The sequence below is a fragment of the Arthrobacter jiangjiafuii genome, assembly GCF_018622995.1.
GTDB lineage: Bacteria > Actinomycetota > Actinomycetes > Actinomycetales > Micrococcaceae > Arthrobacter_B > Arthrobacter_B jiangjiafuii.
This window is the reverse complement of sequence record NZ_CP076022.1, coordinates 2,157,624-2,215,024: the sequence shown is the minus strand read 5'-3', so window position 1 is coordinate 2,215,024 and position 57,401 is coordinate 2,157,624. Positions and strand designations below refer to the sequence as shown.

Sequence of the window (57,401 nt, the reverse complement as noted above, 5' to 3'; positions counted from 1 at the left end):
TGTAGGCGTAGTACGCGGCCGCGTAGCCGCCGGCGAAGATGTGCTTGAAGTAGCCGGTGCGGTAGCGCGGCGGCACCAGGTCCAGGGCGACGCCGGCGCGTTCCAGGGCTTCGGCCTCGAATTTCCGCGGATCGGTGACCGTTTCGCCGGGGGCCAGTTCGTGCCAGGCGAGGTCCAGCAACGTGGCGCCCAGATACTCGGTGGTGCCGAATCCCTCACCCCACGTGGCAGCTGCCTCGATCTTGTCGATGGCGTCCTGCGGAAGGGGCTCGCCGGTGACATGGTGTTTGGCGAAGTTCGCCACAACCTCGGGCCAGAGCATCCACATCTCGTTGACCTGGGAGGGGTACTCCACGAAGTCCCGGGGGACGGCGGTTCCGGAGAACCGGGGATAGGTGACCTCCGAAAACAACCCGTGCAGGGCGTGGCCGAATTCGTGGAAAGCCGTGACCACCTCGTCGAAGGACAGCAGGGTCGGCTCGCCGGCGGCCGGCTGGGGGATGTTCAGGTTGTTGACCACCACGGGCTGGGTGCCGAGCAGGGAAGACTGGTGGACCAGGGAGTTCATCCAGGCGCCGCCGGCCTTGGTGGGACGGGTGTAGTAGTCGCCCAGGAACAGGCCCAGGGGAGTGCCGTCGTCGTTCTTCACTTCCCACACGCGGACCTGGGGATGGTAGCCCGCCAGATCCGTGCGTTCCGTGAAAGTCAGGCCATAGAGCCGGTTCGCGGCGTAGAAAATGCCGTCGGCAAGCACCCGCTCCAACTCGAAGTACGGGCGCAGGGCAGAGCGGTCCACGCTGAACTGCTCGCGCCGGACCTGCTCCGAATAGAAGGACCAGTCCCAGGGCTCGAGCTCATCGATGCCATCGCGTGCGGCGGCCTCGCGCAGCAGCTGTGCCTCGGCGTTGGCGTTGCGCACGGCCGGGGGCACCAGCGCATCCAGCATCGCGTGGATGGCCGCAAGTGACGGAGCCGTCTGGTCATCGGTAGCGAACTCGGCGTGGTTCCCAAAACCCAGCAGGGCTGCCCGTTCGGCCCGCAGCGCAGCCATTTCGGCGGCAAGGGCCAGCGTGTTGTCATCATTGGCACGGAATCCGCGGTTGATCGAGGCCTCGAACAGCCGGCGGCGGGTATCGCGGTTGGTCAGCGACGCCAGTGCAGGCTGTGAGGTGGGCAGGACCAGGGGGAGCAGATATCCCTCGACGCCGGCCTCTGCTGCTGCCGCGGCTGCGGAGGCAATGTCATCGGCCGACATGCCGTCCAGGTCGCCCGCGTCGGAAACGAGCAGGGCCGAGTCGTTGGTGTCCCTCAGCAGTTTCTGCGCATAATCGGTGCCCAGCACGGACAGCCGTGAATTCGCCTCCCGCATGCGGGCCTGGCCGGCGTCGTCAAGCTGCGCTCCGGCCCGGACGAAGCTGCGGCGGTACTCCGAGACCAGGCGCACCGCCTCGTCGTCCAGCCCCTCCGTGGAGACTGCCTCAACCCGCGCGAAGAGGTCCTTGTTGAGCTGGATGCTGTCATCGTGGGCTGCCAGCTGCGGACCGACTTCCTGCTGGATCGCCTGGATCTCTGCCGTGGCGTCGGCTGCCGCGAAGGTGAAGAACACATAGGCAGTGCGGGCCAGCGTCTGGCCGGCACGCTCCATTGCGGCGATGGTGTTGTCGAAGTCCGGCGCCTGCGCGTTGCGGACGATGGCGTCGATTTCCGCCAGGTGTTCCTCGAAACCGGCCTTGAAGGCGGGGAGGAAATCGTCGGGGGTGATCTGCTCGAACGGCGGAAGCTGGTACGGCAGCGTACTGGTACTCAGGAAAGGATTACTCATAAGCGTCAAGACTCGCACACGCTTCGTGAGGCGAACAACAGCAACGCCGTCGTACGCTTGCCCGGGCTGCGCGGGGTGGTCCACCGCAGAGTGGGGGGCGCCATGGGTGCACAGACGGTTCAGACTTCAGCGGCACGGCCAGGAACACGGCTGGGAACACGGCTGGGAACAGCGCCGGGAGCACGGGCAGCGGCAGCAACAGCGGCAGTCCTGCTGTCGGCGGCTGCGGCCGGCTGCGCGCCCGCCGCACCAGCCCCGGACACCGCGCCGTCCTCCACCGCCGGCCTGGAAACGCCCGCGCCGGTTCCCACTGTGGACCCGACACCGGGACTGGGTCCGGATTGCCCGGCCGTGCGGTGTTTTTCCGTCATGGTTGCCGGGGACCTGCTGGTCCATCCCCAGCTCTGGGATCAGGCCGCAGCCGACGGCGCGGCCTCGGGCCGGCTGCCCATGGATTTCGAGCCGCTGCTCGAAGGGCAGCGGGCCTATCTGGGCGCCGCGGACCTGGGCATCTGCCACATGGAAACACCGGTGGCCGAGGCGGCGGGCCCCTATGCCGGCTATCCGCTGTTCAATGTTCCGCCGCAGATCCTCTCCGCCGCCCAGGCCGTGGGATATGACGCCTGCACCACCGCCAGCAACCACACGGTGGACGCCGGCACGCCGGGCCTGAACCGGACCCTGGCCACTCTGGACGGCCTGGGGCTGGCACGCACCGGCTCCTATGCCACTGAAGCCGAGGCGGCCGAGCTGATGATCCTGCAGGCAGCGGCGGGCAAAGTCGCGGTGATTGAAGCCACCTATGGGCTGAACGGCATGAGCACGGAATTCGACTGGCAGGTGGACCTGCTGGATCCGGCCGCCATGATCACCAAGGCCCGCGCCGCGCGGGCAGCCGGTGCCGACGTCGTCATCGGGGCCATCCACGCCGGCGACGAATACGCATCGGTGCCCAATGCCCAGCAGACCGAAACGGCGCACGCGCTGGCCGACAGCGGCGAGTTCGACTTCATCTACGGCCACCACAGCCACTCGGTGCTGCCGATTGAAAACTACAACGGCACCTGGATCGCGTACGGGCTGGGCAACGCCGTCACCGAACTCTCGCCCTGGTACGACGTCAACAACGAGGGGCTGATTCTGCGCGCCCAGTTCGGCGGGGGCGGCGACGGCGGCTGGGCACTCACGGACCTGGCCTGGGCCCCGTCGGTAATCGTCCGGGATCCGTACCGCTGGTGCTCAGTCGCCGCTGACCTTCCGCAGGGACAGTGCGCCCCCGAGGGCCGGCAGGCGGCGGTACGGGAGCGCACCGTTTCGGTGGTGGAATCGATGGGGGCCGCCGAGGCAGGCGCCCACGAATGGCTCGTGAGCCGCGAGCCTGGAGCGGGGTAGGTGCCTGGGCGCCGCCCGAACCTAGAAGACCCGGATGGGGATCTCCGCCGGATCCATCAGCAGCGACTCGATCTCGTCGTCGAGCTTCACCAGCGTGATGGACGCACCAGCCATATCCAGGGAGGTGCAGTACTCTCCCACATAGCTGCGGCCCACGCTGATGCCCTGATCCGCGAGACGCTTGTGCGCCAACCCGTACAGCAGGTACAGCTCGCTGATCGGAGTACCGCCGAGTCCGTTGACCATAAGCGCCACACGGTCTCCATCACCAAAGGGCAAGTCACGCACCACCGGGTCGAGGAGCTCCTCGACAATCTCGCTGGCACCCATCATCTTCGCCCTGCGCCGGCCCGGCTCGCCGTGGATGCCCACGCCGATCTCCATCTCGTCCTCGCCGAGCTCAAACAGCGGACTCCCCTTCGCCGGCGGAGTGCAGGCGGTCAGGGCAACACCCATCGTCCGGGTCACGGAATTAACCTTCTCGCCGATGCGGATCACTTCATCAAGGCCCGCACCCCGCTCGGCGGCGGCGGCCACGGCCTTGATGACGAAAAAGTTACCGGCCACACCGCGCCGGCCGATCGTGTAGGTGGAGTCCTCAACGGAAACGTCGTCGTTGATGAAGAGCGTCTTGACCTCCATGCCTTCGGCTGAGGACATCTCCTGCGCCATTTCGAACACCATCTTGTCGCCCGTGTAGTTGTTCACCAACAGCAGCACGCCCTTGGGCGAGGCCATGAGCTTGGTGGTCTCGTACACGTAATCGAGCGGTGGCGCGGCGAACACGTCGCCCGGGCAGGCGGCGTCGAGCATGCCCTTACCGACGATCATCACGTGCGCCGGCTCGTGCCCTGAGCCCGATCCCTGGATGATGGAGACCTTGCTCTGGTCCGGGCCGTCGGCACGCATGATCAGGTTGTACTCCGGCACGTACTTCAGGGTGTCCGGGTTAGCGAGGGCGAGGCCCTCGAGTACATCCGGGACGAACTGCTGCGGATCGTTGACGAACTTTTTCATTTGGGGCTCCACGTCGTTGTGAGTTGGCAGGGACTGAAAATGGTGCGGGTAAAAATGGTGCGGGTAAAAAGGATTAGGGCCAGTCGGCGACCATGCGTTCGACGATGATGGCGACCGCCGCCGCCCCTGCGTCCGGGGAACCGATGCTGCGCTCTCCGCTGTAGCTTGCCCGGCCCCGCCTGGCTTCCAGCTGCGAGGTTGCGTCGGCGCACTCACGGGTCTTGGCAGCAAAAGCAGCACGGCATGCCACCGGCGAGGCGCCCGCCGCGAGTTGGCGCTCGAGTTCATCAGTCGCGGGTATCAGGGCGTCCAGCAGGGTCTTGTCGCCGAGGTCGGCGTTGCCCCGTGCCTTGATACCGTCGGTGGCCCCGCGCAGCATGGCGACAACGGCAGGGCCGTCGATCGTCTCCGTCGTCTTTGCGGCAGCTGACGCCCGCAGGAACGCCGTGCCCCACAGCGGACCGGAGGTTCCGCCGATCCTGCTGGAGATGGCGAGCGCTATCTGCTGCAGGAAGGTAGCGACGTCGTCGCGCTTGAACGAGTCCCAATCTGCCAGGACCTTCTCGAAGCCGCGGGCGAGGGAGTACCCGAGGTCGCCGTCGCCCACCACAGCGTCAAGATCGCCGAACGTTTTTTCCTGGTCGACGGCAGTCCGGGCCAGGGAGCGGACAACGAACTCGACGTCGGCCAGATCAGTGCTGCTCATGGTGTCTCCGTTTCATGGCTCATGGCGGGGAGGACAAGCAGCTCCCGCAGGGTGGCGAGGGTGACGGTGCCGGATGGATGGACGCCATACGGGTCGGCGAGCACCTCGGCCTGTTCTCGCCCGGGATCGCCCAACGAGGAGACCACGAGTGCCGCGCCCGTGAAGTCCTCCTCGCGGGTGAAGCCGCTCACGGTCACGACGGTACGAAGTCCGGCTTTGACGGCGGCACGAAGCCCGTTCGCGCTGTCCTCCACGACGATCACGTCCGGCTGTGCGGCGCCGAGCTCTTTGAGGGCGAAGAGGTAAATATCCGGTGCAGGCTTTTTCGCCGGCACCACGTCCCCGGCGAAGACGGAGAAGTGCGCAGCGAGATCATCCCCGACGGTGTGTGCCAGGACGGCACGAACAGCGGGTTCTGCCGAGGTGGAGGCGACGGCCAGTGTCCACCCGGCGTCGTGCGCTGCCCGCGCGATCCGCGCGACGCCCGGCCGCGCGGGCATAATACCGCTCTCCACCAGTGCCTTGTAGACCTCGGTCTTGCGCCGATGCCAGGAGAGAACCGCGCTGTTGACGGCGTCGTCGTCCTGCAGGCCCAGCGTTTGCGCGAGCGACGGCGTGAGGATGCTGCGCATCCGCTCCTTGCCTCCGCCGATCTTCACCTTCTCGGCGTACTCCTCCACCGACCACTGCACGGGAACTCCGAAGTCGGCGAAGGTCTGGTTGAAGGCGGGCAGATGCCCGTACTGTTCGGTGTCGGCGAGCACGCCGTCGCAGTCGAAGATGAGGGCGGGCATAGTCAGCGGCCGCCCTTGCCCGCGCTGCCGAACTGCGCACAGAGACCGGTGACCATGGAGACGACATCGGCTTGGGTGTGTTTGAACAGCGACGGCGGATCCCATTTGCTGTTCTGCTCGGCCTCCTTGAGGAATGCCAGGCTGGACTTCATGTACGTCTCCTTGAGCGCAGTGGAGATGTTGACCTTCGCGCAGCCGCGGGCGATGAGGTCCGTGAACTGCTCGGCGCTGAGACCGCTGCCGCCGTGCAGGGCGATGGGCACGTTGCGTGCTTCGACGATCTGCGTGACGCGTTCTGCGTCGAGCACGGGTGCCGCCTTGTAGCTGCCATGGGCGTTGCCGATCGAGGGGGCGAAGACATCGATCCCGGTGGCATCAATGAAGGCGAGTGCAACGTCGAGGCTCTGCTGCTTGGAGACGTCGTCGGACCCGTGGTCATCCTCGACGCCGGTGATGGCCTCAATCTCGCCCTCCACCTGGGCGCCGTAGCTGCGGGCTTCGGCGACGACCTCGACGGTCTGGCGCTGGTTCTCCTCGACGGGGAGGTTGGAAGCGTCGAAGAGCACCGAGTTCCAGCCGGCCTTGAGGCACTCGGTGATCACCGCGCGGTCGGGGCAATGGTCCAAATGCAGCGTGACGGGCACCTCGATGCCGCGCGTCATCGACTGCCACATGTCAAAGAGGACCCGCGACCCGATGCTGCGCACGGTCTTGACCGAGGTTTGCAGGATCACAGGCGAGTTCGCCTCCACGGCACCTGCGAGCACGCCCTCCATAGTCAGGTCGTTGAAGATGTTGATGGCAGGCACGCCGTAGCGCTCCCGGAACGCCGGATCAACAGTTTCCTTCAGCGGTACAACGCCCACAACGCTTCCTCCTGGCTTGGATTCAGCCCATGCTAGGGGCGCCGCCTCCGCACCGGAATGGGTGTTATCCCTCCCTCCTTCTGGGGGTATTCACCACCTCGCCGGTGCGCGGTATGGGTGGTTGAATGGGGCACGGCCGACCGGCCGTCACGTCTTCCACTTCAATGGCGAAGGACACCCATGCCGCAGGGATCAGTGCTCGAGACCATCACTTCCAAGGAAGCCCGCAGCGTTATCGACGCCGCCGCAGCGAAGGCCACGGAAATCGGCCAGCCCATGGACATCGCCGTCGTCGACGCCGGCGGAAACCTTAAGGCGCACGTCCGGATGGACGGCGCCAACATCGGCAGTATCACCATCGCGATCAACAAGGCCTACACGGCCATCGCGTTCCAGTGCGAGACCGGCGACCTGCAGGGCGTCACCCGGCCGGACGGTCCTATCTACGGGTTGAATGACGCGCACGGCGGCCGGCTCGCGGTGTTCCCGGGCGGCATCCCGCTGGTGCGCGATGGCAGCATCATGGGCGCCATCGGCGTCTCCACCGGCACCGTTGAGCAGGACCAGGAGGTCGCCTCAGCGGGCGCGGCCGCCTTCTGAGGCTGGTCCTGCTGCTCCGGTCACCAGCATGGTGCGGTTGCGGGCACCGGTCTTCCGAAGCATTGCGCCCACATGCTTCTGAACCGTTTTCACGGAGATGCCAAGGCGCGTGGCGATCTGCTTGTCTGCCAGGCCCTCGGCCAGGAGGTTCAACACCTGCTGTTCCCGGGCGGTCAGGCGGGGGATGTTCATGCCCGGCTCAGCGGCGTCGCGGCCCTCCGCGAGGCGGCTGAAGATCGTCCCGTTCAGCAGGGCGTCCCCGCGGGCGGCCGCAACGACGACGCGCGCCACCTCGGCGGGAGTCGAGGACAAAGTGATGAAGCCCCGCACGCCCGACGACGCCGAAAGTGCCAGCTGCTCATCGGTCGGGGAATCGATAACAACGACGACGGGCCGCTCGACCGTCTCACCGCCGGTTGACCGCACCTGCGCATATTGGCGCAGCAGGAGGTCATCGAGGACAACCAGGTCCGGTTGGAGCAGCGACACCGATTCGGTGAGGTCCTCCAACGTGCTGAGCTCGCCGAGGACCTGCACGGACGGCTCGGAGGTTTCGAGCAGCCGGACGAGCCCTGCCCGGATGAGAGGTTGGGTGCACGCCACCAGCACTTTCCAGCGTTCCCGGGACGCATCGCCGTTGGAGGAATACGGCACCTGTACGCGGATGCCGGTACCCCAGCCCGGCGTTGAGTCCACCTGGAGCTCGCCCCGCAGATAGTGTGCGCGGGCGGCTATGCCGTGCAGGCCGAGCTGGCTGCCCTGTGTGCTTCCCAGGCCGGTCGCGGGGTTCGGGGGCCGGAATCCGCACCCGTTGTCCTCCACGACGATCGTCAAGCCTGCTTGCTCGTAGAAGATCCCGATCCGGCAAGTGGTGGCACGGGAGTGGGCGACGACGTTGGCCACGGCTTCCTTGATCACCATGAAGAGCTGGTGCGCCACCACGGGCGCCAGATCGTGCTGCTCGCCGGTGACGAGGAACGTAATGGCGATGGGATGACCGGCACTCACCGAGTCGATTTCCTGCCGAACCGCTTCCTCGATCGTGGTGCCGGCAAGGCTGGAAGGAGCGAGGCCAAGCACAGTGCGCCGGGCCTCGAAGAGAGCCTCGTGGGCGAGCACACGTGCGGAGTCGATGTGCGCAATCGAGGGAGAGCCGCCCGGCGTCGCCTTGTCTGCGCGGTCGAGGTGGAGCAGGAGCGAGCCCAGCGACCGGCCGATGGTTTCGTGGACCTCCTGCACAGCCCGTTCCCGTTCACCGGCGACCGCGGCTTCACGCTCCTTTGCCGCGGCGGCCTGATGGAGCCTGCTGTTCATGATGGCGATGGCGGCGTGGTCGGCAAAGAGTTCCACAAGGGAGGCCTCTTCGGCGGTGAAGACGCGGCCGGGGCCGTTGCTGAAGATGGCAAAGGTACCGATAATGGCGCCGTCCCACGCAATCGGCACTCCGATGACGGCGCTCCGCCACCTCGGATCGTCGGGAGCGATATGCCCTGCAGACACAGACGCATAGCAGTCGAGGATGACCGTTCCCCGCGTCGTGACGATCTGGCCCGTAAGGCCTTCGGTCAGCGAAAACGTCTGGCCCTGGTGGCAGCCGACGCCTTGGTCCACTTCCTTGCGGTAGTACCCCTCGGCTTCGTGCACGATTGAGATGGATCCGCTCTCACAGCCGAGGAGGGCGACGGCATGCCCAAGCACGCGTTCGAGGAGGGGCACCAGTTCGAATTGCCCGGCGAGGTCGCCGGCGAGTTCGGTGATGCGGACCAGTTCCGGGAACGGGGCGCGGCTTAGGCGGCTGTGGGTGATGCGGGGCAAGGGAAGCAACGGACGGCACCTGTCTCCTGCGGCGCAACGCTGCGCTCGGGAACTCAGAATAGCTTGCCCGTAAAGCCTTGACACCCGTAGGGAGCATGGACCTCAGGTGGCTGAAACTGCGGCCGCCGGCGCAGCCCCCACGCAGGTTGGTTACCGCGGCCGCTGCCCGGCGTGCTGCCGTGCCAGCTCCGAGAGCTTCGCCAGCTCCTCCAGGTCCTTCGCCGACGGCGGGGCCGGCTCGAAGCTGCCGTACTTGCGGATCGCTGCCGCCTTGATCAGGAAGTCCGCAATGGCAGGGTTCTTGGGCAGCAGCGAGCCGTGCAGGTAGCTGGCTACGATATTGCGGTAGCGGGCGCCCTCGAAGTTGTCCTTGGCGTTGTTGCCTTCGCCCTTGCGGACCTCGGCCAGCGGTTTGACGCCCGGGCCCAGGAAGGTCTGGCCGCTGTGGTTTTCGTAGCCGTGGATCTCGCCGAACTCCTCGCTGACCGAGAGCACGTTGCCGATCAGCCGCTCGGTGCCGCCGTGCGTTTCCAGGTCCAGCAGGCCGATGCCCGGGATCACGGTGCCGGTGTGCGTCTTGAAGAACCGGCCGAAAAGCTGGTACAGCCCGCAGATCGCGAGCATGGGAACGTCGTCCTCTGCCATGGCCCGCAGGGTGGGGGCCAGCGCCTGCAGGTCATCCTGGATGACCACCTGCCCGCTGTCCTGCCCGCCGCCGCCCACCAGGAGGTCGACCCCGGCGGGGAACTCGTCGCCCACGTTGTATTCCAGGACGTTGGCCCGGTAGCCGTACCATTTCAGGCGCTGCTTCAGGACCAGGACGTTGCCCCAGTCGCCGTAGATGTTCATCTCTCGCGGATACAGCTGCAGGATGGTGATGCTTTTCTCTTCGGCTGCGCTCTGGTCCTCGGTCATGAGACCACCTCTACTGTCGTGATCTTGGAAAGTTCCCGGCGCACCGCGAGCATGGCCGTGTAGGTGCAGAAGATCCGCATCGGGCTCTGGCCGGCAACGCTGATGAACTTCTTCAGTGCCTCGGTGATGTCCGGATCAATGTCCGCCACCGGCACATCGTCGTACTTCAGGCGCAGGGCCATGTCATAGGCGCGGGATCCGCTGATCATGTCCACGCCGCCCTGGGCGAGGGTTTCGAAATCCACGTCCCACAGCCAGGACATGTCCCGGCCGTCGGCATAGTTGTCGTTGATCGCGATCATGGTCGAATAGCCGTGCGCCGCGAAGGACTTCAGCCCGAGCCGGAAGCCGCTGGGGTTCTTCACCAGCACCAGCTCGAGCGGCTGCCCGTTGACCACCAGGGATTCGCCGCGCCCGAAGGCCGGCTCCACCTGCGCCAGGGCAGTGAACAGGGTCTCGGAGTTGACCTGCGGACCGGTGATGACGCGGGCCAGCGCCAGTGCGGCGGCGGCGTTGAAGATGTTGTAGACCCCGCGCAGCTTCAGGCCGGTGGTGACCACCGCGTCATCCACGCGGAAGTCGGCATCGGTTTCGGACACGCGTTCAAGGACGACGTCGGCGGGAAGCACCGCCGCCAGCGCCTCGGCCTTGGAGCCGCGCATCTCGTCGTCGTTCGGGAAGGTGCTGCGCAGTGAGGAATCGAGGCCAAAGTAGCGGACGTCCTGGCCGTCCAGGGACTCCGCGATGGACGCAACGCGCGGATCCTCGCGGTTGAGCACCACGGTGCCGGTGGTCGCCCGGGCAATGGCTTCGAGCAACCGTGTGGTCTTGTCGATCTCGCCAAAACGGTCCAACTGGTCGCGGAGCACGTTCAGCAGCAGCGAATAGCGCGGCGCGATCAGCTTCACGAAGTGCACGGCGTGCGCCTCGTCCAGTTCCAGGACGGCGACGTCGGCATCCAGGCGTCCGCGCCAGTCCACCTCGCCCAACAGGGCCGCAGCGACACCGCGGGTGAAGTTGCTGCCGGTGCGGTTGGTGAAGACTTTCATGCCCTGGGATTCGAGCAGCTCAACCACCATCTTGGTGGTGGTGGTCTTGCCGTTGGTGCCGGAGACCACCGCCACGCCCAGCGGCAGGTCTGCCAGGGTGCGGCGGATGAAATCCGGGTCGATTTTCTCCACCACCAGACCGGGCAGCGCAGAGCCGCCGCCGCGCAGTTTTGAGGCACTGCGGACCAGCTTGCCAATCAGGATGGAGAAAGAACTCATGGTGTATGAATATATCGCAACGAGCCCACACGGCCCTCCCCGGCAGGCCGCATCGCGCAGCGGTCCGGCGGCGTCCAATCCGTGCAGGGCGGCGGTTCGATACGCCGAGTGCGCAGGTACGGCGGGTTTGGGGCAGGTCCCCGGCGCCGAGAGGGCAGGTACGGCGGGTATCGGTGCGATCCAGTCACCAGATCTGCACACTGAAGAAGCCGAACCCGGCAGATCTGCACACTCGTGGAAAATTCCTGCCGAGGGTGCAGGCACAGCGGGTTTGCGCCAGCTCCGGACACCGAGTGTGCAGGTATGGCGGGCACGCTCCGGCCCCTGGCGTCGAGAGGGCAGGTGCGGCGCGTTTGCCGCCCAACTGTCCGGCGTCGGGCCGTTCTCGGACTCTTCCTGAACCCTTGCTGAGCCACCCGCAGGCCACGGGACCAGGCCCCGGCACCGGCCGCGGTATCGAACTTAGGCCGCGGTCATGCGCCTGCTGACGGTTGAAGTCGCTAGAATTGGGGCAGTGCGTTCGGGAAACCTGCTGTCTACCTCGTTCCCTTCGGAGATTTCCATGCGGAAGCAGCCGGGGGAAGCTCAGGTCCACGAACCTTTATCCAGATGATCAGAGGAGAAGCGTAGAGCATGTCGGGCCACTCTAAATGGGCAACCACCAAGCACAAGAAGGCCGTCGTTGACGCCAAGCGTGCCAAGTCGTTCGCCAAGCTGATCAAGAACATCGAAGTTGCCGCCCGCGCCGGCGGCGCCGACATGGCAGGGAACCCCGGCCTGGAACTCGCCGTCTCGAAGGCCAAGAAAACCTCTGTTCCCATCGACAACATCAACCGCGCGGTCAAGCGCGGCGCCGGCCTGCTGGGTGAAGCGGTCGACTACCAGACCATCATGTACGAGGGCTACGGCCCGCAGGGCACCGCACTGCTGATCGAGTGCCTCACCGACAACAAGAACCGCGCCGCCTCCGAGGTGCGCCTGGCGGTGACCCGCAACGGCGGCAACATGGGGGACCCCGGATCGGTGGCCTACATGTTCACCCGCAAGGGCGTGGTGACCCTGCCCAAGAAGGACCTCACCGAGGATGACCTCCTGATGGCAGTGCTCGACGCCGGCGCCGACGAGGTCAAGGAATCCGGAGAGAACTTCGAGATCGTCTCCGAGGCAGCAGACCTGCGGGCCGTCGTTGCCGCGCTCGACGAGGCAGGCATCGAGTACGACACCGATGAAGCCGAGTTCCTTCCCTCCATGCATGTGGAGCTGGACGCCGACAACGCCCGGAAGTTCCTGAAGCTCGTAGACGCAGTGGAGGACCTGGACGACGTCCAGAACGTGTACTCCAACGCCGACATTCCGGCCGAGGTCTTCGCCCAGCTCGAAGACGACTGAGCCGCGGGTGAGCCTGCGCGTCCTGGGTGTTGACCCGGGCCTGACCCGGTGCGGCCTGGGCGTGGTCGACGTCGAGCGCAACCGCCGCGCCACCTTGGTGGCCGTTGGCGTGGTCGGCACCGAGGCGGGAACCGCCCTGGACGCGCGGCTGCTGGTCATTGCCGAGGCAATCGATCTTTGGCTGGACACCCACAAACCCGATGTCCTGGCCGTGGAGCGGGTTTTCAGCCAGCTCAATGTCAGCACCGTCATGGGTACCGCGCAGGCCTCCGGAGTGGTGATCGCGGCTGCTGCCCGCCGCGGCATCCCGGTCGCCCTGCACACTCCCACCGAGGTCAAGGCGGCGGTCACGGGATCCGGCGGCGCCAACAAGGACGCCGTGGGCAAAATGGTCACCAAAATCCTGCGGCTGGACGCGCCGCCCAAACCCGCAGATGCCGCCGACGCCCTGGCGCTGGCCCTCACGCACGCCTGGCGGCGCGGCGTGGCAGGACCGGGACAGACGACGGCGGGATCCGCCTCGGGCGCACGGGCCATCGCCAGGCCGCCCACCGCCGGCCTCACCCCGGCCCAGCGTCTCTGGGCCGAAGCCGAAGCCCGGGCCCGGCGCTGAGCCTGCGCACACCCCGGACCGCCTGCTCCGCAGCGCGCCGGAACCGGGGAATCCGCCCCGCGCACAGTAGGGTATTCGTAGATATGTTCTATACAGCCCCTGGAGTTTTGTCATGATCGCATCCCTGCGCGGGACAGTAACGCACGTTGGCCTGCACTCGGCAGTGATCGACGTTAATGGTTTGGGGATGCTGGTCCAGGCCACGCCGCAAACCCTCGGCTCCCTGCATGTGGGCCGGGAAGCACTGGTCCAGACGGCCATGATTGTCCGCGAGGACTCGATGACCCTCTACGGCTTCACCGACCCCGACCAGCGCGAAGTCTTTGAAACCCTGCTCAGCGTCTCCGGCGTTGGCCCGCGGATCGCCCTGGGGGTCCTGGCCGTCCACACGCCGGAAGCCATCCGTGTGGCTGCTTCCACCGGCGACGACAAGGCCTTCAGCAAGGTTTCCGGCATCGGGCCCAAAGGCGCCCGCCGCATCGTGCTGGAACTGGCGGACAAGCTGGTGCCGCTCGGCACTGCCGAAAATCCCGCTGCCGCGCATTGGCAGGACCAGGTGCTGGCTGCCATGACCGGCCTGGGCTGGACGGAGAAGGACGCCACTGCGGCCATCGACGCCGCCGTCGCCGAGGCTCCGGAAATCGCCGCCGCCGGCAACGTGGGCGAAATCCTGAAACTGACGCTGCGCCGCCTGGGCACCGACGGCGCCCGCGCCCGCGCACCCCGCCGGCAGGTGAACTAGCGTGAGCGCCCAGCCCGGCGACGGCCTGGTTGCCGCCACCCCTGACCCGGACGACAAGGCGATCGAAGCCGCCCTGCGGCCCAAGAACCTGGACGACTTCGTGGGGCAGAAGCGGGTCCGCGAGCAGCTTTCCCTGGTCCTTGAGGCCTCCCGGCTGCGCGGCCGCAGCGCCGACCATGTGCTGCTTTCCGGCCCGCCGGGCCTGGGCAAGACCACACTGTCCATGATCATTGCCGCCGAGATGAACGCGCCGCTGCGTATCTCCTCGGGCCCGGCGATCCAGCACGCCGGCGACCTGGCAGCCATCCTGTCCTCACTCACCGAAGGCGAGGTGCTGTTCCTCGACGAAATCCACCGGATGTCCCGGCCGGCAGAGGAAATGCTCTACATGGCGATGGAGGACTTCCGGGTCGACATCATCGTGGGCAAGGGCGCCGGCGCCACCGCTATTCCGCTGGACCTGCCGCCCTTCACCCTGGTGGGGGCCACCACCAGGGCCGGGCTGCTGCCCGGACCGCTGCGGGACCGTTTCGGCTTCACCGGTCACCTGGAGTTCTACTCCACCGCCGAGCTGGAGCTGGTGCTGCGCCGCTCGGCCATGCTGATGGACATGAAGGTCAACTCGGCCGGTTTCGCCGAAGTTGCCGGCCGATCCCGGGGAACGCCCCGCATCGCCAACCGGCTGCTGCGGCGGGTCCGGGACTGGGCCCTGGTACACGGCGTGGACCAGATCGACGCACGCACGGCCGGTGCAGCCCTGGACATGTACGAAGTGGATGCCCGCGGCCTGGACCGGCTGGACCGGTCCGTGCTCCGCGCGCTCATCACCAAGTTCAACGGGGGACCGGTGGGCCTGTCCACGCTCGCCATCGCCGTCGGCGAGGAACCGGAGACCGTGGAAACCGTCGCCGAACCCTATCTGGTGCGCGAAGGGCTGCTGGGCCGGACCCCGCGCGGCCGCGTCGCCACCCGTGCAGCGTGGGAGCACCTGGGACTGCAGATGCCCGACCACGTTGCGGCCGGGCTGCCGGAGAACATGTTCTCCGGACCGGGCAGCAACACCTCGGCAGATTCCGACGCCGACAGCCTGTAACCCGGCCAAAACGCGTAACGCCGGCACCGGAAACCCCGCCGGCCCCAGGCCGCGCCCCGGCTTGAGGCCGGAGGGCTCCGGGAGGACAATGCTGAGCGGGAAGAAACTTATCCGCCGCCGTGAGCGTTTTACCTTAGACTGGCATTCGTTGGCCCTGGCACTTGCGCCCGGGTGCTTTCCGAGGCGGCAGGCGCCGGCACGGCCGAAGCTGCCGCTCCAGTACAACCCGCACATCATTTCCACAACAGAAACGGAACCACTCTGTGTTCTTAAACGTCATGGCCCAAAACACCGCCGAACAGACCACCGGCGGATTTACGTTCTCCAGTCTGCTGCTGCCGATCCTGCTGGCACTGTTCATCTTCATGATGTTCCGCAAGCAGAAGAAGACGCAGAAGACTGTTCAGGAGCAGCGGACCCAGATGGTTCCCGGAACCGAGGTCATGACCCAGTTCGGTCTGTTCGGAACCATCCTCTCCATCAACTCCGAGGAAAACAAAGCGGTCCTGGAACTGTCCCCGGGCAACACCGCCACCGTTCACCTGCAGGCACTGACGAAGGTCGTCACCCAGGAGCCGGCTGCCGCCGAAGACGCTCCGGTTGTTCCCGACGACGCCTCGTCCATCACTGCCGCTGACCGGAACGACGACGCCCCGGCCGCTTCAGGGACCCTCACCGGCAACGAGTCGGTGTCCCGCGCCGACGAGACTCCCGAGGAAACACTCGAGCGCCTGAACCTCGAAAAGAACAAAGAGAACTAGACTCTCCACGAGCCTGCGGAGGGACGGCCTTCCGCAGGCTGGCCGGGGTCAACTACGCCTCCGGTGTCTCACCCCTATAAGGACTATCCCCTATGCCTCGTACCGGCCCCGGCTCGGCCGCAAAAAAGACGCTCCTCTGGTTGGGCGTCATTTTTGCTGCTCTGGCCCTTTTGCTCGGCGGCGGTTCCATGTGGAGCAACGCCAGCTGGACCCCCAAACTTGCCCTTGACCTCGAGGGCGGCACGGAAATGATCCTCGCCCCGCAGGTGCAGGGCGGCTCCGAAATCACCCAGGAACAGCTGGACCAGGCGGTGGAGATCATCCGCCAGCGTGTGGACGGCAGCGGTGTTTCCGAAGCGGAGATCACCACCCAGTCCGGGCGCAACGTTGTGGTGTCACTGCCTGGAGTTCCGTCCGCCGAAACGCGTGACCTGATCCAGGCCTCGGCCCAGATGGAATTCCGGCCGGTCCTCGCGATCGCCGCCGGCGGCCCCGTCGAGACGCCGCTTCCGGAAGAACAGCTTCCGGCGCCTGCCGCGGAACCGGCCAACGCCTCGGACGACAACTGGATCACCCCCGAGCTGTACCGCGAATTTGAGAGCACCAACTGCATGGATCCGGCCACGCTGGAAGCATCGACGGAAGCGGCTCCGGCCGACCAGCCGCTGATCACCTGCGAACCGGGCACCGGGGCGAAGTACATTCTTGGTCCGGTGGAAGTTCCCGGCTCCAACATTGCCGACGCCACCTTCGGCATGTCCCAGAGCGGCCAGGGCGCCTCGATCAACGAGTGGGGCGTGAACATCGAGTTCAACGGCGAAGGCACCTCCACCTTCCGCACCGTGACCGAACGGCTCTTTGCCTTCCAGCAGGGTGACCCGCACAACCAGTTCGCCATTGTGCTGGACGGCCAGGTCATCTCCGCTCCCACCGTGCAGGGCGTCATCACCGACGGAAAGCCCCGCATCACCGGCAACTTCACGCAGGAATCCGCGAAGGCGCTCTCCGAGCAGCTGAAGTACGGTGCACTGCCGATCAGCTTCGAGATCCAGAGCGAGCAGCAGGTCTCGGCAACCCTGGGCGCCGACCAGCTCAAGATGGGCCTCGTCGCCGGCCTCATCGGCCTGGCCCTGGTGGCGGTCTACTCGCTGTTCCAGTACCGCGCCCTGGGCTTCGTCACGATCATCTCGCTGGTGGTGGCCGGCGTCCTGACCTACCTGGCCATCTGCCTGCTGGGCTGGTCGCAGAACTACCGCCTCTCACTTGCCGGCGTGGCAGGTTTGATCGTTGCCATCGGCCAGACCGCAGACTCCTTCATCGTGTACTTCGAACGCATCCGCGATGAACTGCGCGACGGGCGCGGGCTGGTTTCCGCCGTCGACAACGGCTGGAAGCGCGCCAAGCGCACGGTCCTGGCCTCCAAGGCAGTGAACATCCTCGCCGCCGTCGTGCTCTACTTCGTGGCCGTGGGCAACGTCCGCGGCTTCGCCTTCACCCTGGGCCTGACGGCAGTAGCCGACCTGATTGTGGTGTTCATGTTCACGCATCCGACCATGGTGCTGCTCGCGAAGACCAAGTTCTTCGGCGAGGGCCATAAGTGGTCCGGGCTGGACACCACCCGCCTGGGTGCGGTGCCGCTGTACCGCGGCGCCGGACGGATCCGGGAACCGGGTGCAGCCCCGGTGCGCACCAAGAACAAGGCAGCAGCGAAGGAGGCCGAGCGGCGCATGACCATTGCCGAGCGACGCCTGGCCGAAAAGCAGGATTCACTGGCCGGATCCGGTCCCAGCACAGAAAAGGAGGGCTAGGAATGAGCAAGCTGCCCAGATTTGCCACTTTCGGCAACGAGCTTTACACCGGCAAGCGTTCCTACCCGTTTGTGCCCAAGGCCAGGCTTTGGTTCCTGATTGCCGCCGTCGCCGTCATCCTCTCCATCCTCGTTCCGGTGGTCAAGGGCGGGTTCAACCTCGGCATCGACTTCCGGGGCGGCTCTGAATTCACCGTCTCCGGTGCAGCCAACACCGACATCACCACCGGCGAAGAAGCGGTTGGCGACGTGGCCAGCGAGGCACGCATCACCAACATCGCGCCCGGCACCATCCGGGTGCAGACCGAGCAGCTCAGCGACGACCAGACCCTGGAAATCAAGGGCAACCTGGCCGACGCCTACGACGTGAACGAAGACCAGGTCACCTCCACGTTCATCGGCCCCACCTGGGGCCAGGATGTGAGCCGGCAGGCCCTGATCGGGTTGATTGTCTTCGTGGCACTGGCCGCCGTGCTGATGGCCCTGTACTTCCGTACCTGGAAAATGTCGCTCGCCGCTGTCACCGCCCTGCTGGTGGTCATGGTGACCACGGCCGGCCTGTATTCCCTCAGTGGATTCGAAGTGACGCCGTCGGCCATTATCGGTTTCCTGACGGTGCTGAGCTACTCCCTGTATGACACGGTGGTGGTCTTCGACAAGGTCCGGGAAAACACCAGGAACCTGGACAAGAGCACCAAGCGCACCTTCATGGAACAGGTGAACCTGGCGGTGAACCAAACCCTGGTGCGGTCCATCAACACCTCGGTGGTGGCCGTCCTGCCGGTCGCATCCGTGCTGTTCATCGGCGCATTCCTGCTCGGTGCGGGCACCCTGAAGGATCTGTCGCTGGCGCTGTTCATCGGCATCATCCTGGGCACCGTGGCCACCATCTTCGTGGCTGCACCGATGTACGCCTGGCTGCGGCGCAACGAGCCCGAAATCGTCCGGCAGGCCAAGCGTGTGGCGGACCGGCGGGCGCAGGAGGCCAAGGAAGCGGCGGCAATTGCCGACGAAGCCTCCTCCGGAACGCCTGCGGTTTCCGCCGGCAGCTAGCCGCACGGGCACCAAATCCGCCGCACCGGTTCCGCACCCCGCCCGGGGTGCGGAACCGGCCGGTTAAGGCCCATCTGGGGGCAGGCATAGACTTGAGCAAGACCAGTCCGCTGCGCGGCGTGACTCGCGGGAATCAGAGCGCTTAAGGTGGAAAAGGTCGGACACATGACAGAGAGGGCAGCGGTGGGCGAGAACGTGGCACCTGCCGAGAAGGCAGGCCAGGAACGGGCAGCGGGAAAACCCGGTACGACGGGCCCCGGAGCTGCGGTTACTCCTGCGCCCAAACCGGGGCCCGCGGTCACACCCGCCCCCGGCGCCGGTTCAGCGGCCGGCAAGGACGCGGCACCGGCACCGGCCCCTGCAGCCCCGGCTTCTTCCGCGCCGGCTCCGGCCGCAGCGCCCGGTAAGCAGCCTCCCGCGCGCCGTGGCTCCACCCGTGCCCGCCTGGCCCGCCTCGCCGGCCGCGGCAACGCCGGCTATTCGCCCATGCTGGAGCCCTTGCTCCGCACCGTGAGGGTCAACAATCCCAAAGAGGACCTCGACCTGATCCAGCGCGCCTACCTTGTGGCAGAGCGCAGCCACGAGGGGCAGAAGCGCAAGAGCGGCGATCCCTACATCACGCACCCGGTGGCGGTTGCCACCATCCTCGCCGAGCTCGGCATGACGGGCACCACCCTGGCGGCCGCCCTGCTGCATGACACGGTCGAAGACACCAGCTACACCCTGGATGAGCTGCGCCGCGAGTTCGGTCCGGAAGTGGCGATGCTCGTTGACGGTGTCACCAAGCTGGACAAGGTGACCTTCGGCGACGCCGCGCAGTCCGAGACCGTGCGCAAGATGGTGGTCGCCATGGCCAAGGACATCCGGGTCCTGGTCATCAAGCTCGCGGACCGGCTGCACAACGCCCGCACCTGGCGGTTCGTTTCGCAGGAGTCCTCCGCCCGCAAGGCCCGCGAAACCCTGGAAATCTTCGCCCCGCTGGCCCACCGGCTGGGTATGAACACCATCAAGTGGGAGCTTGAGGACCTGTCCTTCGCCGCCCTGCATCCGAAGGTGTACGACGAGATCGTCCGCATGGTCGGAGACCGCACGCCGGAGCGTGAGAAGTATCTGGGCACCGTCCGGTCGCAGATCGCCGATGACCTGCACGCGGTGAAGATCAAGGCCACCATCACCGGGCGCCCCAAGCACTATTACTCGATCTACCAAAAGATGATTGTCCGCGGCAAGGACTTCGACGACATCCACGACCTGATGGGCGTGCGCGTCCTGGTGGACTCGGTCCGTGACTGCTATGCCACCCTCGGTGCGCTGCACGCGCGCTGGAACCCCCTTCCCGGGCGGTTCAAGGACTACATCGCGATGCCCAAGTTCAACATGTACCAGTCGCTGCACACCACGGTGATCGGCCCCGGCGGCAAGCCGGTGGAAATCCAGATCCGCACGCATGACATGCACCGCCGCGCGGAATACGGTGTTGCGGCGCACTGGAAGTACAAGGACGGTTCCAAGAGTCCCGCCGGCTCCGAAAACAATGACATGGGCTGGCTGCGCTCCCTGGTGGACTGGCAGCAGGAGACCTCGGATCCGGATGAGTTCCTGGACTCGCTGCGCTTCGAGATCAACGCCCGCGAGGTGTTTGTCTTCACGCCGAAGGGCGAGGTCATGGCCCTTCCCGCCGGCTCGACGCCGGTGGACTTCGCCTACGCCGTGCACACCGAAGTGGGCCACCGCACCATCGGCGCCCGGGTCAACGGAAAGCTGGTGCCGCTGAACAGCGAGCTCCAGCACGGGGACTGGGTGGAGATCTTCACCTCCAAGGCCGAGGGGGCCGGGCCCAGCCAGGACTGGCAGGGCTTCGTCAAGAGCCCCCGGGCGCGGAACAAGATCCGCCAGTGGTTCACGAAGGAACGCCGCGAAGAGGCCATCGACAAGGGCAAGGACCTGCTCACGCGCGGCATGCGCAAGCAGAACCTTCCGCTGCAGCGCCTGATGACGCATGACGCGCTGCTCGCCGTGGCCCAGGAACTGCACCATCAGGACATTTCCGCCCTGTATGCCGCGGTCGGCGACGGGCACACCTCGGCGCAGAACGTCATCGAGCACCTGGTCTCGCTCATGGGCGGCCACCAGGGCGCCGAGGAGGACCTGGCGGAAACACCGGTCTCGACGGCGGCCAGGCGGCCCAAGTTCTCGGACTCCGGCGTTGTGGTCCGCGGTGTGGGCGACGTCTGGGTGAAGCTGGCGCGGTGCTGTACTCCAGTGCCGCCGGATCCGATCATCGGGTTTGTCACCCGTGGCTCGGGCGTGTCAGTGCACCGCAGCGACTGCCGCAATGTGCAGGAACTGCGGGACCAGCCGGACCGCATTGTTGCGGTGGACTGGGCACCCACGCAGTCCTCGGTCTTCCTCGTGGAAATCCAGGTGGAGGCACTGGACCGCAAGAGCCTGCTCTCCGATGTCACCCGGGTGCTGTCGGAGAACCACGTGAACATCCTCTCCGCGAGCGTGAACACGTCCAGCGACCGCGTAGCCATGTCGAAGTTCGTGTTTGAAATGGGCGATCCGAAGTATCTTGACCACATCCTCAGCGCTGTGCGGCGGATTGACGGCGTGTTCGACGTCTACCGGACCACAGGCTCGCGCCGCCGGGTCTGACCCGGATCCCCAGCCGCCAGGGCGATGGCACGGTCCAGCCGGTCCAGGGCCGCGGCCTTGCCCGGCAGCCGCGGCGCGGCGGCCGTTATGGCCCGTACATGCCCCAGTGGGCAGCTCAGTGCGGGGTCGGCGGCCAGGGCCAGCAGCGCCTGCATGGATTCCTCTTCCGGTCCGTGGCGTGCGAGGTCTGAGGCCGTCCGTAACGGGGTGCTGACGCGGACTCCTGCGATGTCCATGCCGTCGGCCGGTCCCAGCCGGACCTCATGCAGCACCGCAGGGCTGAAGGGGGCCAAGGCAGTGATACGCCGCCCATGGTCCACCAGCAGCGCCAGCCTGGCCGGCGGGGGAGCGCAGCCGTATACCCAGGCCGCCGTGAGCCGCCCCAGCATGATCCGTGGCCGTTGCTTCGGTGGCAGGCAGGCGGCCGCCGCTAACGCCCGGCAGACCGGATCCGGGGAGATGTCCCACCGCACATAGGTCTCGCCATAGACCCGGCGCAGCAGCCCGTCCATTTCCATGGCCCGCAGTTCCACTGCCGAGAAAATCCCGCCCGCCGTGAAGAGCGCGCCTCCAGTGGATGTGGTCTCCGGCAGCACGCCGGGGTAGGGGAACAGGGTTGCCGGCATGCCCCCACCCTTGCCGGTGCCCGGCCAAAACAAAAGGCCCGGCACCCCGTGTGTGGAAAACGGGGTACCGGGCCTTCGGCCGGGGTGCGGAAAAGCCAGCTGTTAGGAGAAGTCCTCTGCGGACTTCTGCAGCATGGCCAGCCACTGCTGGCGGGCCTCAAGGGCTTCGCGGGCATCCGCGATCTTCTTGGTGTTGCCGTTCTTCTCGGCTGCGGCCAGATCCTCCTCCAGGGAGGCGATCGTGGCTTCAAGCTGGCTCAGGGCGCTGTTGGTGCGGGCCTTGGTTTCCGGATTGCTCTTCTGCCAGTGCTCGTCTTCGGCTGCCTTGACGGCTTCCTCGATCTTGCGGATCCCGGCTTCCATCCGGCCCATGTCGGCGCGCGGAACCTTGCCGGCCTCTTCCCAGCGGTCGCGGATGGAGTTCAGCGCCTTGCGGGCTGCCGTGAGGTCGCGGACCGGAAGGATGCCCTGGGCTTCCTTCAGCAGTTCTTCCTTGACGATCAGGTTGGCTGCGAACTCCTCGTCGATGACCTCGTTGGCCGCCTGGCGGGCAGCGAAGAAGGTGTCCTGGGCAGCGCGGAAGCGGGCCCAGAGAGCGTCGTCATCCTTGCGGCTGGCCCGCTTGGAGGCCTTCCACTCATCCATCAGCTGGCGGTACTCGGCAGCCGTGTTGCCCCAGTCAGTGGACGTTGCCAGTTCCTCGGCGCGGGCAATCAGCGCTTCCTTGGCCCGCTTGGCAGCGGTGTTCTCGCTGTCCAGCTGGGAGAAGTAGGCGCGGCGGTGACGGTCAAAGACGGTGCGGGCGGAACGGAACCGCTTCCACAGGCTGTCTTCATTGCCGCGGCCCAGGCGCGGGCCGTTCTTCTGGGCCGCCTTCCAGGCCTCGAACAGCTCGTTCATCCGGTTGCTGCTGGTCTTCCACTGGGTTGTGGCAGGGTCCTTCGCAGCGATTTCCTCGGCCTCGGCGACAATCGCCTCGCGGGCCGCGAGTTCGCGTTCCTTCACGGCCTCGGCCTCGGCACGCTCGGCGGCCTCGGCCTCCTTGATGCTCGCACCCAGGGCTTCGATCTGCGCGTCCAAGGCCCGCACATCGCCAACCATCTTGCGCTCGGCCACCTGCTCGGCGATGTGCTTCAGCGTCTTGTGCATGTCGGTGGTGGGGGCTTTGGCCTGCACCCGGGCCTGAAGCAGCGCAAGCTGGGCGGCGACGTCGTCGTACTTGCGCACGAAGTACGCCAGCGCTTCGTCGCGGCTGGCATCGGGGTACTGGCCCACGGGGAATTCTTCGCCGTCCACGATCAGGAAGACGTGGCCGTCCTCCTCGACCCGTGCGAAACGGGCAGCTTCTTCAAGCGAGGTGGAACGCACCGGGGGAGCCACAACTGCGGGCTTGGGTGCTGCGGCCGGAGCCGGGCTGCCCGGCGCGGGTGCAGCAGGTGCGGGATGCCGGGCAGCCAAGGCTGCCGGGCTGGGCACTGCGGGCCGTAGAGTTTCGGGAGTTTCCGGGACGGGCCCGGAAGCTGTTTCGTCGGATTTCTGACTGTCTGTCACCGCTAAAAGTCTTTCACTCGAGGTTTGGCAGTGTACGAAGCCCGCACTGCCATTTACTTCAGGGTAAACGAGTCTATCGTCACCGGGGTTTTCGGCTGGCCGTCCTGTGTGGCTGCGCCGTTTTTCACAGCTCCCTGCGCGGCGACCGCGTCCAGGACATCCAGCCCTGAGGTTAGCTTACCCATGATCGTGTAGCCGCCCGTATTCTGCGGAATAATCGAGTCCTTGTACGCAATGAAGAACTGGGTGCCGTTGCTGTCAGCCGTACCGCCGCGGGCGACGGCGATGGTCCCGGCCGGGTAGCGGCCGTCGGCCGGGGTGTTCTCCACCGGACCCCACTGATAGTCCGGATCGCCCGCGCCGTCGCCGGCCAGCGAGCCGCACTGCAGCACGCCCATCGTGTCAGCGGTGGTCAGGCGGTGGCACGTCTTGCCGGTGAAGAACCCGGACTCGGCCAGCGAACTGAACACTGCCACCGCCTGGGGAGCGGCGTTGCCGTCCAGTTCCACACCCAGTTCGCCGGCGCTGGTGGCAAGCGTCCCGGAGAAGACACGGCCCTCCGCTGCCGACGGGTCCGGGATGTTCGTGGCGTTTCCGTCAGATGCAGGACTGGCCGATTCGGTGGGATCGGCGGTCGCCTCGGGAGTGCCGGCCTGCCGCTCGATGAGCTCGTTTTCCGCCGGTGTCGGATTCGACGAAAACCACGCCACCTGCAGGGCCACAGCCAGTGCCAGAACCAGCGCGGCAGCCGTGGCGGCAAAGATATTGTCGCGTTTGCGGCGCTTCGCCTGGCTCTGCAGCAGCGCACGGCGGGCCTGCATCCGGGCAATGCGGCGGCGGGTTTCACGGTCCTGGCGGGAGGCGGTCACCGGTACTCCTGGGTGGCGGACGGGCATTCGGACGCGCGCCCGCTCAGAGCCGGCGCGGGCAGCTGCGGGCCGGCCGGTTCGCCTTGGCGCGCGCGGAAGACCTAAAATGAGTTGCCGCACTTAGTTTAGGCACGCCGGCAGGCGGTTTCCCTGCAGCACGTCCCCACACCTTCCCGAAGGAGCTCGCCCGCATGGCACGCAAGGCCTCACTGTCCGGTTTCCCCGAATGGCTGCCGCAGGAGCGCCTGGTTGAGCTCCATGTCCTGGATGTCCTGCGGCGCACCTTTGAACTGCACGGCTTCACCAATATTGAAACCCGTGCGGTGGAAACCGTTGGACAGCTGCTGCGCAAGGGCGAGATCGACAAGGAAGTCTACGCACTGAGCCGGCTGCAGGCCGAAGAGGGTGAAGCCGCCGGCAAGCAGGATCCCAACCAGCTGGCCCTGCACTTTGACCTCACGGTTCCCTTTGCCCGCTACGTCGTGGAGAACGCCGGACACCTGGCCTTCCCGTTCCGCCGTTACCAGATCCAGAAGGTCTGGCGCGGGGAACGTCCGCAGGAAGGCCGTGCCCGCGAGTTCACCCAGGCGGACATCGATGTGGTGGGCGACGGCGAACTGCCGTTCCGGTACGACGTCGAACTGGCGCTGGTGATTGCCGAGGCGCTGGGAGCCCTGCCCATCCCCGACTTCAAGATCCGGGTCAACAACCGCAAACTGGCCGAAGGCTTCTACCGGGGCATCGGGCTGGAAGACACCGCCGGGGTGCTGCGCAGCATCGACAAGCTGGAGAAAATCGGTGCAGCCCGCGTTGCCGAGCTGCTGCAGGAGGAATTGGGTGCCACCGCCGAACAGGCCGAGGCAGCCCTGAAGCTGGCCTCCATCCGGGCCGGGGACCTCTCCTTCGTGGAGCAGGTCCGCGCCCTGGGTGTGCGCAACGACCTGCTCGAAGAAGGCCTGGACGAGCTGTCCCAGGTCATCGGCGAAGCCGTGAAGCGGGCTCCGGGCAAGGTGGTGGCGGACCTGAGTATCGCCCGCGGCCTGGACTACTACACCGGCACCGTTTACGAGACAGTCCTGGTGGGCCACGAATCCCTGGGCTCGATCTGCTCCGGAGGCCGCTACGATTCCCTGGCCGCCAAGGGCAGCCGGACCTTCCCCGGCGTCGGCCTGTCCATCGGCGTTACCCGGCTGGTCATGCGCATCCTGAGCCAGAGTTTCGCCGAGGCGAACCGCAGCGTCCCCACCGCCGTCCTGGTCACGCTGGCCACCGACGACTCCTGGTCCGCAGCCCAGGACATCGCCGCCGCACTGCGCGGCCACGGAATTCCGGTAGAGGTTGCCGCCAAGGCGGAGAAGTTCGGCAAGCAGATCAAGTACGCCGACCGCCGCGGCATTCCCTTTGTCTGGTTCACCGCCGAAGACGGCAGCCACGAGGTCAAGGACATCCGTTCCGGCGAGCAGGTACCGGCCGATCCGCAGACCTGGACCCCGCCGGCCGAGGACCTTTTCGTCCAGGTCACCGAGGTGCGCGAAGCTGACGACGCCGTGGAGTCCGCCGTCTAGTTCCCCGCGCGGCCGTGGAACGCGATTGCGGCCTGGACCCGGGACTGGACCCCGAGCTTGGCCAGCACCCGGGAGACATGCGTTTTCACCGTGGTTTCGGCGATGCCCAGCCTGCGGGAGATCTGGTGGTTGGAGAGGCCCTCGCCAAGGCAGGCCAGGACCGCTTCCTCGCGGGAGGTCAGCGGTTCGGCCGGAATCGCGGGGGTTTCCCGGCCTGCTCCGGTGCGGGCCCGGCCCGGGCCTGCGCCGGAAACGAAGGCCGCGATCAGCCGTCCCGTGACTTCGGGCGAAAGGACGCTGTCGCCGTCGGCCACTGACTTCACCGCCCGTACCAGCTCGCCCGGCTCAACCGACTTCAGCAGGAACCCGGCGGCTCCGGCCCGCAGGGCGCCGAAGACGTATTCGTCGATGTCGAACGTGGTCAGTACCAGCACCGAGGACAGTTGTTCGTCAGCGATTGCCGCGGTTGCCGCGATGCCGTCCGTTCCGGGCATCCGGATGTCCATCAGCGTAACGTCCGGCCGCAGCGCGCGGGCCATTGTCACTGCCGTGGCGCCGTCGGCCGCTTCGCCGGCCACCTGGAAGCCGCCCACCGTCTCCAGGATCATCCGCAGGCCGCTGCGGATCGCCGCGTGGTCATCAGCCAGCAGGATCCGCAGCGGTGCGCCGGGTCCCGGCGTGGCCGGACCTGGGACGCCGGGACCTGGGACGGCACCGGGGGAGTGGATCGGAAGTGTCACGGTGTTCCTTTCACGGGCAGTCGTACACTGACCTCCCACATTTTGGCGCTGTCACCAGCGGCGTCGTCGTGGTGAGGCGACGGCCCGGCGCTGAAGGTCCCCGAAAGCTGGGTCGCGCGCAGTGCCATGTTGCGCAGTCCGGTGCCGTTTCCATCCGCCGCCGGGCCGGGTTCCGACCCGGGAGCCGGCAAACTGTTGGTGACATTGAGCCGGATCTCATCGGAGGACCGCCGCACCTGCACCCGCACCGGCTCCCCGGGAGCATGCCGGATTGCGTTGGTGAGGGTTTCCTGCACGATCCGGTAGATGCTGCTCTGCAGCAGCACCGGAAGCCGGTGCTGCGCTCCGGCTCCCTCCGCTCCGGCTTCCTCCAGCAGAACTCCCTCCGGCACGGTTTCCAACTCCGGCGATACCTCCAACTCCACGGGGTTACCTGCCAGCCGTGCAGACTCAGCCAGCGCCTGCAGCTGGTCCAGGCCGCCGGCCATCGAGGCCCGTTCCCCGGACTCATCCGGTGCGGCCCACGGGCTGCCCGCATCTCCGGTAAGCGATCCGGTGCCGGATTCGAGCAGGTCGATCATGGCCCGCATTTCGTTCAGCGCCAGGACGCTTTCGCTCCGCACCTGGGCCAGCACCCGCCGGTCCAGCTCCGGATTATCCCCGGCCAGCGCCGCGGCCGATTGGAGGGCGACGGCGGAAAGGTGGCCGGCAATGGCGTCGTGCAGTTCCCTGGCCATCGCCGCCCGTTCGGAGGCCAGCGCCATCCGCAGGGACAGTTCGGCCATTTCCGCCGCCCGCTCCGCGTTGGACCGTTCAGTGTCGGCGCGTAACCGCTCCTGCTCGGCCACGTCCTTCTGCCGGCGCAGCGTCCCGGCCCACCAGAGCGGGATGATGCAGATGATCACCGCCTGGAGCACACCGAGCAGCACATAGCTCCACGCACCGTAGGCCACGCCCATCCCCGCCGCCAGGAGAACGGCAGTATAGATGCAGGCTTTCTCCACCGCGCGGCTGAGCTTGGGCGAACCGAACAGGATGCCCGAGTAGAAGACTTCAAAACTCAGCAGATAGCTGATGATGCCGCCGCCGGTCAGCAGGCCCGCCACAACCGCCGTCCCGGTCACCGCAATCATGAGCGGCACATTCCGGCGCCGGAACAGCAGCCCGGCGCATCCCAGGGCCAGGATCAGGAGCCGCGCGGGCGGACCAGGCTCGACCAGCGGGGGGAACAGTCCGTTGACATTCGCTCCGGCAAGGGTGAGCACGATTCCGGCCGCGAAGTACCCGGCCGCGGCTGCCGCCCCGGTGGGCCAGATCCCGCGTCCCTCGTACGGGCTCAGGAAATCGGCGCCCCGTGCGGGTGCAGGTGAAAGCGGCATATGCCTAGGGTAGCCACCGGTTTGCCCCTGAGGCGTTTTGGCATGCTCCGGTCCTCCCAAAGGATGAGGCGGAGGCCCGGCAGGTACTTCGAAGTGCCGACGACGGCGGATCCGCCGTCGGCCACGCTGGGAACATGAACATTCTGGTGTATGTGATCGTGGCCTGCGAGATCGGTTTCTGGGTGCTGCTCGCCGGCGGGCTTGCCCTGCGGTATCTGCTGGGGGCCAAGCGGCTGGGCCTGGCGGTCCTGGCCAGCGTCCCGCTGCTGGATGTGGTGCTGCTGCTTGCCGCCGGAGCGGACCTGGCACGCGGGGGAGCGGCGGACACCGTCCACGGCCTCGCGGCCTTCTACCTGGGGTTCAGTGTCGCCTTCGGGCATTCCCTGATCCGGTGGGCCGACGTCCGGTTCGCCCACCGCTTTGCCGGCGGTCCCGCGCCGGTCAAACCCGTCAAGGGAACCGCCGCCTACCGCCGCGGATTGTGGGTGGAATACGCGCGGGTGCTGCTGGCATGCGCCGTGGCGGTCGCCGTGCTGCTGGCCATGATTGTCTTCGTGGCCGCGGACGGCTCGGCAGAACCACTGTGGGGGTGGATCCAGAAGGCAGGCCTGGTCGCGGGAATCTGGCTGGTGGCCGGCCCGGTCTGGGGCATGTTTGAGCAGGCACCGCGCCGCCCGGCGGCTGAGTCGCCGTCGGCGGGGCCGTCGATGCCCAGCGCCTGGCCGCCGTCGTCGTCATCCGCCTGATCCCCCGGGCCGACCTGATCACCTAGGCTTAAAACATGCCGATTTCCCCCTCTGCCGCCTTGCTGCCCTGCGCCGAACTCCACCTTCACATCGAAGGGACGCTGGAACCCGAGCTGATCTTCGAGCTCGCGGACCGGAACGGGATCGACCTGCCCTACGCGGACCTTGAGGAGCTGCGCGCCCGGTATCAGTTCACCGACCTGCAGTCTTTCCTTGACCTTTACTACTCCAACATGGAGGTACTGCGGACCGGGGCCGACTTCGCTGCCATGACCCGCGCCTATCTGCGCCGGGCCGCAGCCGCCGGTGTGCGGCATGTGGAGATGATGGTCGATCCGCAGGCGCACCTGCTGCGCGGCGTGCCTCTTGAGGAGTGCATTAACGGTGTGGCCGGCGTGCTGGCCACGAGCCTGGAGGAGTTCGGGATCTCCACCGTGCTGATCGCGGCCTTCCTGCGCGACCGGCCCATCGCCGAAGCCGAAGATGTCCTGCGGCAGCTGCTGGCCATGGATGCGCCCATCGCCGCGATCGGCCTGGACTCCGCCGAGGTCGGCAACCCGCCCGAGGGCTTCGTGGAGCTCTACCGGATGGCCAGCGCCGCCGGGCTGAAATGCGTGGCGCATGCCGGCGAGGAAGGCCCGGCGCACTATGTTGAGCAGGCCCTGGACCTGCTGAAGGCCGACCGGATCGATCACGGTATCCGGGCCCTGGACGATCCGGCGCTGGTTGCGCGCCTGGTCCGGGACCGGGTTCCGCTGACCGTCTGCCCGCTGTCCAACGTCCGGCTGCGGGCAGTGGACACACTGGCGGACCATCCGCTGCCGCAGATGCTCGCCCTGGGCCTGAACGTCTCGGTGAATTCGGATGACCCCGCCTACTTTGACGGCTATGTGGATGACAACTTCGCAGCGCTGCAGCGTACCTTCGGCTTTTCCCCCGACCAGCTGGCGGAACTGGCGGTCAACTCCGTGGAGTCCTCGTTCGCGTCTGGGGAGCGCCGTGCCGAACTGCTGGAATTGATCCGCGCCTGGCGGGCCGCCCAGGGAGTTTCCTAAGCTTCCGCCCGCGGAAACACCAGCCGCACCACGTAGCCGGCCACCAGCACGATCAGCATCAGCAGGATCGGCATTGGCGGCAGGCTCAGGGCCATGATCAGGGCTCCGGCGAGGCCGGCAAGATTCACGGCACGCGGGGTATACCAGCGGCGCTGGTCCAGGGTGTAGCCGCACAGATTGGTGATGGCGGCGTGCAGCAGCAGGGCAAAGCAGGCCAGCGCCAGCAGGGCGTCCAGGCTTGCGGTCAGCACCAGGGTCACGACGACGGCGCCGGCCACTGCGCAGGCAGGCCACGGTACGTGCCGGGTGCGGCCGGTATGGCCGAAGACCCGGGGGAGGTCACCGTCTGCGGCCATGGCCGCAGCTGTGCGTGCGACGCTCTCCAGGAGCACCCACGCCCCGGAAAGGCACGCCGCCCCGGCTGCCACGGCAACCGCTGCGGTGCCGATGCCCAGCCCCACCGCTGCGACCGGTTCGCGCAGCGGAGTCAGTGATCCTGCCAGGGCAGCCGGGCCCTGGAACCAGGCGAGCAGCGACTGGGCCACCAGGATGTACAGCCCCAGCGTGAGAAGGACAGCGGCCGGAAGGGCCCGGGCAAGATTGCGTTCAGGGTCGCGGACTTTGTAGCCGCCGGCAGCGAGGCGGCTGTATCCCGCGAAGGCGAAGAAGGCAAAGCCGGCGCCCTGCAGCAGTCCGGTAGTCGACGTCGGCTCCTGCAGCACCTCCGGCTGCGGCGGACGCAGGCCCGCCTCGTTGATGGCAACCACCACACCGAAGCCAAGGACACCAAGGACAAAGGCCAGCACGAACCGGAGAACCCACGGGCCGCGGAACACCCCGAACAGGATCAGGGCCGTCGCTGCCACGGCTGCCCCGGCGGCAGCGGGCCGGGCGAAGTCCGGCGCCACGTACAGGCCGAATGCCAGGGCCAGGACGGCGGCAGCGGCGAGAAGGGCGCAGACCAGGGTCCAACCGGTGACAAAGCCCATATACGGTCCCAGCAGCACCCTGGCCGCCGAACGCGTGGTTCCCCCCTCGTTCCCGCGGCCGGTGTTGCGCAGGCCGGCTCCGAGCAGGAACGTGGACGCGGCGGAGCAGTAGGCCACCAGGGCGGCCAAGGCCAGGGATGCGGCCACCGCGAAGCCCGCGGCCTCGGCGATCCGCGGCAGGACCACGAAAATCCCGCCGCCAACCATGCACCCGATTCCCACCGTCGTGGCATCGAAGCCACCCAGCGGAGGTTTCCCTGCCAGGCTTCCGGACACGCGTCCCTCCGATCAGTGGGCCGCGGGCCCTTCCAAGGCTGTGCTGCGGCTGCACCGCGGGTGTGCAGCGGGCAACGTTGGCTGGGAAAGGATATGAACACCGGTAAACTCATGAAGAGATCTTGTATTCACAATGAGCGGGAACAGTGTTTTCCGCAAGCAATCTTGAAAGGACTGCTGTGCTGCGCACTCATGCCCTTGGTTCCCTGAGGGCCGAGCATATTGGACAGACCGTCACTCTCGCTGGCTGGGTGGCCCGACGCCGGGACCACGGCGGCGTTGCCTTCCTTGACCTCCGTGACGCCTCCGGAGTGGCGCAGGTGGTGGTCCGTGAAGAGGACGTCTTCCACGGCCTGCGCAACGAATACGTCCTGCAGATCACCGGGACCGTGCAGAAGCGGCCCGAGGGCAACGAGAACCCGTCGCTGGCCACCGGTGAAGTGGAAGTCATTGCCGACAAGGTGGTGGTGCTGAACACTTCCGACCCGCTGCCGTTCCAGATTGACGAGCACGTTGAAGTCGGTGAGGAAGCCCGCCTGAAGCACCGCTACCTCGACCTGCGCCGTCCCGCTCCGGCACGGAACATGCGCCTGCGCTCCGAGGCCAACCGGATTGCCCGCAACCTGCTGCACGACGAGGGCTTCGTCGAAATCGAAACCCCCACGCTGACGCGCTCCACTCCCGAAGGCGCCCGCGACTTCGTGGTTCCGGCCCGCCTGGCTCCGGGTTCCTGGTATGCCCTGCCGCAGTCCCCGCAGCTGTTCAAGCAGCTTCTGCAGGTGGGTGGCTTCGAAAAGTACTACCAGATCGCCCGCTGCTACCGTGATGAAGACTTCCGCGCAGACCGCCAGCCGGAGTTCACGCAGCTGGACATCGAGGCAAGCTTTGTCGAGGAAGACGACATCATTGCGCTCGGCGAGTCAGTGGTGAAGGCACTGTGGAAGCTGATCGACGTCGACATCCCCACGCCGATCCAGCGCATGACCTACGCCGATGCCATGGCCCGTTTCGGTTCCGACAAGCCGGACCTGCGGTTCGGCCTGGAGCTGACCGAGCTGACCGACTTCTTCAAGGACACCACCTTCCGTGTGTTCCAGGCGCCGTACGTCGGCGCCGTGGTGATGCCCGGCGGCGCGTCACAGCCCCGCCGCACCCTGGATGCCTGGCAGGAATGGGCCAAGCAGCGCGGCGCCAAGGGCCTGGCCTACGTGCTGGTCCAGGAAGACGGCACGCTGACCGGTCCCGTGGCCAAGAACCTCACCGACTTCGAGCGCGAGAACCTGGCGGAGACCGTCGGCGCCAAGCCCGGCGACTGCGTCTTCTTCGCAGCCGGCGACAAGAGCACCTCGCGTGCCCTGCTCGGCGCAGCCCGTGTGGAGATCGGCCACCGCACCGGCCTGATCGATCCCAACGACTGGGCCTTCGTCTGGGTTGTTGACGCACCCATGTTCGAACCGGCGTCGGCTGCCGTAGCTGCCGGTGATGTGGCTGTGGGCGGCGGCGCCTGGACGGCCGTGCACCACGCGTTCACCTCTCCCAAGCCCGAGTTCATGGACACCTTCGATACCGACCCCGAGTCGGCGGTGGCCTACGCGTACGACATCGTCTGCAACGGCAATGAAATCGGCGGCGGATCCATCCGTATCCACCAGCGCGATGTGCAGGAACGCGTCTTCAAGGTCATGGGCCTCTCGCAGGAGGATGCGCAGGAGAAGTTCGGCTTCCTGCTCGAGGGATTCAAGTACGGCGCACCGCCCCACGGCGGCATTGCCTTCGGCTGGGACCGCGTGGTGGCCCTGCTGGCCGGCACCGAGTCCATCCGCGACGTCATTGCCTTCCCGAAGTCCGGCGGCGGCTACGACCCGCTGACCGCGGCTCCGGCTCCGATCACTGCGCAGCAGCGCAAGGAAGCCGGTGTGGACTTCAAGCCTGAGGCCAAGAAGCCCGAAGCCAAGAAGGACGACGCCTAGGCCTTTCGGGAACCACGAAACAGGAAAGTGCCCGGCCGCTGAATACAGCGGCCGGGCACTTTTCTTTGTGACGGTCGGCCTGTCTGACGGTCCGTACACTTTTCGGTGAAATGTACGGACGGATTCTTTTAGCCCGCGGCAGGTGCGGCAGGGGGGAGCGGCGGTGCCGTAGTGGGTACCGGCAAATTGTAGACAACAAGCCAGTAATCCCCGTCCGGGCCGTCCACCGTAATGGACGTCGGTATGTCATCCGGTGTGACAATGTGCTCGAAAGACGTCAGGATCGGCCAATTGCAGTTGTTGCTGCCGCCGGCCGTGACCCGGTCTGAATCAGCGTCCAGAACCTCGATATCGTAGTCCCCGGGCTGGTTGCAGGTGAGGAAAACGCTGAAGCTGGTTCCCGGTTCCAACGCGGGCACATCGAAGGTGCTTCTCCCGGTGCCGGACTCCTCCAGCACGAGGCTCGCGTCGAGGGGGCGCCCCTGGGCCTGGGGCTGTTGCTGGAAGTAACTTTCCAGGCTGATGGGATCCTCCGCCCTGAACAATGCCAGCATGGCGGGGTCGTTAGGGGGCGGAGGCGTGGTGCTGCCCGGCGGCAGCTCCACCGTGACGCTGTTCCGGCCGGAGGCGCCGGCGGACGGGGACGGCGTGGCGGACTTCTCCGCCGTGGCTGGGGGCGTGGCCGGTTCGGTGGCAGCCGCCTCGGGATCCTCCTGTGCAGTGCATCCTGCCAGCACCAGGGCCAGTGCCGCTGCGGGAAGCAGAGCCATCCGCGTAAACGAAATATCCGGCACTTTGCCGGGCATTGCCTTATTTGATGGGCCGTGGACATTTCTGTTTCTGGTCATCTTCGCTACTTCCTCCCGAAGTAATCCGAAGAACGATAGTGGGACGGCAGCCGGATGTAAAGGATTGGTAACGGAGGGGGCATGCCGTAAACCCCTGGAAAACAATTCCGGCAGCGCCCAATTGCCTGTGCCCGTCAGGCAATTTCCTGCCGGTCAGGCGAATTCGGGGACACCCAGGCGGCGGAACGCGGAACCGTGAAAGACCAGTGGATCATGGGCGTCGTCGTGGGAGGCATGGCCGTGAACCCTCAGCAGCACCACCTGATGGTCACCGGCAGGAACTTCGTTTTCCACCGAGCACTCGAGCCAGAGCGCGGCGCGGTCAATGAAGAGGGACCCGGAGGCGTCGGTGTGCAGGTTCAGGCCGGCAAACCGGTCACCGGATTTCGACGCGATCTGCTTGCAGATTCCTTCGTGCTCAGAGCCGAGGACCGACACGCCGATGCGCTGGGCCCGCCGCAGCACCGGCCAGGTCCGGGAGGTCTGCTGCACAGCGAACATGACCAGCGGAGGGTCCATGGAAACCCCCACCGTGAACGATGAGGCAACAATTCCCTGCGGCTGGCCGTCAACCACCGCGCACAGGGCGGCAATTCCCGAGGGAAACCGTGAAAAGGCCCGGCGCAATGCAGCGGGTTGCAGGTCGGTACGAAGAGTCATGAGGGGGAAGATCCTTTGCCCTAAAGCGCGGCCGGAAGAAAAAACCCGGCACAAACGCGGTACTTGCCATGCCGGAGGATTTTCGCCGGACGGCCGAATCGTCACCTGGAGCACCCCGCTACAGCGAGAGGGTTGCCGTCCAACCGGCCAGGGCCTGTGGCTGGAACTCTTGATTCAGCTTCCAACGTAGAAGTGCAGGAGGCGGACTTGCAAACCCCTGCCTCACTTCGTAAAACTCGGCTTCATAAAACTCCCGGTGCCGAAGGGATACAGTTTCAGCATGAAACAGCGGTGGTTTAAGCAGGTGGACGTCTTCGGCAACGAACCGTATTTGGGCAATCCCCTCGCGGTGGTGCTTGAAGCGGAGGGCCTGACAGATGCAGAGATGGAATCCTTCGCGAGATGGACCAATCTCTCGGAGACGACGTTCGTCCTGCCTCCGACCACGGACGGAGCCGACTACAGGGTTCGGATTTTCACCCCCGGAGGAGAGATCCCGTTTGCCGGGCATCCCACTCTGGGAACGTGCCACGCGTGGCTGGAGGCCGGGAACAAGCGCCGCTACCCCGACGTCGTCGTCCAGGAATGCGGAATCGGGCTGGTCACGCTGCATGCCAATGCCGGAATCGCCGCCTTCGCCGCTCCGCCGCTGCTGCGCTCGGGACCGCTGGAAGACGAGGTCCTGGACCAGGCGCTGCGCGCCCTGAACCTGGACCGCACCGAAATTCTTGCCTCCAACTGGATCGACAACGGTCCGGGGTGGCTTGGACTCCTGCTGCGCGACGCCGACGCCGTGCTGGCGCTGAAACCCGACCCCACGATCATGGGCAATCTGCGGGTGGGCGTTATCGGCGCCCAGCCGCAGGACGCCGAAACGGACTTCGAGGTCCGTGCCTTCGTGCCCGGCCTGGGCATCACCGAAGATCCCGTAACGGGAAGCCTCAACGCCGGCCTGGCCCAATGGCTGATCGGAGCCTCACTCGCACCCGAACGCTACGTCGTCACGCAGGGCACAGCCGTGCGGCGTTCCGGGCGTGTCCGCGTCTTCACGCGCGACGGGAAGATCTGGATCGGCGGGTCCACCGTGACCTCCATCGACGGCACCGTCACCCTCTAGCCGCCATGTTCAACCTGCACTCGCTGCGGCTTCCGGTGATCGGGGCGCCCATGGCCGGCGGCGCATCCACGCCGCAGCTTGCCGCTGCCGTGAGCAACGCGGGAGGGCTCGGCTTCCTGGCTGCCGGTTATAAGAGCGCTGCCGCGGTGGCTGAGCAAACCGCCCGGACCCGCAGCCTGACCGGCGGACCCTTCGGCGTGAACCTGTTTGTACCGGATGCCGCCAACACCTACGCCGCCACATCCGAAGAACACCAGGCCGGGAAGCTGGCCGCAGCCCTGGCCTACCGGGATGTCCTGGCCGCCGGCGCCGGAGCGGAACCGGGCTTCCCGGACCCGGAGGACGACGACGGCTGGGCGGCCAAACTCGACCTGGTCCTGCGCGAACGCATCCCCGTGGTCTCCTTTACCTTCGGCCTGCCGGAGAAGGCCGTCCTGGCGGCATTGGCCGGCCGCGGAATCTGCACGGTCCTCACGGTCACCGACGCAGACGAGGCCCGGGCGGCAGCCGGCGCCGGAGCGTCGGCCCTCTGCGTTCAGGGGCCCGAGGCCGGAGGGCATCGCGGAACACTGCAGAGCGCCAAAGCACCCGCCGCCGCCTCCCTCAGTGAGCTCCTGCACAGCGTCAGGGATACCTGCGCGCTGCCGGTCATCGCTGCCGGTGGAATCGGTACGGCAGCTGATGCGGCGGCAGCCCTGGCCGCCGGAGCGGTGGCCGTCCAACTGGGTACGGCACTTCTGCTCAGCACCGAAGCCGGTACCGGTTCAGTACACCGGGCAGCCCTCAAGGACGCCGCCGCCGGCCGACGCGCCGGGGAAACCGCACTGACCCGGGCCTTCTCCGGCCGCCCGGCCCGCGGGCTGCTGAACCGGTTCATGCTGGAGCACCCGGACGCCCCGGATGCCTACCCCTACATCAACCAGATCACCGGACCGCTGCGCGCAGCGGCTGCAGCGCAGGGGGACCAGGAGGGCATCAGCCTGTGGGCCGGAACCGGATATCGCCGGGCAGCGGAAGAGCCGGCAGAAGCCATCGTCCGCCGTCTGGCCGGGGAAGCGCCCGGGGGAGCGCCCGGGGAAAGCGCCGGAAAGACCGCCGCAGGAACCGACGGGTAACTGCCGCCGGAACCCGCCCTACGGCACCGTAATCCGGATCAACACCGAGCACGCGTCCTTCGCCGCCTGGGCCAGGGCCGCCGGTTTTGGATCCTGGACAGCGAGCGGGCGCAGCCTGGACAGGTTGCTCCAACGGGCGAAGGCCAACTGCTGCACAAACAGCCCCGTCAGCGCCCGGTCGCCCCCGAACACCAGGTACTCGGCCGGATGCTCGGCAAACAGCCTGGCCGCAGCCCCGGCAGCAGCTTCCACCAGCGTTTCGGTCTGGTTGGCCCGCCGCTGCGGAGATCCGCCGGCGGACCCGCGGGACCGCACCGACGTGCTGCCTGCCTGTGAGGGGAGCAGGGCCCCGTCCCGGGCGACCCCCACGGCGAAGCCGCCACGGCGCAGCAACACGATTCCGACCGTACGGGACTGGCCGGCGAGCGAGACGAGGCGCTCGACGTCGTCCGCGCCCCGCCCGGGACGGCCGTCATCAGGCCAGGGAGCAAGCAGCTGCGCCTCGGTGCCGTTGCCCGCGGCCAGGTGCAGGCCGCCGTGCTCCGGCGTCACTGCAACGCCGCCGTTTCCGGCCGCGAACCGCTCCAGCCAGCCGGGCAACCGCTGGGCAGGAACGAAGGTCTGGCGGGTCGCGGGCATGAGGCGGTACTCCTGGCTGGGCTGGGGTGGGCGGGGATGACCCCGGCGGAGTCAACGCTACGGCACGAGTAGCCTTGGACGGTGAGTGATTTGTTCAGCAGCGACAGTGATGAAAGCCGGGACGACGACGGCGGGCCCGCTTCCGGCGCGGACGACGACAACCGGAAGCGGCCCCGCAGCCCGCTTGCAGTGAGGATGCGCCCGCGCACGCTGGACGAGGTTGTCGGACAGCAGCACCTGCTCGGACCCGGCTCGCCGCTGCGGACCCTGGCCGAATCGGCGGATGACCGCGGACCGGCCGGCCCGTCATCGGTCATGCTCTGGGGGCCTCCCGGCACGGGCAAGACCACCCTCGCGCACGTCGTCGCCCGCGGTTCCGGGCGGAAATTCGTGGAACTCTCAGCCATCACCGCAGGCGTGAAGGATGTGCGCCGGGTGATGGAAGACGCCCTGACCAACCGCGACCTGCACCGGATCACCACAGTGCTTTTCCTGGACGAGATCCACCGCTTCAACAAGGCCCAGCAGGACGCCCTGCTGCCCGGCGTGGAGAACCGCTGGGTGGTCCTGGTGGCCGCAACCACTGAAAACCCGTCCTTCTCCGTGGTCTCGCCGCTGCTCTCACGGTCCCTGCTGCTGACCCTGAAGCCGCTCACCGAAGACGACATCGCCGCCCTGCTGCAGCGGGCCGTCGAGGACGATCGCGGGCTGGCCGGCCGGGTGACACTGAGCCAGGAGGCACTGGAGCACCTGGTGCGCCTGGCCGCCGGAGACGCGCGGCGCGGGCTGACCGCGCTGGAAGCTGCCGCCGGCGTCGCCTACTCGGAGCGCGACGACGCCGAGGGCATTCCCGAGGTCACCCTCAGCGACGCCGAAAAGGCGCTGGATGTGGCGGCGCTGCGCTACGACCGGGCCGGAGACCAGCACTACGACGTCACCAGCGCCTTCATCAAGTCGCTGCGCGGCTCCGACGTGGACGCCGCGCTGCACTACCTGGCGAAAATGGTCGAGGCGGGGGAGGACCCCCGCTTCATCGCCCGCCGCATCGTGATTTCGGCAGCGGAGGATGTGGGCATGGCCGATCCCACGGCCCTGCAGACAGCAGTTGCCGCCGCCCAGGCGGTCCAGCTGATCGGCATGCCCGAGGGCCGCATCATCCTGGCCGAGGCCGTGGTGCACATTGCCACCGCCCCCAAGTCCAACGCCGCCTACAACGGCATCAACGCAGCCATTGCCGACGTCCGGGCCGGACGCGGCCAGGGCATTCCGGCGCACCTGCGCGATGCGCACTATCCGGGAGCCAAACAGCTTGGCCACGGCAAGGGCTACGTCTACTCCCACGACGAGCCGCACGGGGTGGCACGGCAGCAGTATCCGCCCGATGACCTGGTCGGCAGGAACTACTACGAGCCGACTTCCAACGGCACCGAACGGGACATTTCGGCGCGGCTGGAGCGGCTGCGCGGCATCATCCGCGGAACGTAGCGGCCGGGCTGATCGTGCTAGCATTGATGGTTGACTGGCAAGCGCGACGCCGGACCCCCCTCACCGCTTTCAAAGCGGTGGAGTTGTGCCCGGTGCCGTGTCTGTAGCAGAAGGCAGCGGTTGGCCTGAGCTCTCCCTAATGGAGGCCAGTACTTACATATCAGTCATCACGGTATTCCGGCGCAAGTCGGGGCTGCGGTGGCCAAACCGCCAAAACAGTGAAAGGTGAACGTGGCTAACAACACACGTGCACGCCGTCAGGCCCGCGCTTCGCGCGCCCTCGGCATTGCTTTGACCCCCAAGGCAGCCAAGTACTTCGAGCGTCGTCCTTACCCCCCGGGTGAGCACGGCCGCGCACGTCGCAAGCAGGACAGCGACTACGCGGTACGCCTGCGTGAAAAGCAGCGTCTGCGCGCCCAGTACGGTATCCGCGAAGCACAGATGACCCGTGTCTTCGAGGAAGCCCGCCGCACCGCCGGTCTGACCGGTGAAAACCTGATCGAGCTGCTCGAGATGCGTCTTGACGCCCTCGTGCTGCGCGCCGGCTTTGCCCGCACGATCGCCCAGGCCCGCCAGCTGGTTGTGCACCGCCACATCCTGGTTGACGGCGCCCGCGTGGACCGCCCGTCGTTCCGCGTTTCCGAAGGCCAGCTCATCCATGTGCACACGCGCAGCGAGACCATGACGCCGTTCCAGGTTGCCGCTGCCGGCGCCCACCGCGACGTCCTGCCCGCCGTTCCGGGTTACCTGGATGTTTCCCTGGACAAGCTGCAGGCACGCCTCGTGCGCCGCCCGAAGCGCTCGGAAGTTCCCGTGACCTGCGAAGAGCAGCTCGTCGTGGAATACTACGCACGCTAATTTCGAGACTTTTTTCTCGATCGTCGAACAGCCCGCGGCCCCTGCCGTGGGCTGTTCGGCTATGCGGCTCCCGCACGTTGCCGCTGCGCCCCGGGCCGGCAAAGTAAGTGCCGGCGCCGCGGAGTGGGTAAGGTACATAGCGGAAAGTCGTCGTTTCAACCCCCAGAGTTTTCAAACCCAAGAGGAGTGCCATGTCGGGTGGAGATATTGCCGGTCTGATTGCTGCCGGTGTATTCGCAGTGCTGGTAGTGCTGCTGGCCGTCCCGATCTGGAAGCTCGGCAAAGTGTTCGACGAACTGCGCGGCGCCATCCGCACCATCAGCGATGAGACCACTCCGCTGATCGGTGAAGTGACCTCCACCGTCTCCACCACGAACCTGCAGCTGCAGAAGGTGGACGGTATTTCCTCCAACGTCTCGGACGCCACGGCGAACATCTCCGCCCTCTCCTCGCTGGTGGCCGCCACGCTCGGATCCCCGCTGATCAAGGTGTCGGCCTTCAGCTACGGCGTCCGCACGGCGCTGGCCTCCCGCAGCAAGGGCCGCGGCCGGCGCAGCCGCTAACGCCGCTGCCGGTCCGCCGGTCCCGCTGCCAGTCCCGCAACCGCCCAGCACCAGCCACAGGAGCGAAAAGCATGATCAAGCGAGTCTTTTGGATGTCCATCGGAATCACCATCGGGGTCATCGCCGTCCGCCGCCTTTCGGATGCCAAAAACACCCTGGGTCCGGCCGGACTCAACCAGGCCGTCAGCACTGCCGCCGACGCCCTGCAGAACTTCGCCGACGCGTTCCGCGACGGCATGAATGAACGTGAAGGCGATCTGCGCACCGCCCTGGGCATGGATACCGGCGACACCGTCGCCGCCACCATGACCGCCGTGCGGCGCTGAACCGCAACTGCCGCACCACCTGTCTGCAGCGCCAAAGCTGCGCACGCACTGAATTACCGGAAGGGTATAAAGCACCATGAAGTCCCACGAGATTGCACGCCGCTGGCTGGATTTCTTCTCCGCCAAGGGCCACACGGTGGTTCCCTCCGCGTCGCTCGTCACCAATGACCCCTCGCTGCTGTTCACGGTGGCCGGCATGGTGCCCTTTATCCCTTACCTCACTGCCCGCGAAAAGGCCCCGTACAAGCGGGCCACCTCCGTGCAGAAGTGCATCCGCACCGCGGACATCGAAGAAGTGGGCAAGACCGCCCGGCACGGCACCTTCTTCCAGATGGCCGGAAACTTCTCCTTCGGTGACTACTTCAAGGAAGAAGCGATCACCTACGCGTGGGAGCTGCTGACCTCCGAGATTGAAAAGGGCGGCTTCGGCCTGGATCCCGAACGGCTGTGGGTCACCGTCTACGAAGACGGCGACGAGCGCGACGACGAGGCACGCGCCATCTGGCGCGACAAGATCGGCATGCCCAACGACCGCATCATCGGCACCGGGAAGGCCGACAACTACTGGAACACCGGCCAGGCCGGCCCCGGCGGACCCTGCTCCGAGATCTACTACGACCGCGGTCCCGCCTACGGCCTGGAAGGCGGCCCCGCCGTCGACGAGACCCGGTACATCGAAATCTGGAACCTGGTCTTCATGCAGTACCAGCTCTCCGCCGTGCGGTCCAAGACGGACTTCGACGTTGCCGGCGAGCTGCCGCAGAAGAACATCGACACCGGCCTGGGCCTCGAGCGCCTGGCCATGATTCTCCAGGGCGTGGAGAACATGTACGAAACGGACCAGGTCCGCCCGGTCCTGGACAAGGCCGCCGAGCTCTCCGGCAAGACCTACACCTCCTCCGAGAACCCCTCGGATCCGCACCACACCGACGACGTCCGGATGCGCGTGGTCGCTGACCACGTCCGTTCGGCGCTGCTGCTGATCAGCGACGGCGTGAGCCCCTCCAACGAAGGCCGCGGCTACGTGCTGCGCCGCCTGATCCGCCGTGCCGTGCGCAGCATGCGCCTGCTGGGCGTGGAGAGCGCCGTGCTGCCTGAACTGCTGCCCGTCTCCCGGGACGCGATGAAGGGCACCTACCCCGAGGTCGAAACCGACTTCGCACGGATCAGCCGCATTGCCTACGCCGAAGAGAGGGCGTTCCTGCGCACCATCGCCTCGGGCACCGAGCGCCTGGAAGAAGCTGTCAGGATCTCCAAGGCGGCCCAGAAGCCGCTCTCCGGAGAGGACGCCTTCACGCTGCATGACACCTACGGCTTCCCGATCGACCTGACCCTGGAAATGGCCGAAGAAGCGGGCCTGAAGGTCGACGAGGCCGGTTTCCGCTCGCTCATGCTCGAACAGCGCCAGCGGGCACAGGCCGACGCCAAGGGCAAAAAGCACGGGCACAACGACGTCTCGGTCTTCAACGAACTCCTGGCCGCCGGCCAGACCCGGTTCACCGGCTACGACGAGCTCACCAGCGAATCCTCGGTGCGCGGCATCATTTCCGGCGGCGCCCGCGTGCCGCACGCCGGCCAGGGCACGGAAATCTCCCTGGTCCTGAACGAAACCCCGTTCTACGCCGAAGCCGGCGGCCAGGCCGCCGACACCGGACTGATCACCGGTGACGGCTTCGTCCTCGAGGTCTCCGACGTCCAGCGTCCGGTCAAGGGCCTCAGCGTCCACAAGGCGATCGTCCGCGAAGGTGAAATCTCCGAGGGAGCGGCCGTCCTGGCCGCCGTCGACGCCCAGCGCCGCCACGAAGCCGAGCAGGCGCACTCCGGCACGCACATCGTGCATGCCGCCCTGCACCAGATCCTCGGCCCGGAGGCGCTGCAGCGCGGCTCCTTCAACAAGGCCGGCTACCTGCGCTTCGACTTCTCCTGGGGCGAGGGCCTCTCCGACGCCGCAAAGTCGGAAATCGAAGAGGTGTCCAACCTCGCGATCCGCAGCAACTACCAGGTCGAGACCAAGATCATGTCCCTCGCCGAGGCCAAGGCGCTGGGCGCCATGGCGCTGTTCGGTGAAGCCTACGGCGACACCGTCCGCGTCGTGGAAATGAACGGCGACTGGTCGCGTGAACTCTGCGGCGGCACCCACGTGGAGTCCACTTCGCGGATCGGCTCCCTCACCCTGCTGGGCGAGCAGTCCGTCGGCTCGGGAAACCGCCGCGTCGAGGCCTTCGTAGGCATGGACGCCTTCCGCCACCTGGCGGCCGAGCGCGCACTGGTGAACGAGCTCTCCGAAATGCTCAAGGTTCCCTCGGTGCAGCTGCCCGACCGCCTGGCCGCCACGCTGGCCAAGCTGAAGGCCACGGAGAAGGAACTTGAGCGCCTGCGCCGCGAGCAGCTCGCTGCGTCCGCTGCCGCTCTCGTGGGCAAGGCTGTGGACGTCGACGGTGTCCGCGTCCTGGCGCACGACGCCGGTGTCGGAGCCGGTGCCGATGACCTGCGCACCCTGGCGCTGGACCTGCGCTCCCGGCTGGGCGGCGGCGCCGCCGTCGTGGCCGTTGCGGGTGTTTCCAACAACCGTCCCGTGGTGATTATTGCCACGAACGACGAAGCCCGGGCCTCCGGTATCAAGGCCGGAGCACTGGTCAAGGTTGCCGCCGGTATTCTCGGCGGCGGCGGCGGCGGCAAGGACGATGTTGCCCAGGGCGGCGGCACCGACGCTTCCAAGCTCGGTGAGGCACTGACCGCCATCCAAGCCGCAGTAGCCAACAGGGCCTGAGATTGGACATGCAGGACTACCCCCGCGGGGTTAAGCTGGGGGTAGACGTCGGCCTGGCCCGGGTGGGCCTGGCCGTCAGCGACCCGGACGGCCTGCTGGCGATGCCGGTGAGGACGCTCAAGCGGGACGCGAAAAAGAACAGCGACATCAGGGTACTCGTCAGTGAAGCGGTTGACCGCGGAGCGGTTCAGGTGTTTGTTGGCCTGCCGCGGAGCATGCGGGGGACGGAAACGGCCTCTACCCAGATGGCCAGGGACTACGCGGCGCTGCTGCTCACCGGTTTGGAAAACAGCGGCCATGTCATCCCCGTGGCCCTCGTTGATGAGCGCCTGACCACGGTCAGTGCACACCGCTCACTCCACGAAGCTGGCTTGAACAGCAGGGATCACCGTAGAGTGGTGGATCAAGCCGCTGCTGTGGCAATCTTGCAGCAAGCTATTGACATGCAGCGTTCCCTTGGACGCGATGTGGGGGAGCCGGTTACAACATGCCGGCAGCAGCGCCCGAGCGGCGCCCTGCCGGCACCGACACAGGAGCCAACAATTTCTCAGGACAAATTGCGCGGAGACGGGTCTGCGCTGTGAGCCACAGGTATTCGGAGTACCCGGCGATGGACACTGAACCGGACTACGAGCCGACCGCGCACCACACCGAGGGCTACGGCGCGCATGCGCGGCAGCCCGTGGAGGACTTCTTGGAGTACGAGCCCGAGACCCGCCGCAGCCGCGCTTCATCACGGGAGAAGCAGCGCCGCCGGCGCCGCCGCACCATCGTCATGTTCGTTGTGCTCGTGTTCTTCGCCGGGGTGGTCTTTGGCCTGACAATGTTCCTCCGCGACCTGCTCGGAATGAACGAAATCAAGGACTACGAAGGCGCCGGCACCGGAAGCGTGAGCTTCACGGTTGCCGAAGGCGAGGGCCCGATGATCATCGGAGCGAACCTGGAAGCCGCCGACATCGTGGCCACTTCCAAGGAATTCGTCAACACCTTTGCCGAGGAATCCGCCGGCCGGGAAATCCAGCCGGGTTCATACGAGATGAAACAGCAGATGTCCTCCTCCGCAGCCCTCGAAGCGCTGCTGGGCGAGCAGGGCGCAGCGGTACATTATGCCGCTGTTGCCCGCGACCTGCGCCAGAGCGAGGTCTTCGAGATCCTCAGCGCTTCCACCGGCATTCCCCTCGCCGAGTTCGAGGCGCTGGCCAAGGATCCGCAGGCCTTTGGCCTGCCGGAGGCCGCTGTGTCCCTGGAGGGCTTCCTGCATCCGGGGGAGTACCGGTTCCCCGTGGACCAGGACGCCACCTCGATTGTCACTGAGATGGTGGGCAACGCCTTCGCCGCCCTGGAGGAAGCCGGCATCACCGATCCGGCCGAGCAGTACCGGATCATGACCAAGGCCAGCATCATCCAGGCCGAAGCCGGCGAAGCCGACTACGCCAAGGTGGCCGGATCCATCCAGAACAGGCTTCGGTCGGACAACACCGAGACCAACGGCAAGATCCAGTCCGACGCGACGGTGACTTACGGCCTGGGCCGGAAGAGCTACGACATCACGCCGGAGGAAAAGAACGACACCTCCAACCCGTACAACACCTACGCCAACCCGGGCCTCCCGGTAGGGCCGATCGGCTCACCGAGCAAGGAAGCCATCGACGCGGCTGCAAACCCCGCCGATGTGCCCTTCTACTACTGGGTGACCGTCAACCTGGACACCGGCCAGACGGAGTTCTCCTCCACCCTGGCCGAGCATGCCAAGTTTGTGGCCCAGTACCAGGAATGGTGCGGCACGCAGGAACCGGGCAGGTGCGGGTAGTTGACGGTTAGCTCCAGGAGGGCAGCTGTCCTGGGGCACCCCATCGGCCACTCCAAGTCGCCGCTGCTGCACCGGGCCGCCTACCGTTACCTCGGGTTCGACAGCAGCTACGAGGCAGTGGACCTGGCCGAAGAGGACGCCGCCGCATTTGCGGCGTCCCTTCGCCGGCCGGGGGCCCAGCCGTGGGCCGGACTGTCCGTGACCATGCCGTTGAAGTCCGTCTTCGTGCCGGCCATGGACCGGCTGACGCCCGCCGCTGCGGCACTGCAGGTCCTGAACACCATCACGTTCGACGAGACGGACCACGGCGTGGTCCTGACCGGGCACAACACCGACGTCGCCGGTATTGTCTCTGCCCTGCGCCATGCCGGGTCCCGGTCCCTCCCGCGGACCGTCATTCTCGGAGCCGGCGGCACCGCCTGCGCCGCCGTGGCCGCCGCCGGGATCCTTGGCGCCTCCACAGTTGACGTGTTTGCCCGCCGCTTCCCCGACGCAGGGGACGGCTTGGCCGCCGTCCAGATAGCCGGGATCCGCACCGGCACCCCGGTGTCCCTGCACCCGTGGCAGGACGCGGCGGCAGCCTGTGCGGAAGCCGACGTCGTTATCTGCACCCTGCCTCCGCGCGCCGCTGACGGCCTCGCGGAGACCATCGACGCTGCTGGCCGGGACCGGACCGGGGCCGTCCTCCTGGACGTTGCCTACGACCCCTGGCCCAGCCGGATTGCCCGGGTGTGGGAGCAGCACGGAGGCCGGATTGTCCCCGGACTGGAAATGCTGCTTTACCAGGCCGTTGAACAGGTGCGGCTTTTTACCGGCGACACGTTCCATGACGAGCCAGCCGTCATAAACGTGATGTGTGACGCGGTGGGACTCCCGCGGCGCTGAACCGGTGCGCCGGACATGGCAGTATTGAAACCATGTTGCGTTGGTTGACCGCCGGTGAGTCCCATGGGCCTGCACTGGTAGGAATAGTTGAGGGCGTCCCCGCGGGCGTCGAAGTGGACACCCCCTTGATCCAGGAGGCGCTGGCGCGCCGACGGCTCGGCTACGGCCGTGGCGCCCGGATGAAGTTTGAACAGGACCAGGTCCGGATCCTCGGCGGCGTCCGCCACGGCCTGACCCAGGGCGGCCCGGTGGCCATCGAGGTGGGCAACACCGAATGGCCCAAGTGGGAACAGGTCATGTCACCGGATCCGGTGGACCCGGCGCTGCTGGCTGAATCTGCCCGTAATGCTCCGCTGACCCGGCCGCGGCCCGGTCACGCCGACTTCACCGGCATGCAGAAGTACGGCTTCGACGAAGCCCGCCCGGTGCTGGAACGCGCCAGCGCCCGCGAAACGGCAGCCCGTGTTGCCCTGGGCGCTGTTGCCTCGTCGTTCCTGAAGTCGCTGGGCATCGAACTTGTCTCCCACACCGTCAGCATCGCCGGAGCGGCCAGCCCCGAAGGCGCCCCGCTGCCCGGCCCCGGCGACGTCGCCGCGCTGGACGCCGATCCGCTGCGCTGCTTTGATCCCGAAACCTCAGCCGCCATGGTGGCCGAGGTGGACGCTGCCCACAAGGACGGCGAAACCCTGGGCGGCGTGGTCGAGGTCCTCGCCTACGGACTGCCGCCGGGTCTGGGCAGCTACACGCACTGGGACCGGCGCCTGGACGCACGGATCGCCGGTGCCCTGATGGGCATCCAGGCGATCAAGGGCGTGGAAATCGGCGACGGCTTCCTCACCGCCGCCCGCCGCGGATCCGCGGCCCATGACGAGATCCTGCAGGACGCCGACGGCCGGGTCGTCCGCTCCGGAAACCGGGCCGGCGGCATCGAAGGCGGCATGAGCATCGGCGAGGTCCTGCGCGTCCGTGCCGCCATGAAGCCCATCGCCACGGTTCCGCACGCCCTGAAGACCATCGATGTGAGCACCGGGGAACCGGCCCGCGCACACCACCAGCGCTCCGACGTATGCGCCGTCCCGGCGGCCGGCGTCGTCGCCGAAGCCATGGTGGCACTGGTCCTGGCCGAAGCCGTGACGGAGAAGTTCGGCGGCGATTCGGTGGCGGAGACGGCACGGAACCTGCGGTCCTACCTGCAGAGCATTCCCGGCGCCTTGGAATCGGCTGGTACCGGTGCGGGCTCGCAGTGATTCCGGCCGGCCGGGTAGAACCGGCCAGCAGGGCAGAGCCGTCCACGGCGGCAGTACCGCGCGGCACATTGTCCTGATCGGATTCATGGCGGCCGGAAAATCGGTGGTCGGCCGGGAATTCGCGGCACGGCGGCGGATGAAGTTCACCGACACCGACCAGCTCGTGGTGAACGCCCACGGACCCATCTCCGAACTCTTCGCGGCACGCGGCGAATGCGGTTTCCGCGAGGCCGAGGCCCGCTGCGTCGCAGCGGCGCTGGCCGAACGCTCCGCCACCGTGGTGTCACTGGGCGGCGGCGCGATCCTGGACACCGGGACGCAGCAGCTGCTGCGCAACCACACCGTGGTGTTCCTGGACACCGACCTGGAAACCGTGCTGCCCCGGATCATCCGCTCCGGCAACCGCCCGATGCTCGCCGGAGACCCCGCCCGCCGCTGGCAGGAACTGGCCGACGTGCGGCGCCCCATCTACGAATCCCTGGCAGATATCACCATTGACACCAGGGGACTTTCCGTCCCGGCCATCATCGACCGGCTGACGACCATCCTCAATGAAGGAGCTTGAATAACATGGCCTCCGATCCCACCGTTATCCCGGTGACCGGCGAAAGCCCCGCGAGCAATTACGACGTCGTCATCGGCAACGGACTGCTGGACCGCCTTCCGGCCATGCTGGGGGAGCGGGTACACCGGGTGCTGGTGATCCACCCCCGGGCCCTGCGCGCCACCGGCGACACCGTCCGCGACGAACTGGCCGCCGCAGGCCTGACCGCAGTGACGGCGGAGATCCCCGACGCCGAAGAGGGCAAGCACATCCAGGTGGCCTCCTTCTGCTGGCAGGTCCTGGGCCAGAATGACTTCACCCGCTCCGACGCCATCGTGGCCGTGGGCGGCGGCGCCGTCACCGACCTGGCCGGGTTTGTTGCGGCAACGTGGCTGCGCGGCATCAAGGTGGTGCATATCCCCACCTCGCTGCTGGGCATGGTGGACGCCGCGGTGGGCGGCAAGACCGCCATCAACACCGCCGAAGGCAAAAACCTCGTGGGTGCCTTCCACCCGCCGGCCGGCGTGCTGGCCGACCTTGACGCGCTGGGCACCCTGCCCAAGAACGAACTCCTCAGCGGCATGGCCGAGGTCATCAAGTGCGGCTTCATCGCGGATCCGGCAATCCTGGACCTCGTGGAAGCCAACCCGGAAGCAGTGGCCGACGGCGCGTCCGACGTCGTGCGTGAACTCGTGGAACGCTCCATCGCCGTCAAGGCAGGAATTGTTTCCACCGACCTGCGCGAGGCAGGCCGCCGCGAATACCTGAACTACGGGCACACCCTGGGCCACTCCATCGAGCTGGCCGAACGCTACCAGTGGCGCCACGGTGCCGCGGTATCCGTAGGCCTGGTCTTCGCCGCCGAACTCGGCCGCATGGTGGGCCGGCTGGATGACGCGACCGCGGACCGCCACAAGGCGATCCTCACCTCATTGGGCCTGCCGGTCACCTACCGGAAGGACCGCTGGTCTGCGCTGCTGGACGGCATGCGCCGGGACAAGAAATCCCGCGGAGACCTGCTGCGATTCGTGGTCCTGGACGGGCTGGCCAAGCCTTCCATGCTGGAGGTTCCGGACACCTCGCTGCTGTTTGCGGCGTACCAGGAGATTGCATCCGAGCCCCAGGGCGGCATCCGGCTCAGCCTGTAGCTTCCCGGAGCAGGTAGAATGGTCGACGGACTTAAAACGAAACTCGGCGAATCAACGAAAGAGAAACTGTGGCGACGACCAACGACATCAAGAACGGCACCGTGCTGAAGCTTGAAGGCAACCTTTGGAGCATCATCGAGTTCCAGCACGTGAAGCCGGGCAAGGGTGGTGCGTTTGTCCGTACCAAGATGCGTAACGTGCGTTCGGGCAAGGTAGTCGACAAGACGTTCAACGCCGGCATCAAGATCGAAACCGCCTCGGTTGACCGCCGCGATTACCAGTACCTGTACCAGGACGGCGACGACTACGTCTTCATGGATACCTCGGACTACGACCAGCTGACCGTCCCGGGTTCCATCGTGGGCGACGCAGCCAACTTCATGCTGGAATCCCTCATGGTGACGATTGCCATCCACGAGGGCTCCCCGCTGTACATCGAGCTGCCCCCGTCCGTGGTCCTGGAGATCACGTACACCGAGCCGGGCCTGCAGGGCGACCGCTCCACCGGCGGCACCAAGCCCGCCACCGTGGAGACCGGCTACGAGATCCAGGTGCCGCTGTTCCTTGAGCAGGGCACCAAGGTCAAGGTTGATACCCGTAACGGCGATTACCTGGGACGCGTTAACGAGTGAGCAGCGCACGCACTAAGGCCCGGACCCGGGCACTGGAAGTTCTGTTCGAGGCTGAGCAGCGTTCAGCTTCAGCCTTTGACATGATCAAGGCCCGCCGGGAACAGACCGATCAGACGATTAACCCCTACACCATGGACTTGGTGGAGGGTGTGGTTTCCATGCAGGAAACCATTGATGAATTCCTCAGCACCTATTCGCAGGGCTGGCCGCTGGAACGGATGCCGTCCGTTGACCGCATCATTCTGCGGATCGGTACCTGGGAACTGCTCTACAACGACGACGTTCCGGACAAGGTGGCGATCAGCGAAGCCGTTGAGCTCGCCAAGACCCTGTCCACCGACGAATCGCCGTCGTTCGTGAACGGGCTGCTGAGCCGGCTTCACCAGCTCAAGCCCTCGCTGCTGGCCTAAACCGGCAGCAGGAGCAGGACCCGGCACAAAACCCGCCGCGGCACTTACAGGTGCACGCGGCGGGTTTTTTGCTGCCCGCACCTGAGGGGCCGGCCGGGCTGGCCGGGCCAGCCGTTACCGGCCGGCCGGCTGCCCGCCGGCGCGGGCCAGCATCAGGCCGCGGGTCCGGGTGACGCTGTCCAGGAGACGCTGCTCATTGGCGGTGTTGGCCGGCAGGTTCCGCCCGGCGGCGATCTGCTGCCGGGTCAGGGCCAGCCGGGTGGCCTCCTGGATAAAGTTCCTCATGGTGGTGCGCGCGCCGAACGTCCCCGCCCATGACATCGCCTGGTGCCGTCCGGCCCGGGTGGAAAGCATCAGCACCTCCTGCGGTGTGAACCATCCCGCAACCGCGTATTCGCCCAGCCGCTGCCGCGTCAGCCGCTGTTCCGCCCGCCGCAGGAACACCACGCCCGTCACCGAAAGGGCAAAGAACGGCACCTGCAGCAGGAAGTAGAACACAAAGAAACTGCCGTCCACCAGCGCCGTTCCGCCGTTCCAGAACATGTGGCCGATGACCGCCGGCACCAGGCCGCCGAAGAATGCGGCCAGGATCCGCAGCGTGCCTCCACGGGCCACGGCGAAGCCCAGGCACAGCCCGACGGCGGAGGTGAACAGTACGTGGGCGAAGGGGGAGAACAGTCCGCGGAGCACAAACACGAAGCCCAGCTCCACGCCCAGGCCGCCGCTGGCCAGCAGGGCCGAGCCGAAGTAGAGGATGTTCTCGGTAAAGGCGAACCCGGCTGCCACCGTGCCGGCGTACACGATGCCGTCCACGGGCCCGTCAAAGTGGGACCGGCGCGTGAACACGAGGATCAGCACACCCAGTGCCTTGGCCGTTTCCTCCACCACCGGAGCCTCCAGCAGCGGGGTGACCAGTTCAGGCGGAATCGACGGCAGGAGCAGGTGCAGGGCCTGGCCGACGTAGGGCCCGGCCAGCAGTGTGATGCCCACCGAAATGCCGGCACCCCAGAGCAGGGCGAACAGCAGGGCCGAACGCGGCTCGGGCTCCCAGCGGTCCACCCAGCGCAGCCCCAGCAGGCAGATACCCAGCGGAACCAGGGCCAGGATCCCGCACAACACGAAGGCTTCGGAGCCCAGGGGCGCCCAGAGGAACCAGGCCACCAACAGCAGCGCCAGTGAGGCGCCGCTGATCAGCAGCACCGTCACCGCGGTGCCGGTGGTGCCGCGCGGCTGTGCGGACCACAGCGGCGGCACTGTTCCCGGCCCGTGCGGCGGCTCCTGCAGGGCAGGGCTCCCTTCCCCGGGCAGCGGGGAGGCGGCCCGGTGATGTGGACTGCCGGCGGGGTCGGGGTGCTGGCCGGTCATAAACGTGCGCCGGTCATGAAGGAAGTGCCTGTCATGAGGCAACTCTAAGAGGAAAGCGCCGATGCCGGGGGCGACACAGCGCATCTGGGCGGGGAATATTCCCGCACGGGCGGTTCTCCGGCCGCAGGTCCCGGTCCGGGGGTGGGCGGCATCTGCCAGGGCGCGCCTCAAGGACGCCACCGCGATTGTGAAGGGCCCCCTGTAATTGTGAAGGCCCATGTCAGGCCCGACAGATCCAGCTGCGGGCCCTGTGATAGCTTGAAACCGCATTCACCCTTTAAGTTCCGTCCTGTGAGGCGGGGAAGGAGGAGGCAGAATATGGACTTGTCCAACCCGCCGGGCGCACCCGCGCCCGCACGCACCGTTCTGGCTTCAGCTGACATTGACCGCGCACTTACCCGGATTGCCCATGAAATCCTGGAAGCCAACAAAGGTCCCGCAGACCTCGTTCTGATGGGCATTCCACGCCGCGGCGCGCCTCTGGCCGTCCGGCTCGCTTCAAAAATCGCCGCCGCCGATCCGTCCGTGGATCCCGCCGCCATTGTCGGCCAGCTGGACGTCACGATGTTCCGTGACGATCTGGCCCGCCAGCCCACCCGCACCCCGTACGCCACCAAGGTTCCGCTGTCCGGAATCGATGACAAGGTGGTGGTCCTCGTGGACGATGTCCTGTTCTCCGGCCGGACCATCCGGGCCGCCCTGGACGCCCTGGTCGACCTGGGCCGGCCCCGGATTGTCCGTCTTGCCGTCCTCGTGGACCGCGGCCACCGCGAACTGCCCATCCGCGCGGACCACGTCGGGAAGAACCTGCCCACGGCCGCTGTGGAGAGGGTCCGGGTACGCCTGCGGGAGACCGATGCGGCAGACGAAGTGGTTATCGAGGGCACCCTGTGAAGCACCTGCTCTCCACCCGGGACCTGACCCGTACCGATGCCCTGGCCATCCTGGACACCGCGGAGCAGATGGCCGCCGTATCCCAGCGCGAGGTCAAGAAACTGCCGGCACTGCGCGGACGCACCGTGGTCAACCTCTTCTTCGAAGACTCCACCCGCACCCGGATCTCCTTCGAAGCAGCCGCCAAGCGGCTCTCCGCCGACGTCATCAACTTTTCCGCCAAAGGTTCCTCGGTCTCCAAGGGCGAATCGCTCAAGGACACCGCGCAGACCCTCGCCGCCATCGGAGCCGACGCCGTCGTCATCCGGCACGGTTCCTCCGGCGCCCCGGCACGGCTGGCCGGCTCCGGCTGGATCAATGCCGCGGTAGTCAACGCCGGAGACGGCACCCATGAGCACCCCACCCAGGCCCTGCTGGACGCCTTCACCATGCGCCGGCACTGGGCGCGGCTGCACGGCACGCCGTCCACGGGAAGCGACCTGGCCGGCATGCACGTGGTCATTGTCGGCGACGTGCTGCACTCGCGGGTCGCCCGGTCGGACCTGTGGCTGCTGCGCACGCTCGGAGCCACCGTCACCCTGGTGGCTCCGCCCACCCTGCTGCCGTTCGGCGTCGAATCCTGGCCCTGCGAGGTCAGCTATGACCTTGACTCGGCGCTGGAAGCCGGCCCCGACGCCGTCATGATGCTGCGCGTCCAGGGTGAACGCATGCACTCCGCGTTCTTCCCCTCGGTGCGTGAATACTCGCGCCGGTGGGGGTTCGACGACGTCCGCCTGGACCGGCTGGACACGCTGGGCCTCAAGGACACCATCCTGCTGCATCCCGGGCCGATGAACCGCGGGCTGGAAATCTCCTCCCGCGCCGCCGATTCGCCCCGTGCCACCATCCTGGAGCAGGTCAGCAACGGAGTGTCCGTGCGCATGGCCGCCCTCTACCTTCTGCTCTCCGGCGAGACCACCACTTCCGCCGGCCCCGCCACCTTGGAGAACGCACAGTGACGTCAATCCCAGCCAACCTCCCTGCCTCCAGCTCCACGGCAACCGGGACCTATCTGCTCCGCAACGCCTCCATCCTCGGCCGGGCGAGCGCCGACCTGCTGATCAGCGGCGGGCTCATCACCGCCGTCGGCGAGTCCCTGGAGGCGCCGCAGGATGCCGTCATTATTGAGGCCGCGGGACTGATCGCCCTGCCGGGCATGGTGGACCTGCACACCCACCTGCGCGAACCCGGCCGCGAGGACGCGGAAACGGTGGAAACCGGAACCCGCGCCGCCGCACTGGGCGGCTTTACCGCCGTCCACGCCATGGCCAACTCCAACCCGGTGGCCGATACCGCCGGCGTGGTGGAACAGGTCTACAGCCTCGGCCGGCGCTCCGGCTGGGTCGATGTGCGCCCGGTGGGCGCGGTGACCGTGGGCCTGGAGGGCGAACGCCTCGCCGAGCTCGGCGCCATGGCCGATTCCCGGGCACGGGTGCGGGTCTTCTCCGACGACGGCAAGTGCGTCTCCGATCCGGTGCTGATGCGCCGCGCGCTGGAATACGTCAAAGCGTTCGACGGCGTGATCGCCCAGCATGCGCAGGAACCGCGGCTGACCGAGAATGCGCAGATGAACGAGGGCGAGGTCAGCGCCGTCCTGGGCCTGGCTGGCTGGCCCGCCGTGGCCGAGGAATCGATTATCGCCCGGGACGTGCTGCTGGCGCAGCACACCAACTCCCGGCTGCACGTCTGCCATGTCTCCACCGCCGGTTCCGTGGAAATCATCCGCTGGGCCAAGGAACGCGGCATCAACGTCACCGCCGAAGCCACCCCGCACCACCTGCTGCTCACCGATGACCTGGTCCGCAGCTACGACCCGGTCTACAAGGTCAACCCGCCGCTGCGCACCGGGGCCGATGTGCAGGCGCTGCGCCGCGGGCTGGCCGACGGCACCATCGACATTGTCGGCACCGACCACGCCCCCCATCCGTCCGAACACAAGGAATGCGAATGGGCGCAGGCGGCCATGGGCATGACCGGGCTGGAGACCGCACTCTCGGTTATCCAGCACGCCATGATCGACACCGGCCTGATGGACTGGGAGGGCTTCGCCCGCGTGACCTCCATCACCCCGGCGGCCATTGGCGCCGTCGAAACACAGGGCAGGCCGCTGGAACCGGGCGAACCGGCCAACGTCATATTGGTCGACCCGTCTGCGGTTCGCATCGTGGACCCGAATAAGATGGCTTCAAAGGGGCGCAACTCACCGTTTGCCGGGTTGGAACTGCCCGGCGTTGTGCGGGCAACCTTCTTTGCCGGCCACCCGACGGTCCTGGATGCCGCCCTGAACACACCTCATCCCGTTTCTTCAGAGGAGTCCGCATGGATCGGCTGATATTCGCCTTGGGCACGCTTGCCCTGATCGTGCTTCTCCTGGGCCTGTTCGCCCTGGGGTGGCGTGGCCGCCGGAAACGCCAGCAGGGCGTCCCGCGACCGGTCCCCATGCCCGACGGCCTCGAGGAACCCCGCTTCCAGGCCCTGGGCCAGTACGTCTGCACCACCACCGCCGGCGACTGGCTGGACCGGATTGCCGTGTACGGCCTGGGCGTCAAATCCAATGCCACCGCCGCCGTCTTCGACGAGGGCCTGCTGATTGTCCGCAGCGGCGCCCCCGACGTCTGGATTCCGCGGGCCGATCTGGAAGCAGTGCGCCTGGAACGCGGCATGGCCGGCAAGTTCGTGGAAAAGGAAGGCCTGGTCATCGTGACCTGGATGCTCGGCTCCACAGCCGTGGACACCGGATTCCGCACCCGCAGCGCCGAAGACAAAACACCCCTGGTATCAGCCATCACCGAACTCCTGCCGGTCGACCCGGCGGAAACAAGCGAGGAACAACTGTGACCGTGCAGCACACACCGACCCCCACCGCAGCTGTTTTGATGCTTGAAGACGGCCGCACCTTCCGTGGCCGGCGCTACGGTGCCGAGGGCACCGCCCTGGGCGAGGCCGTCTTCGCCACCGGCATGACCGGCTACCAGGAAACCATCACCGATCCCTCCTACGCCCGCCAGCTGGTGGTGCAGACCGCACCCCACATCGGCAACACCGGAGTGAACACCGACGACGCCGAGTCCCGGCGCATCTGGGTGGCCGGGTACATCGTGCGCGACGCCGCCCGCCGTCCGTCGAACTGGCGCTCCGAGCGCAGCCTGGACGAGGAGCTTAGCGCCCAGGGCGTCGTCGGCATCTCCGGCGTCGACACCCGCGCCGTGACCCGCCACCTGCGCGAACGCGGCGCCATGAAGGCCGGCATCTTCTCCGGTGCCGCCGCGCAGCGCCCGGACGCCGAGCTGCTCGCCGACGTCCTGGGGCAGGAGTCCATGGCCGGCGCCCGCCTGGCCGAGGAAGTCAGCGTGGACGCCGCCTACGTCATCGACCCGAAGGACCACGGCTGGGAGGGCGAACCCCGCTTCACCGTCGCCGCCCTGGACCTGGGCATCAAATCCATGACCCCGGTCCGCTTCGCCGAGCGCGGGGTGCGGGTGCACGTGCTGCCCGCCACCGCCACCCTGGCCGAAGTCACCGCCCTGGACCCGGACGGCGTGTTCATGTCCAACGGACCCGGCGACCCCGCCACCGCCGACGTGCAGGTTCAGCTGCTGCGCGGCGTGCTCGATACCGGCACCCCGTTCTTCGGCATCTGCTTCGGCAACCAGATCCTGGGCCGCGCGCTGGGCTTTGGCACGTACAAGCTGCGCTACGGACACCGCGGCATCAACCAGCCGGTCCTGGACCGGCGCACCGGCAAGGTGGAAATCACCAGCCAGAACCACGGCTTCGCCGTTGACGCTCCGCTGGACGGTCCCGTCACCGCCCCCGAAGCCCGGTACGGCCGGGTCGAGGTCAGCCACGTGTCCCTGAACGACGACGTCGTGGAAGGCCTGGCCTGCCTGGACATCCCGGCGTTCTCGGTGCAGTACCACCCCGAAGCCGCCGCCGGCCCGCATGACTCCGCGTACCTGTTCGACCGCTTCGTGGACCTCATGGACTCCAGCAAGAACGCCGCCAGCAAGATCAAGGAATCGAACTAATGCCCCGCAGAACCGACCTCAAGTCCGTCCTGGTCATCGGCTCCGGTCCGATCGTCATCGGCCAGGCCGCGGAATTCGACTACTCCGGCACCCAGGCGCTGCGCGTGCTGCGGGAGGAGGGCCTGCGGGTCATCCTGGTGAATTCCAACCCGGCCACCATCATGACCGACCCTGAATTCGCCGATGCCACCTACGTGGAACCCATCACCCCCGAGGTGGTGGAGAAGATCATCGCCAAGGAACGCCCCGACGCGATCCTGCCCACCATGGGCGGGCAGACTGCCCTGAACACCGCCATTGCGCTGGACAAGAACGGCGTCCTGGACAAGTACAACGTGGAGCTGATCGGCGCCAACATTGCCGCCATCGAACTCGGCGAGGACCGCGAGAAGTTCAAGGGCGTCGTCGAGCGCTGCGGCGCCGAATCGGCGAAGTCCATCATCGTGCACAGCATGGACGAGGCCTTCGCCGCCGCGGAGGAACTGGGCTACCCGATGGTGGTCCGTCCGTCCTTCACCATGGGCGGCCTGGGCTCCGGCCTGGCCTACAACGAGAAGGACCTGCGCCGCATTGCCGGCGCCGGCATCCAGTACAGCCCCACCTCCGAGGTGCTCCTCGAAGAGAGCATCCTGGGCTGGAAGGAATACGAGCTGGAAATGATGCGGGACCGCAACGACAACGTTGTGGTGGTCTGCTCCATCGAGAACTTCGACCCGGTGGGCGTACACACCGGCGACTCCATCACCGTGGCCCCGGCCATGACCCTGACCGACCGCGAATACCAGAACCTGCGCAACATCGCGATCGCCGTGATCCGCGAGGTGGGCGTGGACACCGGCGGCTGCAACATCCAGTTCGCCATCGAACCGGACACCGGCCGCGTCGTCGTCATCGAAATGAACCCGCGCGTCTCCCGCTCCTCGGCACTGGCCTCCAAGGCC

The 57,401-nt window shown here is 67.0% G+C and carries 53 protein-coding genes and 1 riboswitch (2 of these 54 cut by a window edge); of the genes, 35 read left to right on the top strand and 18 right to left on the bottom strand.

The genetic code is table 11. The annotated features are described in order from the left end of the window. On the bottom strand, positions 1-1,822 hold the 5' portion of the coding sequence (locus KKR91_RS10405; RefSeq protein ID WP_210229315.1) for a M3 family metallopeptidase. Its footprint begins 197 nt before the window's first position; only the first 1,822 of its 2,019 coding nucleotides appear in the window; its start codon is at positions 1,820-1,822; its stop codon lies beyond the left edge, outside the window. 102 nt (positions 1,823-1,924) lie between these two features. Between KKR91_RS10405 and KKR91_RS10400 the strand changes: the two genes are divergently transcribed. Continuing rightward, the gene (locus KKR91_RS10400; RefSeq protein WP_210229312.1) at positions 1,925-3,214 is read left to right on the top strand and encodes a CapA family protein; all 1,290 of its coding nucleotides are present in this window, start codon (positions 1,925-1,927) and stop codon (positions 3,212-3,214) included. Positions 3,215-3,235: 21 nt separating this feature from the next. Here the strand turns inward: KKR91_RS10400 and dhaK are convergent, their stop codons facing one another. The 4 genes from dhaK to KKR91_RS10380 form a co-directional block, all read right to left on the bottom strand. Beyond that, entirely contained in the window at positions 3,236-4,231 is a 996-nt protein-coding gene (gene dhaK / locus KKR91_RS10395; protein ID WP_210229310.1) for a dihydroxyacetone kinase subunit DhaK, read from the bottom strand. A 73-nt stretch (positions 4,232-4,304) separates the two neighbouring features. Further along, positions 4,305-4,937: a dihydroxyacetone kinase subunit DhaL gene (gene dhaL / locus KKR91_RS10390; RefSeq protein WP_210229308.1), complete on the bottom strand. Its 633-nt coding sequence runs from the start codon at positions 4,935-4,937 to the stop codon at positions 4,305-4,307. Further along, positions 4,934-5,731: an HAD-IA family hydrolase gene (locus tag KKR91_RS10385; protein WP_210229306.1), complete on the bottom strand. Its 798-nt coding sequence runs from the start codon at positions 5,729-5,731 to the stop codon at positions 4,934-4,936. The genes dhaL and KKR91_RS10385 overlap by 4 nt, the downstream gene beginning before the upstream one ends. A 2-nt stretch (positions 5,732-5,733) precedes the next feature. Then, the gene (locus KKR91_RS10380; protein ID WP_210229305.1) at positions 5,734-6,597 is read right to left on the bottom strand and encodes a class II fructose-bisphosphate aldolase; all 864 of its coding nucleotides are present in this window, start codon (positions 6,595-6,597) and stop codon (positions 5,734-5,736) included. Positions 6,598-6,777: 180 nt separating this feature from the next. On the opposite strand from KKR91_RS10380, the gene KKR91_RS10375 reads away from it, so the two are divergent. Next, positions 6,778-7,197: a GlcG/HbpS family heme-binding protein gene (locus tag KKR91_RS10375; RefSeq protein WP_210229303.1), complete on the top strand. Its 420-nt coding sequence runs from the start codon at positions 6,778-6,780 to the stop codon at positions 7,195-7,197. On the opposite strand, the gene KKR91_RS10370 is transcribed toward KKR91_RS10375, so the two are convergent. The 3 genes from KKR91_RS10370 to KKR91_RS10360 all read right to left on the bottom strand — a co-directional run bounded on the left by KKR91_RS10370 (position 7,174) and on the right by KKR91_RS10360 (position 11,195). Continuing rightward, a complete protein-coding gene (locus tag KKR91_RS10370; protein ID WP_210229301.1) occupies positions 7,174-9,012 on the bottom strand; it encodes a hybrid sensor histidine kinase/response regulator transcription factor in 1,839 nt (612 codons plus the stop codon). The genes KKR91_RS10375 and KKR91_RS10370 overlap by 24 nt on opposite strands. Before the next feature lie 150 nt (positions 9,013-9,162). Further along, the gene (locus KKR91_RS10365; RefSeq protein ID WP_210229299.1) at positions 9,163-9,927 is read right to left on the bottom strand and encodes a type 1 glutamine amidotransferase; all 765 of its coding nucleotides are present in this window, start codon (positions 9,925-9,927) and stop codon (positions 9,163-9,165) included. Continuing rightward, positions 9,924-11,195, bottom strand: a complete 1,272-nt coding sequence (locus KKR91_RS10360; protein WP_210229297.1) for a Mur ligase family protein — start codon at positions 11,193-11,195, stop codon at positions 9,924-9,926. The genes KKR91_RS10365 and KKR91_RS10360 overlap by 4 nt, the downstream gene beginning before the upstream one ends. 633 nt (positions 11,196-11,828) lie before the next feature. Between KKR91_RS10360 and KKR91_RS10355 the strand changes: the two genes are divergently transcribed. The 8 genes from KKR91_RS10355 (at position 11,829) to KKR91_RS10320 (ending at position 21,311) form a co-directional block, all read left to right on the top strand. Further along, positions 11,829-12,584 (top strand): YebC/PmpR family DNA-binding transcriptional regulator, encoded by a 756-nt coding sequence (locus KKR91_RS10355; protein ID WP_210229295.1) that lies wholly within the window; start codon positions 11,829-11,831, stop codon positions 12,582-12,584. A 7-nt stretch (positions 12,585-12,591) separates the two neighbouring features. Further along, a complete protein-coding gene (gene ruvC / locus KKR91_RS10350) occupies positions 12,592-13,197 on the top strand; it encodes a crossover junction endodeoxyribonuclease RuvC (RefSeq protein WP_210229294.1) in 606 nt (201 codons plus the stop codon). A 112-nt stretch (positions 13,198-13,309) separates the two neighbouring features. Continuing rightward, complete coding sequence (gene ruvA, locus KKR91_RS10345; protein ID WP_210229292.1) at positions 13,310-13,939, top strand: Holliday junction branch migration protein RuvA; 630 nt, start codon at positions 13,310-13,312, stop codon at positions 13,937-13,939. Between the two features lies 1 nt (position 13,940). After that, positions 13,941-15,032 (top strand): Holliday junction branch migration DNA helicase RuvB, encoded by a 1,092-nt coding sequence (gene ruvB, locus KKR91_RS10340; RefSeq protein WP_210229290.1) that lies wholly within the window; start codon positions 13,941-13,943, stop codon positions 15,030-15,032. A gap of 278 nt (positions 15,033-15,310) precedes the next feature. After that, positions 15,311-15,793: a preprotein translocase subunit YajC gene (gene yajC / locus KKR91_RS10335; protein ID WP_210229288.1), complete on the top strand. Its 483-nt coding sequence runs from the start codon at positions 15,311-15,313 to the stop codon at positions 15,791-15,793. A gap of 92 nt (positions 15,794-15,885) precedes the next feature. Beyond that, positions 15,886-17,601, top strand: a complete 1,716-nt coding sequence (gene secD, locus KKR91_RS10330; protein ID WP_210229286.1) for a protein translocase subunit SecD — start codon at positions 15,886-15,888, stop codon at positions 17,599-17,601. 2 nt (positions 17,602-17,603) lie between these two features. Further along, positions 17,604-18,653 (top strand): protein translocase subunit SecF, encoded by a 1,050-nt coding sequence (secF, locus tag KKR91_RS10325; RefSeq protein WP_420481389.1) that lies wholly within the window; start codon positions 17,604-17,606, stop codon positions 18,651-18,653. A 165-nt stretch (positions 18,654-18,818) separates the two neighbouring features. Continuing rightward, the gene (locus tag KKR91_RS10320; RefSeq protein ID WP_237687344.1) at positions 18,819-21,311 is read left to right on the top strand and encodes a RelA/SpoT family protein; all 2,493 of its coding nucleotides are present in this window, start codon (positions 18,819-18,821) and stop codon (positions 21,309-21,311) included. Here the strand turns inward: KKR91_RS10320 and KKR91_RS10315 are convergent. The 3 genes from KKR91_RS10315 to KKR91_RS10305 all read right to left on the bottom strand — a co-directional run bounded on the left by KKR91_RS10315 (position 21,278) and on the right by KKR91_RS10305 (position 24,357). After that, entirely contained in the window at positions 21,278-21,937 is a 660-nt protein-coding gene (locus KKR91_RS10315) for a hypothetical protein (protein ID WP_210229284.1), read from the bottom strand. The two genes, KKR91_RS10320 and KKR91_RS10315, sit on opposite strands and share 34 nt — an antisense overlap. Before the next feature lie 102 nt (positions 21,938-22,039). Beyond that, the gene (locus KKR91_RS10310; RefSeq protein ID WP_210229282.1) at positions 22,040-23,488 is read right to left on the bottom strand and encodes a DUF349 domain-containing protein; all 1,449 of its coding nucleotides are present in this window, start codon (positions 23,486-23,488) and stop codon (positions 22,040-22,042) included. A 53-nt stretch (positions 23,489-23,541) separates the two neighbouring features. Further along, positions 23,542-24,357 carry a peptidylprolyl isomerase gene (locus tag KKR91_RS10305; RefSeq protein WP_237687343.1) on the bottom strand — a complete coding sequence of 272 codons (816 nt, stop codon included), beginning with the start codon at positions 24,355-24,357 and terminating at the stop codon, positions 23,542-23,544. Positions 24,358-24,548: 191 nt separating this feature from the next. On the opposite strand from KKR91_RS10305, the gene hisS reads away from it, so the two are divergent. Further along, positions 24,549-25,922 carry a histidine--tRNA ligase gene (gene hisS, locus KKR91_RS10300; RefSeq protein WP_210229278.1) on the top strand — a complete coding sequence of 458 codons (1,374 nt, stop codon included), beginning with the start codon at positions 24,549-24,551 and terminating at the stop codon, positions 25,920-25,922. Here hisS and KKR91_RS10295 read toward each other — a convergent pair. After that, the gene (locus KKR91_RS10295) at positions 25,919-26,572 is read right to left on the bottom strand and encodes a response regulator (RefSeq protein ID WP_273544716.1); all 654 of its coding nucleotides are present in this window, start codon (positions 26,570-26,572) and stop codon (positions 25,919-25,921) included. The genes hisS and KKR91_RS10295 overlap by 4 nt on opposite strands. A gap of 86 nt (positions 26,573-26,658) precedes the next feature. Continuing rightward, positions 26,659-28,041: a sensor histidine kinase gene (locus tag KKR91_RS10290; RefSeq protein ID WP_210229276.1), complete on the bottom strand. Its 1,383-nt coding sequence runs from the start codon at positions 28,039-28,041 to the stop codon at positions 26,659-26,661. Positions 28,042-28,175: 134 nt separating this feature from the next. Here KKR91_RS10290 and KKR91_RS10285 point away from each other — a divergent pair, with 134 nt between their 5' ends. Both KKR91_RS10285 and KKR91_RS10280 read left to right on the top strand, forming a co-directional pair. Further along, positions 28,176-28,787, top strand: a complete 612-nt coding sequence (locus KKR91_RS10285) for a hypothetical protein (RefSeq protein WP_210229274.1) — start codon at positions 28,176-28,178, stop codon at positions 28,785-28,787. A 35-nt stretch (positions 28,788-28,822) separates the two neighbouring features. Continuing rightward, positions 28,823-29,842, top strand: a complete 1,020-nt coding sequence (locus tag KKR91_RS10280; protein ID WP_210229272.1) for an adenosine deaminase — start codon at positions 28,823-28,825, stop codon at positions 29,840-29,842. Here the strand turns inward: KKR91_RS10280 and KKR91_RS10275 are convergent. Beyond that, positions 29,839-31,107, bottom strand: coding sequence for an APC family permease (locus KKR91_RS10275; protein ID WP_210229271.1), 1,269 nt, complete (start codon positions 31,105-31,107; stop codon positions 29,839-29,841). The genes KKR91_RS10280 and KKR91_RS10275 overlap by 4 nt on opposite strands. A gap of 179 nt (positions 31,108-31,286) precedes the next feature. Between KKR91_RS10275 and aspS the strand changes: the two genes are divergently transcribed. Continuing rightward, on the top strand, positions 31,287-33,077 hold the full coding sequence (gene aspS / locus KKR91_RS10270; RefSeq protein ID WP_210229269.1) for an aspartate--tRNA ligase: 1,791 nt from the start codon (positions 31,287-31,289) through the stop codon (positions 33,075-33,077). A 128-nt stretch (positions 33,078-33,205) separates the two neighbouring features. Here aspS and KKR91_RS10265 read toward each other — a convergent pair whose 3' ends face one another. Together KKR91_RS10265 and KKR91_RS10260 are read right to left on the bottom strand one after the other, a co-directional pair. Further along, positions 33,206-33,847: a hypothetical protein gene (locus KKR91_RS10265; RefSeq protein ID WP_210229267.1), complete on the bottom strand. Its 642-nt coding sequence runs from the start codon at positions 33,845-33,847 to the stop codon at positions 33,206-33,208. A 231-nt stretch (positions 33,848-34,078) separates the two neighbouring features. Further along, on the bottom strand, positions 34,079-34,585 hold the full coding sequence (locus KKR91_RS10260) for a flavin reductase family protein (protein ID WP_210229264.1): 507 nt from the start codon (positions 34,583-34,585) through the stop codon (positions 34,079-34,081). Between the two features lie 54 nt (positions 34,586-34,639). Continuing rightward, positions 34,640-34,760, bottom strand: a riboswitch (SAM riboswitch). Positions 34,761-34,865: 105 nt separating this feature from the next. On the opposite strand from KKR91_RS10260, the gene KKR91_RS10255 reads away from it, so the two are divergent. Beyond that, complete coding sequence (locus tag KKR91_RS10255; protein ID WP_210229263.1) at positions 34,866-35,702, top strand: PhzF family phenazine biosynthesis protein; 837 nt, start codon at positions 34,866-34,868, stop codon at positions 35,700-35,702. A 5-nt stretch (positions 35,703-35,707) separates the two neighbouring features. Next, entirely contained in the window at positions 35,708-36,817 is a 1,110-nt protein-coding gene (locus KKR91_RS10250) for a nitronate monooxygenase (protein WP_210229260.1), read from the top strand. Between the two features lie 18 nt (positions 36,818-36,835). Here KKR91_RS10250 and KKR91_RS10245 read toward each other — a convergent pair whose 3' ends face one another. Continuing rightward, positions 36,836-37,456 (bottom strand): acVLRF1 family peptidyl-tRNA hydrolase, encoded by a 621-nt coding sequence (locus KKR91_RS10245; protein ID WP_210229258.1) that lies wholly within the window; start codon positions 37,454-37,456, stop codon positions 36,836-36,838. 81 nt (positions 37,457-37,537) lie between these two features. Between KKR91_RS10245 and KKR91_RS10240 the strand changes: the two genes are divergently transcribed. The 13 genes from KKR91_RS10240 to nusB all read left to right on the top strand — a co-directional run bounded on the left by KKR91_RS10240 (position 37,538) and on the right by nusB (position 50,134). After that, a complete protein-coding gene (locus tag KKR91_RS10240; protein WP_210229256.1) occupies positions 37,538-38,941 on the top strand; it encodes a replication-associated recombination protein A in 1,404 nt (467 codons plus the stop codon). 231 nt (positions 38,942-39,172) lie between these two features. After that, the gene (gene rpsD, locus KKR91_RS10235) at positions 39,173-39,799 is read left to right on the top strand and encodes a 30S ribosomal protein S4 (RefSeq protein WP_210229254.1); all 627 of its coding nucleotides are present in this window, start codon (positions 39,173-39,175) and stop codon (positions 39,797-39,799) included. Between the two features lie 191 nt (positions 39,800-39,990). After that, a complete protein-coding gene (locus tag KKR91_RS10230; protein ID WP_210229252.1) occupies positions 39,991-40,362 on the top strand; it encodes a DUF948 domain-containing protein in 372 nt (123 codons plus the stop codon). 71 nt (positions 40,363-40,433) lie between these two features. Then, entirely contained in the window at positions 40,434-40,688 is a 255-nt protein-coding gene (locus KKR91_RS10225) for a hypothetical protein (protein ID WP_237686332.1), read from the top strand. A gap of 76 nt (positions 40,689-40,764) precedes the next feature. Further along, positions 40,765-43,458, top strand: coding sequence for an alanine--tRNA ligase (gene alaS, locus KKR91_RS10220; RefSeq protein ID WP_210229250.1), 2,694 nt, complete (start codon positions 40,765-40,767; stop codon positions 43,456-43,458). A gap of 8 nt (positions 43,459-43,466) precedes the next feature. Continuing rightward, a complete protein-coding gene (gene ruvX / locus KKR91_RS10215; protein WP_210229789.1) occupies positions 43,467-44,042 on the top strand; it encodes a Holliday junction resolvase RuvX in 576 nt (191 codons plus the stop codon). 26 nt (positions 44,043-44,068) lie between these two features. Further along, positions 44,069-45,268, top strand: coding sequence for an endolytic transglycosylase MltG (gene mltG / locus KKR91_RS10210; RefSeq protein ID WP_237687342.1), 1,200 nt, complete (start codon positions 44,069-44,071; stop codon positions 45,266-45,268). Then, positions 45,269-46,153, top strand: coding sequence for a shikimate dehydrogenase family protein (locus KKR91_RS10205; RefSeq protein WP_210229246.1), 885 nt, complete (start codon positions 45,269-45,271; stop codon positions 46,151-46,153). A gap of 32 nt (positions 46,154-46,185) precedes the next feature. Continuing rightward, complete coding sequence (gene aroC, locus KKR91_RS10200) at positions 46,186-47,400, top strand: chorismate synthase (protein ID WP_210229244.1); 1,215 nt, start codon at positions 46,186-46,188, stop codon at positions 47,398-47,400. 85 nt (positions 47,401-47,485) lie between these two features. Next, positions 47,486-47,965 (top strand): shikimate kinase, encoded by a 480-nt coding sequence (locus KKR91_RS10195; RefSeq protein WP_210229242.1) that lies wholly within the window; start codon positions 47,486-47,488, stop codon positions 47,963-47,965. 5 nt (positions 47,966-47,970) lie between these two features. Then, positions 47,971-49,092 (top strand): 3-dehydroquinate synthase, encoded by a 1,122-nt coding sequence (gene aroB, locus KKR91_RS10190; protein ID WP_210229240.1) that lies wholly within the window; start codon positions 47,971-47,973, stop codon positions 49,090-49,092. A gap of 68 nt (positions 49,093-49,160) precedes the next feature. Then, positions 49,161-49,724 (top strand): elongation factor P, encoded by a 564-nt coding sequence (gene efp, locus KKR91_RS10185; protein WP_210229238.1) that lies wholly within the window; start codon positions 49,161-49,163, stop codon positions 49,722-49,724. Beyond that, a complete protein-coding gene (gene nusB / locus KKR91_RS10180) occupies positions 49,721-50,134 on the top strand; it encodes a transcription antitermination factor NusB (protein WP_210229236.1) in 414 nt (137 codons plus the stop codon). Before efp ends, nusB begins: the two co-directional genes overlap by 4 nt. A gap of 114 nt (positions 50,135-50,248) precedes the next feature. Here nusB and KKR91_RS10175 read toward each other — a convergent pair whose 3' ends face one another. Next, positions 50,249-51,499, bottom strand: a complete 1,251-nt coding sequence (locus KKR91_RS10175) for a PrsW family intramembrane metalloprotease (RefSeq protein ID WP_210229234.1) — start codon at positions 51,497-51,499, stop codon at positions 50,249-50,251. A 318-nt stretch (positions 51,500-51,817) separates the two neighbouring features. Here KKR91_RS10175 and pyrR point away from each other — a divergent pair, with 318 nt between their 5' ends. The 6 genes in view from pyrR to carB are tightly spaced (at most 38 nt apart) and all read left to right on the top strand, a layout consistent with a single transcriptional unit that may run on beyond the window. Further along, positions 51,818-52,393, top strand: coding sequence for a bifunctional pyr operon transcriptional regulator/uracil phosphoribosyltransferase PyrR (gene pyrR, locus KKR91_RS10170; RefSeq protein ID WP_210229232.1), 576 nt, complete (start codon positions 51,818-51,820; stop codon positions 52,391-52,393). Next, a complete protein-coding gene (locus tag KKR91_RS10165) occupies positions 52,390-53,391 on the top strand; it encodes an aspartate carbamoyltransferase catalytic subunit (RefSeq protein ID WP_210229230.1) in 1,002 nt (333 codons plus the stop codon). Before pyrR ends, KKR91_RS10165 begins: the two co-directional genes overlap by 4 nt. Then, the gene (locus KKR91_RS10160; RefSeq protein WP_237687341.1) at positions 53,388-54,764 is read left to right on the top strand and encodes a dihydroorotase; all 1,377 of its coding nucleotides are present in this window, start codon (positions 53,388-53,390) and stop codon (positions 54,762-54,764) included. Before KKR91_RS10165 ends, KKR91_RS10160 begins: the two co-directional genes overlap by 4 nt. After that, positions 54,752-55,270: a PH-like domain-containing protein gene (locus tag KKR91_RS10155; RefSeq protein ID WP_210229228.1), complete on the top strand. Its 519-nt coding sequence runs from the start codon at positions 54,752-54,754 to the stop codon at positions 55,268-55,270. Before KKR91_RS10160 ends, KKR91_RS10155 begins: the two co-directional genes overlap by 13 nt. Before the next feature lie 38 nt (positions 55,271-55,308). Beyond that, on the top strand, positions 55,309-56,460 hold the full coding sequence (gene carA / locus KKR91_RS10150) for a glutamine-hydrolyzing carbamoyl-phosphate synthase small subunit (protein ID WP_210229787.1): 1,152 nt from the start codon (positions 55,309-55,311) through the stop codon (positions 56,458-56,460). Beyond that, positions 56,460-57,401, top strand: the start of a protein-coding gene (gene carB / locus KKR91_RS10145) for a carbamoyl-phosphate synthase large subunit (RefSeq protein WP_210229226.1). Its footprint extends 2,355 nt past the window's final position; the window shows 942 of its 3,297 coding nt (coding positions 1-942); the start codon lies at positions 56,460-56,462; its stop codon lies beyond the right edge, outside the window. The genes carA and carB overlap by 1 nt, the downstream gene beginning before the upstream one ends.

Coding starts and splice junctions, on each gene's coding strand:
- KKR91_RS10400 (WP_210229312.1), top strand. CDS start 1,925: ATGGGTGCACAGACGGTTCAGACTTCAGCGGCACGGCCAGGAACACGG.
- dhaK (WP_210229310.1), bottom strand. CDS start 4,231: ATGAAAAAGTTCGTCAACGATCCGCAGCAGTTCGTCCCGGATGTACTC.
- dhaL (WP_210229308.1), bottom strand. CDS start 4,937: ATGAGCAGCACTGATCTGGCCGACGTCGAGTTCGTTGTCCGCTCCCTG.
- KKR91_RS10385 (WP_210229306.1), bottom strand. CDS start 5,731: ATGCCCGCCCTCATCTTCGACTGCGACGGCGTGCTCGCCGACACCGAA.
- KKR91_RS10375 (WP_210229303.1), top strand. CDS start 6,778: ATGCCGCAGGGATCAGTGCTCGAGACCATCACTTCCAAGGAAGCCCGC.
- KKR91_RS10365 (WP_210229299.1), bottom strand. CDS start 9,927: ATGACCGAGGACCAGAGCGCAGCCGAAGAGAAAAGCATCACCATCCTG.
- KKR91_RS10360 (WP_210229297.1), bottom strand. CDS start 11,195: ATGAGTTCTTTCTCCATCCTGATTGGCAAGCTGGTCCGCAGTGCCTCA.
- KKR91_RS10355 (WP_210229295.1), top strand. CDS start 11,829: ATGTCGGGCCACTCTAAATGGGCAACCACCAAGCACAAGAAGGCCGTC.
- ruvA (WP_210229292.1), top strand. CDS start 13,310: ATGATCGCATCCCTGCGCGGGACAGTAACGCACGTTGGCCTGCACTCG.
- yajC (WP_210229288.1), top strand. CDS start 15,311: ATGGCCCAAAACACCGCCGAACAGACCACCGGCGGATTTACGTTCTCC.
- secD (WP_210229286.1), top strand. CDS start 15,886: ATGCCTCGTACCGGCCCCGGCTCGGCCGCAAAAAAGACGCTCCTCTGG.
- secF (WP_420481389.1), top strand. CDS start 17,604: ATGAGCAAGCTGCCCAGATTTGCCACTTTCGGCAACGAGCTTTACACC.
- KKR91_RS10320 (WP_237687344.1), top strand. CDS start 18,819: ATGACAGAGAGGGCAGCGGTGGGCGAGAACGTGGCACCTGCCGAGAAG.
- KKR91_RS10315 (WP_210229284.1), bottom strand. CDS start 21,937: ATGCCGGCAACCCTGTTCCCCTACCCCGGCGTGCTGCCGGAGACCACA.
- hisS (WP_210229278.1), top strand. CDS start 24,549: ATGGCACGCAAGGCCTCACTGTCCGGTTTCCCCGAATGGCTGCCGCAG.
- KKR91_RS10290 (WP_210229276.1), bottom strand. CDS start 28,041: ATGCCGCTTTCACCTGCACCCGCACGGGGCGCCGATTTCCTGAGCCCG.
- KKR91_RS10285 (WP_210229274.1), top strand. CDS start 28,176: ATGAACATTCTGGTGTATGTGATCGTGGCCTGCGAGATCGGTTTCTGG.
- KKR91_RS10280 (WP_210229272.1), top strand. CDS start 28,823: ATGCCGATTTCCCCCTCTGCCGCCTTGCTGCCCTGCGCCGAACTCCAC.
- KKR91_RS10265 (WP_210229267.1), bottom strand. CDS start 33,847: ATGGCTCTGCTTCCCGCAGCGGCACTGGCCCTGGTGCTGGCAGGATGC.
- KKR91_RS10260 (WP_210229264.1), bottom strand. CDS start 34,585: ATGACTCTTCGTACCGACCTGCAACCCGCTGCATTGCGCCGGGCCTTT.
- KKR91_RS10255 (WP_210229263.1), top strand. CDS start 34,866: ATGAAACAGCGGTGGTTTAAGCAGGTGGACGTCTTCGGCAACGAACCG.
- KKR91_RS10250 (WP_210229260.1), top strand. CDS start 35,708: ATGTTCAACCTGCACTCGCTGCGGCTTCCGGTGATCGGGGCGCCCATG.
- KKR91_RS10245 (WP_210229258.1), bottom strand. CDS start 37,456: ATGCCCGCGACCCGCCAGACCTTCGTTCCTGCCCAGCGGTTGCCCGGC.
- KKR91_RS10230 (WP_210229252.1), top strand. CDS start 39,991: ATGTCGGGTGGAGATATTGCCGGTCTGATTGCTGCCGGTGTATTCGCA.
- KKR91_RS10225 (WP_237686332.1), top strand. CDS start 40,434: ATGATCAAGCGAGTCTTTTGGATGTCCATCGGAATCACCATCGGGGTC.
- alaS (WP_210229250.1), top strand. CDS start 40,765: ATGAAGTCCCACGAGATTGCACGCCGCTGGCTGGATTTCTTCTCCGCC.
- ruvX (WP_210229789.1), top strand. CDS start 43,467: ATGCAGGACTACCCCCGCGGGGTTAAGCTGGGGGTAGACGTCGGCCTG.
- mltG (WP_237687342.1), top strand. CDS start 44,069: ATGGACACTGAACCGGACTACGAGCCGACCGCGCACCACACCGAGGGC.
- aroC (WP_210229244.1), top strand. CDS start 46,186: ATGTTGCGTTGGTTGACCGCCGGTGAGTCCCATGGGCCTGCACTGGTA.
- KKR91_RS10195 (WP_210229242.1), top strand. CDS start 47,486: ATGGCGGCCGGAAAATCGGTGGTCGGCCGGGAATTCGCGGCACGGCGG.
- aroB (WP_210229240.1), top strand. CDS start 47,971: ATGGCCTCCGATCCCACCGTTATCCCGGTGACCGGCGAAAGCCCCGCG.
- KKR91_RS10175 (WP_210229234.1), bottom strand. CDS start 51,499: ATGACCGGCCAGCACCCCGACCCCGCCGGCAGTCCACATCACCGGGCC.
- pyrR (WP_210229232.1), top strand. CDS start 51,818: ATGGACTTGTCCAACCCGCCGGGCGCACCCGCGCCCGCACGCACCGTT.
- KKR91_RS10155 (WP_210229228.1), top strand. CDS start 54,752: ATGGATCGGCTGATATTCGCCTTGGGCACGCTTGCCCTGATCGTGCTT.
- carA (WP_210229787.1), top strand. CDS start 55,309: ATGCTTGAAGACGGCCGCACCTTCCGTGGCCGGCGCTACGGTGCCGAG.